The organism is Bradyrhizobium sp. USDA 4538, assembly GCF_024171045.1.
Lineage (GTDB): Bacteria > Pseudomonadota > Alphaproteobacteria > Rhizobiales > Xanthobacteraceae > Bradyrhizobium > Bradyrhizobium australafricanum.
Genome location: NZ_JALJZE010000001.1, coordinates 3,830,877 through 3,887,952, shown reverse-complemented (window position 1 = coordinate 3,887,952; position 57,076 = coordinate 3,830,877). Strand labels below are relative to the sequence as shown.

The 57,076-nt window shown below is 65.9% G+C and carries 51 protein-coding genes and 1 tRNA gene (2 of these 52 only partly in view); 28 read left to right on the top strand and 24 right to left on the bottom strand.

Annotation, left to right across the window (positions count from 1 at the left end):
* On the top strand, positions 1-303 hold the 3' portion of the coding sequence (locus J2R78_RS17515; protein WP_253605837.1) for a glutathione S-transferase family protein. It extends 294 nt beyond the left edge of the window; the window shows 303 of its 597 coding nt (coding positions 295-597); its start codon lies off the left edge, out of view; it ends in the stop codon at positions 301-303.
* Positions 304-424: 121 nt separating this feature from the next.
* Here the strand turns inward: J2R78_RS17515 and fabV are convergent, their stop codons facing one another.
* From fabV to fabA, 3 genes are all read right to left on the bottom strand, one after another.
* Entirely contained in the window at positions 425-1,597 is a 1,173-nt protein-coding gene (gene fabV / locus J2R78_RS17510) for an enoyl-ACP reductase FabV (RefSeq protein ID WP_253605835.1), read from the bottom strand.
* Positions 1,598-1,675: 78 nt separating this feature from the next.
* A complete protein-coding gene (gene fabB, locus J2R78_RS17505; RefSeq protein ID WP_092081034.1) occupies positions 1,676-2,899 on the bottom strand; it encodes a beta-ketoacyl-ACP synthase I in 1,224 nt (407 codons plus the stop codon).
* Between the two features lie 43 nt (positions 2,900-2,942).
* Positions 2,943-3,464 carry a 3-hydroxyacyl-[acyl-carrier-protein] dehydratase FabA gene (gene fabA, locus J2R78_RS17500; RefSeq protein WP_057015289.1) on the bottom strand — a complete coding sequence of 174 codons (522 nt, stop codon included), beginning with the start codon at positions 3,462-3,464 and terminating at the stop codon, positions 2,943-2,945.
* A 327-nt stretch (positions 3,465-3,791) separates the two neighbouring features.
* Here fabA and irrA point away from each other — a divergent pair, with 327 nt between their 5' ends.
* The gene (gene irrA, locus J2R78_RS17495; RefSeq protein ID WP_026192029.1) at positions 3,792-4,283 is read left to right on the top strand and encodes an iron response transcriptional regulator IrrA; all 492 of its coding nucleotides are present in this window, start codon (positions 3,792-3,794) and stop codon (positions 4,281-4,283) included.
* 72 nt (positions 4,284-4,355) lie between these two features.
* On the opposite strand, the gene J2R78_RS17490 is transcribed toward irrA, so the two are convergent.
* Positions 4,356-4,883, bottom strand: coding sequence for an SH3 domain-containing protein (locus J2R78_RS17490; protein ID WP_092081303.1), 528 nt, complete (start codon positions 4,881-4,883; stop codon positions 4,356-4,358).
* A gap of 347 nt (positions 4,884-5,230) precedes the next feature.
* Between J2R78_RS17490 and J2R78_RS17485 the strand changes: the two genes are divergently transcribed.
* A complete protein-coding gene (locus J2R78_RS17485) occupies positions 5,231-6,235 on the top strand; it encodes a D-glycerate dehydrogenase (RefSeq protein WP_253605834.1) in 1,005 nt (334 codons plus the stop codon).
* 577 nt (positions 6,236-6,812) lie between these two features.
* On the opposite strand, the gene J2R78_RS17480 is transcribed toward J2R78_RS17485, so the two are convergent.
* A complete protein-coding gene (locus J2R78_RS17480) occupies positions 6,813-7,724 on the bottom strand; it encodes a LysR family transcriptional regulator (RefSeq protein WP_253605833.1) in 912 nt (303 codons plus the stop codon).
* Between the two features lie 120 nt (positions 7,725-7,844).
* On the opposite strand from J2R78_RS17480, the gene J2R78_RS17475 reads away from it, so the two are divergent.
* Positions 7,845-8,852 carry an aldo/keto reductase gene (locus J2R78_RS17475; RefSeq protein WP_253605832.1) on the top strand — a complete coding sequence of 336 codons (1,008 nt, stop codon included), beginning with the start codon at positions 7,845-7,847 and terminating at the stop codon, positions 8,850-8,852.
* A 9-nt stretch (positions 8,853-8,861) separates the two neighbouring features.
* Here the strand turns inward: J2R78_RS17475 and J2R78_RS17470 are convergent, their stop codons facing one another.
* Positions 8,862-9,665: a molybdopterin-synthase adenylyltransferase MoeB gene (locus J2R78_RS17470; protein ID WP_253605831.1), complete on the bottom strand. Its 804-nt coding sequence runs from the start codon at positions 9,663-9,665 to the stop codon at positions 8,862-8,864.
* A gap of 225 nt (positions 9,666-9,890) precedes the next feature.
* Between J2R78_RS17470 and J2R78_RS17465 the strand changes: the two genes are divergently transcribed.
* Positions 9,891-11,249 (top strand): serine protease, encoded by a 1,359-nt coding sequence (locus tag J2R78_RS17465; protein WP_253605830.1) that lies wholly within the window; start codon positions 9,891-9,893, stop codon positions 11,247-11,249.
* 161 nt (positions 11,250-11,410) lie between these two features.
* On the opposite strand, the gene ggt is transcribed toward J2R78_RS17465, so the two are convergent.
* From ggt to mutM, 3 genes are all read right to left on the bottom strand, one after another.
* A complete protein-coding gene (ggt, locus tag J2R78_RS17460) occupies positions 11,411-13,090 on the bottom strand; it encodes a gamma-glutamyltransferase (protein ID WP_253609843.1) in 1,680 nt (559 codons plus the stop codon).
* Positions 13,091-13,211: 121 nt separating this feature from the next.
* The gene (locus J2R78_RS17455; RefSeq protein ID WP_253605827.1) at positions 13,212-13,775 is read right to left on the bottom strand and encodes a GNAT family N-acetyltransferase; all 564 of its coding nucleotides are present in this window, start codon (positions 13,773-13,775) and stop codon (positions 13,212-13,214) included.
* Between the two features lies 1 nt (position 13,776).
* Positions 13,777-14,658, bottom strand: a complete 882-nt coding sequence (mutM, locus tag J2R78_RS17450) for a bifunctional DNA-formamidopyrimidine glycosylase/DNA-(apurinic or apyrimidinic site) lyase (RefSeq protein WP_253605826.1) — start codon at positions 14,656-14,658, stop codon at positions 13,777-13,779.
* Between the two features lie 162 nt (positions 14,659-14,820).
* Between mutM and ubiE the strand changes: the two genes are divergently transcribed.
* The 8 genes from ubiE (at position 14,821) to J2R78_RS17410 (ending at position 25,046) form a co-directional block, all read left to right on the top strand.
* Positions 14,821-15,582, top strand: coding sequence for a bifunctional demethylmenaquinone methyltransferase/2-methoxy-6-polyprenyl-1,4-benzoquinol methylase UbiE (gene ubiE, locus J2R78_RS17445; protein ID WP_028337562.1), 762 nt, complete (start codon positions 14,821-14,823; stop codon positions 15,580-15,582).
* The gene (ubiB, locus tag J2R78_RS17440; RefSeq protein ID WP_253605825.1) at positions 15,579-17,153 is read left to right on the top strand and encodes a 2-polyprenylphenol 6-hydroxylase; all 1,575 of its coding nucleotides are present in this window, start codon (positions 15,579-15,581) and stop codon (positions 17,151-17,153) included. Before ubiE ends, ubiB begins: the two co-directional genes overlap by 4 nt.
* Before the next feature lie 111 nt (positions 17,154-17,264).
* Positions 17,265-18,731 carry a bifunctional phosphopantothenoylcysteine decarboxylase/phosphopantothenate--cysteine ligase CoaBC gene (gene coaBC, locus J2R78_RS17435; RefSeq protein WP_253605824.1) on the top strand — a complete coding sequence of 489 codons (1,467 nt, stop codon included), beginning with the start codon at positions 17,265-17,267 and terminating at the stop codon, positions 18,729-18,731.
* 51 nt (positions 18,732-18,782) lie between these two features.
* Entirely contained in the window at positions 18,783-19,241 is a 459-nt protein-coding gene (gene dut / locus J2R78_RS17430; protein WP_076833820.1) for a dUTP diphosphatase, read from the top strand.
* A gap of 518 nt (positions 19,242-19,759) precedes the next feature.
* Positions 19,760-22,270: a PAS domain-containing sensor histidine kinase gene (locus J2R78_RS17425; protein WP_253605823.1), complete on the top strand. Its 2,511-nt coding sequence runs from the start codon at positions 19,760-19,762 to the stop codon at positions 22,268-22,270.
* Positions 22,267-23,790, top strand: a complete 1,524-nt coding sequence (gene tsaE / locus J2R78_RS17420) for a tRNA (adenosine(37)-N6)-threonylcarbamoyltransferase complex ATPase subunit type 1 TsaE (RefSeq protein WP_253605821.1) — start codon at positions 22,267-22,269, stop codon at positions 23,788-23,790. Before J2R78_RS17425 ends, tsaE begins: the two co-directional genes overlap by 4 nt.
* An 87-nt stretch (positions 23,791-23,877) precedes the next feature.
* The gene (locus J2R78_RS17415) at positions 23,878-24,198 is read left to right on the top strand and encodes a PilZ domain-containing protein (protein WP_028337556.1); all 321 of its coding nucleotides are present in this window, start codon (positions 23,878-23,880) and stop codon (positions 24,196-24,198) included.
* 125 nt (positions 24,199-24,323) lie between these two features.
* Complete coding sequence (locus J2R78_RS17410) at positions 24,324-25,046, top strand: nucleotidyltransferase family protein (RefSeq protein ID WP_092081309.1); 723 nt, start codon at positions 24,324-24,326, stop codon at positions 25,044-25,046.
* A gap of 12 nt (positions 25,047-25,058) precedes the next feature.
* Here the strand turns inward: J2R78_RS17410 and J2R78_RS17405 are convergent, their stop codons facing one another.
* Both J2R78_RS17405 and J2R78_RS17400 read right to left on the bottom strand, forming a co-directional pair.
* Positions 25,059-26,072 carry a DUF2891 domain-containing protein gene (locus J2R78_RS17405; protein ID WP_253605819.1) on the bottom strand — a complete coding sequence of 338 codons (1,014 nt, stop codon included), beginning with the start codon at positions 26,070-26,072 and terminating at the stop codon, positions 25,059-25,061.
* Entirely contained in the window at positions 26,069-26,992 is a 924-nt protein-coding gene (locus J2R78_RS17400) for a hypothetical protein (RefSeq protein WP_253605817.1), read from the bottom strand. The genes J2R78_RS17405 and J2R78_RS17400 overlap by 4 nt, the downstream gene beginning before the upstream one ends.
* Before the next feature lie 93 nt (positions 26,993-27,085).
* Between J2R78_RS17400 and J2R78_RS17395 the strand changes: the two genes are divergently transcribed.
* From J2R78_RS17395 to J2R78_RS17370, 6 genes are all read left to right on the top strand, one after another.
* A complete protein-coding gene (locus tag J2R78_RS17395) occupies positions 27,086-28,006 on the top strand; it encodes a LysR family transcriptional regulator (RefSeq protein WP_256558611.1) in 921 nt (306 codons plus the stop codon).
* 80 nt (positions 28,007-28,086) lie between these two features.
* Positions 28,087-31,233, top strand: coding sequence for a double-strand break repair protein AddB (gene addB, locus J2R78_RS17390; RefSeq protein ID WP_253605813.1), 3,147 nt, complete (start codon positions 28,087-28,089; stop codon positions 31,231-31,233).
* Positions 31,227-34,703 carry a double-strand break repair helicase AddA gene (addA, locus tag J2R78_RS17385; protein ID WP_253605811.1) on the top strand — a complete coding sequence of 1,159 codons (3,477 nt, stop codon included), beginning with the start codon at positions 31,227-31,229 and terminating at the stop codon, positions 34,701-34,703. The genes addB and addA overlap by 7 nt, the downstream gene beginning before the upstream one ends.
* Before the next feature lie 116 nt (positions 34,704-34,819).
* Positions 34,820-35,140, top strand: coding sequence for a thioredoxin (gene trxA, locus J2R78_RS17380; protein ID WP_016847387.1), 321 nt, complete (start codon positions 34,820-34,822; stop codon positions 35,138-35,140).
* Between the two features lie 96 nt (positions 35,141-35,236).
* Positions 35,237-36,301 carry an ATP-dependent DNA ligase gene (locus tag J2R78_RS17375; protein ID WP_256558610.1) on the top strand — a complete coding sequence of 355 codons (1,065 nt, stop codon included), beginning with the start codon at positions 35,237-35,239 and terminating at the stop codon, positions 36,299-36,301.
* A gap of 83 nt (positions 36,302-36,384) precedes the next feature.
* On the top strand, positions 36,385-36,843 hold the full coding sequence (locus J2R78_RS17370) for a DUF2231 domain-containing protein (protein ID WP_253605807.1): 459 nt from the start codon (positions 36,385-36,387) through the stop codon (positions 36,841-36,843).
* Between the two features lie 113 nt (positions 36,844-36,956).
* Here the strand turns inward: J2R78_RS17370 and J2R78_RS17365 are convergent, their stop codons facing one another.
* The 12 genes from J2R78_RS17365 to aroA all read right to left on the bottom strand — a co-directional run bounded on the left by J2R78_RS17365 (position 36,957) and on the right by aroA (position 49,481).
* Positions 36,957-37,697, bottom strand: coding sequence for a metallophosphoesterase (locus J2R78_RS17365; RefSeq protein ID WP_253605805.1), 741 nt, complete (start codon positions 37,695-37,697; stop codon positions 36,957-36,959).
* 128 nt (positions 37,698-37,825) lie between these two features.
* Positions 37,826-39,070 (bottom strand): folylpolyglutamate synthase/dihydrofolate synthase family protein, encoded by a 1,245-nt coding sequence (locus tag J2R78_RS17360; RefSeq protein WP_256558884.1) that lies wholly within the window; start codon positions 39,068-39,070, stop codon positions 37,826-37,828.
* A 95-nt stretch (positions 39,071-39,165) separates the two neighbouring features.
* The gene (gene accD / locus J2R78_RS17355) at positions 39,166-40,107 is read right to left on the bottom strand and encodes an acetyl-CoA carboxylase, carboxyltransferase subunit beta (protein WP_057020415.1); all 942 of its coding nucleotides are present in this window, start codon (positions 40,105-40,107) and stop codon (positions 39,166-39,168) included.
* A 104-nt stretch (positions 40,108-40,211) separates the two neighbouring features.
* A complete protein-coding gene (trpA, locus tag J2R78_RS17350; protein ID WP_253605802.1) occupies positions 40,212-41,048 on the bottom strand; it encodes a tryptophan synthase subunit alpha in 837 nt (278 codons plus the stop codon).
* Positions 41,045-42,262: a tryptophan synthase subunit beta gene (gene trpB, locus J2R78_RS17345; protein ID WP_057020413.1), complete on the bottom strand. Its 1,218-nt coding sequence runs from the start codon at positions 42,260-42,262 to the stop codon at positions 41,045-41,047. The genes trpA and trpB overlap by 4 nt, the downstream gene beginning before the upstream one ends.
* On the bottom strand, positions 42,259-42,918 hold the full coding sequence (locus J2R78_RS17340; RefSeq protein ID WP_253605801.1) for a phosphoribosylanthranilate isomerase: 660 nt from the start codon (positions 42,916-42,918) through the stop codon (positions 42,259-42,261). Before J2R78_RS17340 ends, trpB begins: the two co-directional genes overlap by 4 nt.
* Positions 42,919-42,993: 75 nt before the next feature.
* Positions 42,994-43,380, bottom strand: coding sequence for a lipopolysaccharide assembly protein LapA domain-containing protein (locus J2R78_RS17335; RefSeq protein WP_253605800.1), 387 nt, complete (start codon positions 43,378-43,380; stop codon positions 42,994-42,996).
* Positions 43,381-43,464: 84 nt separating this feature from the next.
* Entirely contained in the window at positions 43,465-43,794 is a 330-nt protein-coding gene (locus J2R78_RS17330; RefSeq protein ID WP_016847379.1) for an integration host factor subunit beta, read from the bottom strand.
* Between the two features lie 174 nt (positions 43,795-43,968).
* Complete coding sequence (gene sppA, locus J2R78_RS17325; RefSeq protein ID WP_168856666.1) at positions 43,969-44,946, bottom strand: signal peptide peptidase SppA; 978 nt, start codon at positions 44,944-44,946, stop codon at positions 43,969-43,971.
* A gap of 467 nt (positions 44,947-45,413) precedes the next feature.
* Positions 45,414-47,123, bottom strand: a complete 1,710-nt coding sequence (gene rpsA / locus J2R78_RS17320) for a 30S ribosomal protein S1 (protein ID WP_028337539.1) — start codon at positions 47,121-47,123, stop codon at positions 45,414-45,416.
* A 394-nt stretch (positions 47,124-47,517) separates the two neighbouring features.
* Positions 47,518-48,147, bottom strand: a complete 630-nt coding sequence (gene cmk / locus J2R78_RS17315) for a (d)CMP kinase (RefSeq protein WP_057020410.1) — start codon at positions 48,145-48,147, stop codon at positions 47,518-47,520.
* Complete coding sequence (aroA, locus tag J2R78_RS17310) at positions 48,144-49,481, bottom strand: 3-phosphoshikimate 1-carboxyvinyltransferase (protein WP_253588355.1); 1,338 nt, start codon at positions 49,479-49,481, stop codon at positions 48,144-48,146. Before aroA ends, cmk begins: the two co-directional genes overlap by 4 nt.
* Positions 49,482-49,626: 145 nt before the next feature.
* Here aroA and J2R78_RS17305 point away from each other — a divergent pair, with 145 nt between their 5' ends.
* The 3 genes from J2R78_RS17305 (at position 49,627) to J2R78_RS17295 (ending at position 50,702) form a co-directional block, all read left to right on the top strand.
* Positions 49,627-50,034 (top strand): TIGR02300 family protein, encoded by a 408-nt coding sequence (locus tag J2R78_RS17305; protein WP_057020408.1) that lies wholly within the window; start codon positions 49,627-49,629, stop codon positions 50,032-50,034.
* Positions 50,035-50,129: 95 nt separating this feature from the next.
* Positions 50,130-50,205: transfer RNA gene (locus J2R78_RS17300), tRNA-Ala, on the top strand.
* 257 nt (positions 50,206-50,462) lie between these two features.
* Positions 50,463-50,702, top strand: coding sequence for a GIY-YIG nuclease family protein (locus J2R78_RS17295; protein ID WP_225642551.1), 240 nt, complete (start codon positions 50,463-50,465; stop codon positions 50,700-50,702).
* Positions 50,703-50,717: 15 nt separating this feature from the next.
* Here J2R78_RS17295 and J2R78_RS17290 read toward each other — a convergent pair whose 3' ends face one another.
* Positions 50,718-51,179, bottom strand: a complete 462-nt coding sequence (locus tag J2R78_RS17290) for a MarR family winged helix-turn-helix transcriptional regulator (RefSeq protein WP_057020441.1) — start codon at positions 51,177-51,179, stop codon at positions 50,718-50,720.
* Positions 51,180-51,347: 168 nt separating this feature from the next.
* On the opposite strand from J2R78_RS17290, the gene J2R78_RS17285 reads away from it, so the two are divergent.
* From J2R78_RS17285 to J2R78_RS17260, 6 genes are all read left to right on the top strand, one after another.
* Positions 51,348-51,773, top strand: coding sequence for an organic hydroperoxide resistance protein (locus J2R78_RS17285; protein ID WP_026192038.1), 426 nt, complete (start codon positions 51,348-51,350; stop codon positions 51,771-51,773).
* A 190-nt stretch (positions 51,774-51,963) separates the two neighbouring features.
* Positions 51,964-53,169: a CaiB/BaiF CoA-transferase family protein gene (locus J2R78_RS17280; protein WP_076833791.1), complete on the top strand. Its 1,206-nt coding sequence runs from the start codon at positions 51,964-51,966 to the stop codon at positions 53,167-53,169.
* A 290-nt stretch (positions 53,170-53,459) separates the two neighbouring features.
* Entirely contained in the window at positions 53,460-54,776 is a 1,317-nt protein-coding gene (gene ugpB / locus J2R78_RS17275) for a sn-glycerol-3-phosphate ABC transporter substrate-binding protein UgpB (RefSeq protein ID WP_253605799.1), read from the top strand.
* Positions 54,777-54,933: 157 nt separating this feature from the next.
* Entirely contained in the window at positions 54,934-55,815 is an 882-nt protein-coding gene (ugpA, locus tag J2R78_RS17270) for a sn-glycerol-3-phosphate ABC transporter permease UgpA (RefSeq protein ID WP_225161440.1), read from the top strand.
* A complete protein-coding gene (gene ugpE, locus J2R78_RS17265) occupies positions 55,815-56,663 on the top strand; it encodes a sn-glycerol-3-phosphate ABC transporter permease UgpE (RefSeq protein WP_253605798.1) in 849 nt (282 codons plus the stop codon). The genes ugpA and ugpE overlap by 1 nt, the downstream gene beginning before the upstream one ends.
* Positions 56,663-57,076, top strand: partial view of a sn-glycerol-3-phosphate import ATP-binding protein UgpC gene (locus J2R78_RS17260; RefSeq protein WP_253605796.1) — the start only. 669 nt of this gene lie beyond the right edge of the window; the window shows 414 of its 1,083 coding nt (coding positions 1-414); its start codon is at positions 56,663-56,665; its stop codon lies off the right edge, out of view. The genes ugpE and J2R78_RS17260 overlap by 1 nt, the downstream gene beginning before the upstream one ends.

Here is a 57,076-nt window from a genome sequence, read left to right as displayed (position 1 = left end):
TTCTCGCCGAGTTGCATCGAGCCGGCGCTGATCCAGCTCTTCACCAAGCTCGAGGTGCCGACCAGCACCGCGGCATGGGGCAGCGCCGCGCAGGTGTTCGACGTGCTCGACGCCGAGTTGCAGAAGGGGCCATGGATCCTCGGCGATCAATTCTCCGCTGCCGACATCGCGATCGGCGCGGGACTGAACTTTGCGGTACGTGTGTTCAAGATGGTGCCGTCGCGGCCGTCATTCGAGGCCTATATCGGCAGCTGCGTGGCCCGGCCCGCGTTCCAGCGCGCAGAGAAGATCGCGGCGGGGTGAGACATGTAGCCCGGATGAAGCGCAGCGAAATCCGGGGCTCTCTGCCACAGAGGGACTGTCCCGGATTGCGCTTCGCTCCATCCGGGCTACGAAGCTGTGATTGCGATGTTTCCCGAACGGCCTAACCCGGCACGACGCGGGGATCGACATCCTGCGTGTAGTCGACGCCGTCGATGCCGAAGCCGAATAGGCGCAGGAACTGGCTCTTGTACTCGCCGAGATCGGCCAACTCGCCGAGCGTCTCGGTGGTGAGCAGTGGCCAGCGCCGCGACACTTCCGTCTGCACCTCGGGCGACAGCTCCCAGTCGTCGACCCGGACGCGCTGCGCGTCATCGAGCTCGACGCCCTTACCGAGCTTCGTCCGGAACAGGCGATCGATCTGCTCGATGCAGCCTTCGTGGAGACCGAGCTGCTTCATCACCTTGAACAGCACCGTGCCATAGAGCGGCACCACCGGAATCGCCGAGCTCGCCTGGGTGACCACGGCCTTCAGCGCGACGACGCGGGCGACGTCCGCACCGAGCCGGCCGCGGATCGCTTCCGCCTTGCTGTCGAGATCGACCTTGGCGCGGCCGAGCGTGCCGTTCCAGTAGATCGGCCAGGTCAGTTCACTGCCGATATAGGTGTAGTTGAGCGTCCGGAAGCCCGGCGCCAGCACGCCGGCATCCGCCAGCTGATCGATCCAGCGCTTCCAGTCGTCGCCGCCCATCACCGCGACGGTGGCCGCGGTTTGCTCCTCGCTGGCCGGTTCGAGCGTGGTCTGGAACACCTCACCGGTCTCGGTGTCGAGCGTCTTGATCTCGACCGGGGCGCCCAGCGGCTTGATCACCGAACGATAGGTCTTGCCGGTGTCGGGATCGGTCCGGACCGGAGCGGCCATGCTGTAGACCAGCAGGTCGAGCTGTCCGAATTTCTCGCGCACGCGCTCGATGAAGGTCGCCTTCAGCTCGTCGGAGAAGGCGTCGCCTTCGAGCGTGAGCGGCGAGCGTCCGATCTTCTGGGCCTCGATCTCGAAGGCGCGGTTGTTGTACCAGCCGGCGCTGGCGCTTCTCTTTTCCGACGGCTCGCGCTCCAGCGACACGCCGATCGTATCGGCGCCGCCGGCGAAGGTCGCGACGATGCGGCTCGCGAGGCCATACCCCGTCGAGCAGCCCAGCACGGCAACGCGCTTCGGGCAGTCGGCGACCGGGCCCTGCTTCAGAACATAGGCGATCTGTTCGCGGACATTCGTGGCGCAGCCGACGGGATGTGCCGTCGTGCAGATGAAGCCTCGCACGCGCGGTTCAATAATCATTCCCACCCCATTCCGGATCGTTGCAATGTTCCCATTCGCTGCCCGCGGACCTCCCTCAGCAAGCGAGGAGAGGCGAAATCACGCGTCAAGCCGCCTGAACACCAGCGTCGCGTTGGTGCCGCCGAAGCCGAACGAGTTCGACAGCACGGTGTTGAGCTTGGCGTTGTCGATGCGCTTGCGCACGATCGGCATGTCGGCAAACACCGGATCGAGTTCGGTGATATGCGCGCTCTCGCAGATGAAGCCGTTGTTCAGCATCAGCAGCGAATAGATCGCTTCCTGCACGCCGGTGGCGCCGAGCGAGTGGCCGGTCAGCGCCTTGGTCGCCGAGATCGGCGGGCACTTGTCGCCGGTGCCGAACACCTTGCGGATCGCCTCGATCTCCGGCGGATCGCCGGCGGGCGTCGAAGTGGCATGCGGATTGATGTAGTCGACCGGCGTGTTCACCGTCGACATCGCCATGCGCATGCAGCGCTCGGCGCCCTCGCCCGATGGCGCCACCATGTCGTAGCCGTCGGAGGTTGCGCCGTAGCCGACGACCTCGCCATAGATCCTGGCGCCGCGCGCCTTGGCATGCTCGAGCTCTTCCAGCACCACGACACCCGCGCCGCCCGCGATGACGAAGCCGTCGCGGTTGAGATCGTAGGGACGCGAGGCGGTGGCGGGCGTGTCGTTGTATTTCGAGGACATCGCGCCCATGGCGTCGAACAGCACCGACAGCGTCCAGTCGAGTTCCTCGCAGCCGCCGGCGAAGATGACATCCTGCTTGCCGATCTGGATCGTCTCATAGGCGTTGCCGATGCAGTGGTTCGACGTCGCGCAGGCCGACGAGATCGAATAGTTCACGCCCTTGATCTTGAACCAGGTGGCGAGCGTCGCCGACGCGGTCGAGGACATGCCCTTCGGCACCGCGAACGGACCGACGCGCTTCGGGCCCTTGGCGCGCGCGATGTCGGCGGCCTCCACCAGCGTGCGCGTCGACGGACCGCCGGATCCCATGATGATGCCGGTACGGATGTTGGAGACTTCGCTTTCCTCGAGGCCCGAGTCGCGGATCGCCTGTTCCATCGCAACGTGATTCCACGCCGCACCTTCGGCAAGGAACCGCATCGCGCGGCGATCGATCACCTCGGCAGGATTGAGTGTCGGCGCACCGTGCACCTGCGAACGGAAGCCGAGTTCGGCGGCCTTCTCCGCGCGCGAAATGCCCGACTTCGCCTCGTAGAGGCTCGCAAGCACTTCCTGGGTGTTGTTACCGATGGACGAGACAATACCCATCCCCGTGATGACAACCCGCCTCATGTTCGCCTCGCCCTGCCTTTATGTTGCCGCATGATGATCCTGCTCAAGATGGAGCCGTGCCCTGCTTGAACAACCCGACCTTCAAGTCCTTGGCGCGATAGATAATCTCGTCGTCCATGGAAAGCCACCCGTCGGCAATTCCAAGCACGAGCTTTGACCGCATCACGCGCTTGATATCGATGTTGTACACAACCTTGCGCGCTTGCGGCAGCACCTGTCCGGAGAACTTCAGCTCGCCGAGGCCGAGCGCGCGGCCACGACCTTCGCCACCGATCCAGCCGAGGTAAAAGCCGACCATTTGCCACATGGCATCGAGGCCGAGGCAGCCCGGCATCACCGGATCATTCTTGAAATGGCAGCCGAAGAACCAGAGATCCGGTTTCACCTCGAGCTCGGCGCGCACCAGCCCCTTGCCGAACTCGCCGCCATTCTCCGAAATCTCGCTGATGCGATCGAACATGAGCATCGGCGGCAGCGGCAACTGGGCGTTGCCGGGACCGAAAAGCTCGCCCCGCCCGCAAGCCAGCAAATCCTCGTATTCGTAACCGCCGCGCCGATCCAGCATCCTCTTTCCACCTCTGATGTCCCGATGAGCGCTTTGCTTGGTCGGACCTTGATCTACCCACGGGAACCGGAATAACCCGTCCCGCATCTTGGCGCTACCTGGGTACGCTACGGCCTGTTATCTCTGCCGAAAGCGCATATGTGGTCCGCGCGCTCTCTAACATAGCGCCAACTGGGCGGCAAAGCGGCATTCCGAGGATAAATGACCGCTTCTCCTTAGGTTTCTACCGCAGCTTGGATTCGTTCTAGTTGCGAAAAACTTGCATCTGATAGGCATCCTTTTTATATTTATGAAGAATATTGCCTGAGTTGGGTGCATAGAGTGGATATGAACGAGGAAGTACCGGCTGTGAACGATGATGCCGTGCACCCGGCTGCCCGGGGCGCTGGGCACCACCCTGCCCTGACCGGCTGTCCGTGGCATGACGTCAACGAGATGTTGCAGTCTGCCGGTCTGCGGCCGACCCGCCAGCGCATGGCGCTGGGCTGGCTGCTGTTCGGCAAGGGTGCCCGCCACCTGACCGCTGAAATGCTGTACGAGGAAGCCACGCTGGCCAAGGTTCCGGTATCGCTGGCGACCGTCTACAACACCCTGAACCAGCTGACCGATGCCGGCCTGCTGCGCCAGGTCAGCGTCGACGGCACGAAAACCTATTTCGATACCAACGTGTCGACGCACCACCACTTCTATCTCGAGCACAACCACGAGCTGGTCGACATTCCCGACCCGAACCTTGTGCTGTCGAAGATGCCCGACGTGCCGGAAGGCTACGAGATCTCCCGCGTCGACATGGTGGTGCGGCTGCGCAAGAAGCGCTGAATCGTCTTACCGTCGATTTGAGTTGTGATGGCCGGGCTCGTCCCGGCCATTGTCGTTCGGGACGAGGAAAACTCAGTCCACCTTCTCGTCGGCGTAGACGCCCCAGAGGCGCTGCTGCTCGATCCAGCCGTCGAACCCGCTGCCGGTGACCCGGCACCAGTTATTGGCGCATTTCTTCACCTGCGCGACGACGCCGGCCTGCAGGCGCGCCGCGACGGCGCTGGTGGCATCGGGACGATCGTAGAGCGAGGCCAGATCGTCCTTGTTCTTCATCGTGACGACGGCGGTGCGGCGGCCGGACAGCAGGGAATGATAAACCCAGCCTTCGGCACCCTCGGAATCGCGCACCCGGCGCCAGTTCTCGAACTCGGCGGTAATTTCGACCGGCAGCCCCGACCGCGTGTAGACCCAGGCGACGTCATTGTCCTTGGTCGGGCCGGCCCGGACGTTCACGTGATCCGACTTCAGGCTGACATAGCGTGGGATCGGCAGGCCGCTGGTGGTGGGGCTCAAATCCTTGGCGGAATGTCCGGGCATGACCGACGCACTCAGCATGCTTCCGACCAGCGCCACCAATGAACCGAAACGCCAGAACGCCACCATCAACCCGTCTCCTGCCGAGATGCCCAACCCGCATTCGGCGAACCGCAACCCAAACCACGCCCGAAGGCCCCAGCGCCCGCGCCCGTTCGCTCCCGCACTGCATGCCCGAGGGGTTCTTGTCTTGGCCCGGCCTTCTGCTAGAGAGGACGGAACGCCTGAGAGCCAGAACACCCGAATTTCCCGTCGTTTCGCCTTGGCGAAAAGCCGGGGCAAGTATCGGGGAACCCTAGGAAACGCGAAGGAAACGCCGGGACAGCGCGGCTATCAGCAGTGTCGAACAACCGGGTTAATGAGGCCTGAACGGTTTGTTTTTTGGCAAGCCGCGCGCCCCATGAAAGCAGGACATGTCGGTGAAGAAAAAGCCTCTCGTCGTCGTCACCCGCAAGCTGCCGGACTCGATCGAGACCCGGATGCGCGAGCTGTTCGACGCCAGATTGAATCTCGACGACACGCCGATGACGCCGGAGCAGATCGCCGAGGCGGCGCGGACCGCCGACGTGCTGGTGCCGACCGTGACCGACATGGTCCGCGAGGACGTGATCAATCAGCCCGACTGCAAGCTGAAGATGATCGCCAATTTCGGCAACGGCGTCGACAATATCGATGTCGCCGCGGCGCATGCCCGCGGCATCACGGTGACCAACACGCCGAAGGTGTTGACCGAGGACACCGCCGACATGACCATGGCGCTGATCCTTGCGGTGCCGCGGCGCCTGATCGAGGGCGCCTCGATCCTGACCGAAGGCAGGCAGCACTGGGCGGGCTGGTCGCCGACCTGGATGCTCGGCCACCGCATCGGCGGCAAACGGCTCGGCATCGTCGGCATGGGTCGCATCGGCCAGGCCGTGGCGCGCCGCGCCCGGGCCTTCGGCCTGCAGATCCACTATCACAACCGCCGCCCGGTGGCGCCCATGATCGCCGAAGAGCTAGGGGCCACCTATTGGGAAAGCCTCGACCAGATGCTGGCGCGGATGGACATCATCTCGGTGAATTGCCCGCACACGCCGGCCACCTATCACCTGCTCTCGGCGCGGCGGCTCAAGCTGATCCGCAAAGAGGCCTATGTCGTCAACACCGCGCGCGGCGAGGTGATCGACGAGGACACGCTGATCAAGCTGATCGAAGCCGGCGATATCGGCGGCGCAGCCCTCGACGTCTATGAGCACGAGCCGGCGGTGAACCCCAAGCTGGTGCGGCTCGCCAAGGCCGGCAAGGTGACGCTGCTGCCGCATATGGGTTCGGCCACCATCGAAGGCCGCGTCGAGATGGGCGAGAAGGTGATCATCAACATCCGAACCTTCCTCGACGCCCACAAGCCGCCGGATCGCGTGCTGCCGAGCATGCTGTAAGCGCTCGTAGCCCGGATGGAGCCAACGGGTCGCGCGAACGCGCGCCCGATGACAGGCTCCGCGCAATCCGGGACCGCTTCTTTCCATAACCTCCCCTTGAAAAGGGGAGGTCGCTTTGCTCGCCAGAGCAAAGCGGGTGGGGATCATCTCTCTCCACGAGAGACGGTGCGTGTGGCTGACCCCCATCCCGACCTTCCCCCTTTCAGGGGGAAGGAGAAGAGAGATCTGTAGCCCGGATGGAGCGCAGCGAAATCCGGGGCCTGTATCCGCGGACAGGCCGCCCCGGATTACGCTTCGCTCCATTCGGGCTACGAGACGTGGGTAGTCACATGCGACAGCCCTGCCGTCGCAGGGGCGAGCTGCCAAAATATCGAAAATAACCCCATGCAAAGGAGCCGGTGCGGCCGGCGAGGCGCATGCTGCGATCACGCATTCGGTGTCGCCCCTGCGAACGCACGGACCCATAACCGCAGGGCCTTGTTGCTGCAAAGGCCGTGGCCCCAGCGCTGCAAGGCAATCTGTATTTGTGGTTATGGGTCCGGCCTTCGCCGGGACGACGATGTGGCGAGGTCCTGCTCTACTTCTTCCGTCGCGCCTGCTTGCGCCAGTCGGCGACGAACGACACGAACGCGGCGAGCGCCGGCGGCGGCTGACGGCGGCTCGGATAATAGAGGAACGGTCCGTCGAACGGCGGGCACCAGTCGTCGAGCACGCTGACCAGCGCGCCGGATTTGACGCCGTAGCGGACATAGCCCTCGAACGTCGCCCAGTAGCCGACGCCGTCATGAACCGCACGCAGCGCGAGGCCGAGATGGGTCGCGGTCAGCCTGGCCGGCGGCGAAATCTTCACCACGCGGCCGTTCTTCTCGAACTCCCAATCGAACATCACACCGTTGCTGAAGCGGCTGCGGATGCAGGGGTGCGCCAGCAGATCTTTCGGATGCATCGGCCGGCCGTGCTTTGCGACATACTCACTGGACGCCACGATCGCGTAACGTTGCGGCGCGCCAAGCGGAACCGCGACCATGTCCTGTGCCAGGTGCTCGCCGTAACGCACGCCGGCGTCAAAGCCCTGCGCGACGATGTCCACGAACGCACTCTCCGCAACGACGTCGAGCTCGACCCGCGGATATCTGGCGAGGAACGGCGCGATCATCGGCGCCAGCACGAGATCGACCGCCGGCGGCGGCGCGTTGATGCGCAAGCGTCCCGACGGCTCGGCGCGCAGGCCGCGCACCTCGGTGATCGCATCGGCAACATTGACCATGGCCGGCGCGACGCGGGCCAGCAGCAATTCGCCGGCTTCCGTCAGTGCGACGCTGCGGGTGGTGCGGTTCATCAGGCGGACGCCGAGCCGCTCTTCCATGTCGCGCAGGCGCTGGCTGAGGCTGGAAACCGAGACGCGCTGCTCGAGCGCCGCACGCCGGAAATTGCGCGTGCGCGCCACCGCCACGAAGGCGTCGAGGTCGCGAAGGTCGAAATCCTGCATTGTTCGATATAGTGAACAAGCCATTCGCGATTGTCCAGCTTATCGTCCGAAACCGTCCGGCCCATATCACCTCGGCATTTAGCGACGGATTTCCGCCGCCAACGTTCGAGGAACATCCACATGGACACACGCAAACTCGGCTCAACCGGGCCCACCGTCGCGGCCCTCGGCCTCGGCTGCATGGGCATGTCCGAGGTCTATGGGCCGGCCGATCGCGGCGAGAGCATCGCCACCGTGCACGCGGCGCTCGATGCCGGCATCACGCTGCTGGATACCGGCGACTTCTACGCCATGGGCCACAACGAGATGCTGGTGCAGGAAGCCCTGAAGGACGTCGCGCGCGACCGGCTGCAGATCAGCGTCAAGTTCGGCGCGCTCCGCGGCCCCGCGGGTGAATTCGCCGGAATGGACACCCGGCCGGGCGCGACGAAGAATTTTCTCGCCTATTCGCTGCAACGTCTCGGCACCGACTACATCGACATCTATCGCCCGGCACGTCTCGATCCCAACGTTCCGATCGAGGCGACGATCGGCGGCCTCGCCGATCTGGTGAAGTCCGGCTACATCAGACATATCGGCCTGTCCGAGGTCGGCTCCGACACCATCCGCCGTGCTCATGCCGTGCATCCGATCGTCGATCTCCAGATCGAATACTCGCTGATCGAGCGTGGCATCGAGCGCGATATCCTGACGACCTGCCGCGAGCTCGGCATCGGCATCACAGCCTACGGCGTGCTGTCGCGCGGACTGATCAGCGGCCACTGGTCGAAGGATTCCGGCAAGATCGGCAGGGACTACCGGCTGATGACGCCGCGCTTCCAGGGCGCGAACCTCGATGCCAATCTCGCGCTAGTGGAGCAGTTGCGCGCCATTGCCGCCGAGATCGGAGCAACGCCGGCTCAAGTCGCGATCGCCTGGGTCGCGGCGCAGGGCAAGGAGATCGTGCCGCTGGTCGGCGCCCGCACCCGAAACCGTCTCGCCGAAGCGCTCGGCGCGACCAGGCTGACGCTGACGCAAGCTCATCTCGCGGCGCTGGCGAAAGCCTTCCCGCCGGATATCGCTGCCGGCACGCGCTATGCGGCCGAGCAGATGGCGCATCTCGACAGCGAGAAGCCGGCCAGCAGATAACGGCAGCAATCAGGTGCGATGGGCGCTGAGGTCAGTGATGACAGGCCCATCGCCATTGAGCGGGTTCTGCGGATCGCGCGCGTAGCGCAGGGTTTCGAACCGCATCGCGCGCGCATCCACCATCAGGAGGCGGCCGACCAGGCCCTCGCCGAAGCCGACGATCTCGCGGATCGCCTCCAGCGCCATCATCGACCCCAGGACGCCGGCGAGCGCGCCCATCACGCCGGCCTCGGCGCAGGCCGGCACCGTGCCCGGCGGCGGCGCCTCGGGAAACAGGCAGCGATAGGTCGGGTTGAATTCGCCCTCCGCATTCTTCTCATGCGCGCGGATCGTGGTCAGCGAACCGTCGAACTGGCCCAGTGCGGCCGTGATCAGCGGCCGCTTCGCGAGGAAGCAGGCATCGGCGACGAGATAGCGGGTCTCGAAATTGTCGGAGCCGTCGAGCACGAGGTCGTAGTTCGCGATCAGCGCCATCGCATTGTCGGCGGTGAGCCGCATCGGATGCGCCTCGAACGTCACATGCGGATTGAGTGCATGGATCTGCGCCGCCGCGCTGTCGACCTTGCGCTTGCCGATGTCAGACGTCGCATGGATGATCTGGCGCTGCAAATTGGAGAGCGAGACGATATCGTCATCGATCACGCCGAGCCGGCCGACACCTGCGGCAGCCAGATACATCAGCACCGGCGCGCCGAGGCCGCCGGCGCCGATCACCAGCACCGACGCTTCTTTCAGTGCATTCTGGCCGGGGCCGCCTACCTCGCGCAGCACGATATGGCGGGCATAACGTTCAAGCTCGTCGGCACTCAGCATTGTCTCATCTATCCTACCCGTGACCCTCATGGTGAGGAGCGCGGCACGCGCGTCTCGAACCATGAGGCCCGGTCCGTGGCCCTCATCCTTCGAGACGCGGCTCTCGCCGCTCCTCAGGATGAGGGTTGACGCGCTCCCTGAACCGGAGCGCGGTTGTTGCCGACCAAGCAGATGTGATTAATTGCCTGGACGTCAATGGTGTCAGTCATTCCCCCCGGATTTGTCATGAGATCGGTGCTTTCGGCAACATTGATGGCCGCTTCCATGGGCATGGCGCAGGCCCAGATGACGCCGCCCTCGACGGCGGGGGCGAAGCCGAAAACCGTGGCGACGGTGCCGATACGCCCCGGGCTGCAGAAGCCGGAGGATACCGCTGGCGCGATGGCGCAGGCCGAGCGGCTGGCGCTGCAATCCGACCTCGCCTGGGTCGGCGAATATAACGGCGCCATTACCGGCGACGTCAGCGAGCGCATGGTCAATGCGATCAAGGAATTCCAGAAGAAGCGCGGCGGCAAGCCGACCGGGGTGCTGAATCCGCAGGAGCGCGGCGTGCTCGCCGACACGGCGCGGCGGAAGCAGGAAGGTGTCGGCTGGAAGATCGTCACCGAGCCGGCCACCGGGGCGCGGCTCGGCATTCCAACCAAGCTGGTGCCGCAGCTCACCAGCGATGCCGCCGGGGCCAAATGGACCTCGCCGACCGGCACCGTCCAGGTGCTGCTGACCCGGCGCAAGGAAGCGAGCCCGACCACCGCAAAGCTTGCCGAGCAGGAAAAGAAGGAACCGGCCGGCCGCACCATCGACTACACGGTGGTGAAGCCGGATTTCTTCGTGCTGTCGGGCATGCAGGGGCTGAAGAAGTTCTATCTGCGCGGCACCTTGAAGGGCGACGAGGTCCGCATCCTCACCATCCTCTATGACCAGGCGATGCAGACCACGGTCGATCCGGTGGTGATCGCGATGTCGAGCGCCTTCAACGCCTTTCCGTCCGCCGTGCAGGCCGGTCCGCCGCCGCGCAAGACCGTCGAATATGGCACCGGCGTCGTGGTCAGCGACGACGGCGCCATCGTGACCGATCGCGTGGCGACCGACGACTGCATCACGCTGACGATCCCGGGCTACGGCAATGCCGATCGGGTCGCCGAGGACAGGGATCACGATCTCGCGCTGCTGCGCATCTATGGCGCGCGCGGGCTGAAGCCGCTCAATATCGCAGGCCAGGCGACGCAGACCGCGCTCGACATCACCGGGATCGCCGATCCGCAGAACCAGGGCGGCGGCGCGGCCGCGAGCAGCGTGAAGGCTTCGGTTGCACAGATCGGCGGCGGCGATCAGGCGCTGTCGCCGGCGCCGGCACTCGGATTCTCCGGCGCGGCGGCACTCGACGGCGGCGGCCGGTTTGCCGGCATCGCGACGCTGAAACCCGTTATCGTCGCGGGCCCCGCAAACGCTGCGCCGCCGTCGCAGGCCGCATTGGTGCCGGCCGACACGGTGCGCAGCTTCCTGAAGGCGCATGGCGTCACCGCGTCGGGCGACTCGGCGGACGCCAAGGCCGCCGTGGTCCGCGTGATCTGCGTCAGGAAGTAGAGTTACCTCGCCCCGCTTGCGGGGAGAGGTCGGACTGCATCGCCAGATGCAATCCGGGTGAGGGGGGTACAGGTCCATCAATGGACACCACCTCGTGGAGAGAGCCCCTCACCCCACCCTCTCCCCGCAAGAGCGAGGCGAGGGAGCCTAACCACCTCACCTCACCTCAGCGCAAACCGCACCCCGGCGCGGGCGAGACCGCCGGCAATGCCGACCGGGGTGCCGTCGGCGCGCCAGCAGGCTGCGCCCGACATCGTGCCGTCAGCGTGAAACTGGATCGCGTTCATGCCGCCGGCTACCGTCGGCACGACCTGCACCTTGTGGCCTTTGGCTGATAGCGCGGCGCGGACGGCCTCCGGCACTGCCTGCTCGACCTCCAGCGCGTTGCCCTCGGTCCAGACCCGCGGCGCCTCGACCGCCTCCTGCAGGCTCATGCCGTGGTCGATCAGGTTGATCAGCGCCTGCATCGCGCTCGGGAAGATGCGTTTGCCGCCGGGCAGGCCGAGCGCGTAAACCAGCTTGCCGTCGCGCAGCGCCATCATCGGCGACATCGAGGTGGTGACGCGCTTGCCGGCGGCCAGCGACAGCGCGTGCCCCGGCCGCGGATCGAACAGGTTCATGTAGTTGTTCGGCACGGTGCCGAGTCCGGGGATCAGGATCTTGGCGCCGAACAGATTGTTGATGGTCTGTGTGGTCGCGACCACATTGCCCATCGCATCCGCCGCGGTCATGTGCGTGGTGTGCGCGCTTTCGAGCTGGGTGACGCCGGCGCTCCAGGCTTGTGCAGCGGCGGGATCGATCGCGCGGCGGCGCTCCTCGGCATAGGCCTTCGAGGTCAGCCGTTCCACCGGCACGTTGATATAGGCGGGATCGCCGCTCGCGGCCGCGCGGTCGGCAAAGGCGATCTTCAGCAGCTCGGCAAGGTAATGGATGGTCTCGGCCGTGCCGAAGCCGAGGCGCGCGATGTCATAGCCTTCGAGGATGTTGAGCATCTGCGTGATGTGCACGCCTGATGCCGCCGGCGGCGGGGGCCCGAGGATTTCCCAGCCGCGGTAGTCGCAGCGGATCGGCTGCCGCTCGACGGTCTTGTAGGTCGCGAGATCCTGTTGTGCGATGAAGCCGCCGTTCTTCTTCATGTAGTCGACCAGGATGTCGCCGAGCGGTCCCTGGTAGAGCGCGTTGTCGCCATGATCCGCGATGTATTTCAGCGTCTCGGCATATTCCGCCTGCACCACGCGCTCGCCTGGCTTCAGCGGCGTGCCATCAGGCAGATAGATCGCCGAGATCGGTTTATCCTTCAGCATCTCCTCGGCGCCGTCGGTGATGCATTCATGCAAATAGGGCGTCGCCGCATAGCCGCGCGCGGCGTGCTTGATCGCGGGCTGCATCACATCGGCAAGGCTCATGGTGCCGAAGCGGCGCAGCGTTTCGCACCAGGCTTTCAGCGAGCCCGGCACCGCGACCGCTTTCGGCCCGTTCAAATTCTCGTTGCCGACGGTGTCGAAGACGTCATGTGCCGAACCGGGCTTCGAGGTGTAGGTATCCGGCTTTACCGCCTGCGGCACCGTGCTCTGGCCGTCGATGAAGCGATGGCTGCCGTCGGCGAGACGAATATGCGCCATGCCGCCGCCGATGATGCCGACCATCATCGGCTCGACCACGGTCAGCGTGAACAAGGTGGCGATCGCCGCATCGATCGCATTGCCGCCGGCAGCCAACATCTCGGCGCCCGCGCTCGATGCCAGCGGATGATTGCTCACCACCATGCCGCGGCTGCTGGTGGCCGGCTGCTTCTCGCATTGAAAACTTGTCGCGGCGCGGTCGCGCCAGGCGTCATTCATCGACATGCCGTTCATCGCCATTGTGTTCTCGTTCTTGATGGAGCGATGGGCCATGTTCGCCAACCCTTTATGCGCGGTCAAGACACGGCGTTTTTCCTCACGGCGGTATTCGCAAATAAGGTCACCGCTTCGCGCGATCGCGCAGCCAGGCCTCGCGCGCGACCTTCCATTTCTCCGCTCTGGATTCGCCATTGTGGTGCGGAAGCTCGACGAAGCCGACGAATTCGGCCCCGGTCTTCTGCTTGACCCGGCGCGAGGCGGCGTTGGACGGCGCGTTGCAGACATGGAAGTGATCGAGGCCGAGCGTCAGGAAGGCGAAATCGTTCACCGCAGCGATCGCCTCCGTCATGAGGCCCTGATTCCAGTACGGCTCAGCGAGCCAGAACCCGCGATTGCCCTTGCGCCCATCGGCACGCGGCCGGAAATTGATGTTGCCGATCGCCTCGCCGTCGCCGGCACGCAACACCAGCACCCATTGATAGCTTTCCTCGCCGGCCGCGATCTTGTCGAACTCGCGCCTGACAAAGCTATCCGCGCCGTCGCCCGGATAAGGCCACGGCACCACCGTGGCGAGAGTCTTGATCACGTTCCAATTGTTGAAGTGACGCTGGATCGCCGCGGCATCCGACAGCGCGAGCGGCCGCAGGATCAGGCGCTGCGTCTCGATGCGCGGGGTCTCGAACATGTTACTTCTGACACTTCGGGCACCAGAACGTCGAACGGCCGTTCTGGGTGAAGCGCCGGACGATGCCCTCGCAGCCTGACGTGCGGCACGTCTCGCCCTCGCGGTCGTAGACCTGGAACGAATGCTGGAAATAGCCGAGATCGCCATTGGTCAATCGATGGTCGCTGATCGAGGAGCCGCCGGCCTTGATCGCCTGGTTGAGCACCGAATGGATCGCGTCGACCAATCGCCTGGCGTGGTCGGTGGGCTCTGCCTTCTTGGTCGCGAGCGTCGCGGCCAATCGCCGCGGCGACAGATGCGAACGAAACAGCGCCTCGCAGACATAGATGTTGCCAAGTCCCGCCACCACGCGCTGATCGAGCAGCGCGGCCTTCAGGCTGGTCTTCTTGTTGTGACAGGAGCGCGCCAGCATCGCCGCGTCGAACTCGTTGCCGAGCGGCTCGGGACCGAGCCCTTTCAGCAGCGGCTCATCCTCGATCGCGTTGCGCGCGATGATCTTCATGTAGCCGAAGCGCCTGGGATCGTTGAAGACGACGGCCGCGCCCGACGACATGTGGAACACCACGTGATCATGCGCGCGATCCTCGCTGCGCGGATGGTGGAATTGCCCCGGCGTCGCCGCGCCCTCGCCCTTCAGCACGCGGAACGAGCCCGACATGCCCAGATGCATCAGCAGCACGTCGCCGGAGTTCAGGTCCGCCATCAGATATTTGGCACGGCGGCCGAGCCCGGTGATGGTCCGGCCCTCCAGCCGGGCGATAAAGTCCTTTTGAAACGGAAAACGCAAATCCTTGCGGCGGGCCTCGGCCTTGAGGATCTTGGACCCCTCCATGGCCGGCTGCAGGCCGCGGCGGACGGTCTCGACTTCGGGTAATTCCGGCATAGCAGGCATTCACCTTTTGGAAGTGACGTGATAGCGCCATTGCGGCCGCCGCGCTATGGTTTGGCTGGAGCGTTTTTCGAGCGAAGCCCGTCCGCACTTGATGGGGACGGCTACCGGTTCGCGTGAAGAAAGCGCGACCAAAAAGGGTAAGAGTTCTGAGTGATGGATCGGCCGGATCAAACCACCCATTTCGGCTTCAGGGACGTCCCCCTGGGCGAGAAGCAGACGCTGGTGAACGACGTGTTTCACAGCGTGGCGTCCCGCTACGACCTGATGAACGATCTGATGTCGGCGGGCCTGCACCGGGCCTGGAAGGACGTCATGATCACGACGCTCGATCCGCCGAAGGGCGACCGGCCGTTCGCGCTGCTCGACGTCGCCGGCGGCACCGGCGACATCGCGTTCCGGGCCGCCAAGACCGCGGGCGCGGGCTTTCATGCCACGGTCTGCGACATCAATGCCGACATGCTCGCCGTCGGCCGCGAGCGCGCCGCCAAGCAGCACCTCGATGACCGGGTGTCGTTCGTCGAGGGCAACGCCGAAACGCTGGGATTTGCCGACCGCGCGTTCGACGCCTACACCATCGCATTCGGCATCCGCAACGTGCCGCAGATCGACCTTGCGCTGCGCGAGGCCTATCGCGTGCTCAAGCCGGGCAGCCGCTTCCTGTGCCTGGAATTCTCCACCGTCGACGTGCCCGGCCTCGACAAGATCTACGATCTGTTTTCCTTCAAGGTGATCCCGCCGCTCGGCCGCGCCGTCACCGGTGACGCCGAGTCCTATCAATATCTCGTCGAGTCGATCCGCAAATTCCCGCGGCCCAACGCGTTCGCCGAGATGATCGGCGCCGCCGGCTTTGCCCGCGTGAAGTGGCAGAGCCTCTCCGGCGGCATCGTGGCGCTGCATTCGGGCTGGCGTTTGTGATCTCTGCACTGACCCACATCACGCGCCTCGCCCGCGCCGGTTTCGTGTTTGCGCGCGAGGGCGTGTTCGGCGTCGTCGATCCCGCGCTGGTGCCGCCGCCCGGGCAGCTCGCGCTGAAGCTGGCGCGGCTGATCGAGCGCCGCTCGGCCAAGTCAGGTCCGCGGTTGTCGCGTGCACTGACGCGGCTCGGACCCGCCTATCTCAAGCTCGGGCAATTCCTCGCCACCCGCCCCGACGTGGTCGGCGTGTCGATGGCGCGCGATCTCGAAAGCCTGCAGGACCGGCTGCCGCCGTTCGCGCAGGAGGCGGCCGAAACCGTCATCACGCAATCGCTAGAACGGCCGCTGGCGCAGGCCTTTGTGCATCTGGGCCCTGCGGTTGCCGCGGCCTCGATCGCGCAGGTGCATCGCGGCGAAATCGAGCGCGACGGCGTCCGGCAGCAGGTTGCGGTCAAGGTGCTCCGGCCCAATGTCGCCGCGCGCTTCCGCCGCGACCTCAGCGACTTCTTCTTTGTCGCGCACAAGGCCGAGGCGCATTCCGCCGAGGCGCGGCGCTTGCGCCTGATCGAGGTCATCAACACGATGTCGCGCTCGGTCGCGATGGAGATGGACCTGCGGCTCGAGGCGGCCGCGCTGTCCGAGATGGCCGAGAACACCCGCGACGATCCGGACTTCCGCGTCCCCGCGGTGGATTGGGATCGCACCGCGCACAGCGTGCTGACGATGGAGTGGATCGACGGCATCGCGCTGAACGATCACGTCCGGCTGGCGCAGGCCAAGGTCGACCTGCCCGATCTCGGCCGCAAGGTGATCCAGAGCTTCCTGCGCCACGCGCTGCGCGACGGCTTCTTCCATGCCGACATGCATCCCGGCAATCTGTTCCTCGACGAGGCCGGCCGGCTCGTTGCCGTGGATTTCGGCATCATGGGACGGCTCGGGCTGAAGGAGCGGCGCTTCCTGGCCGAGATCCTGCTCGGCTTCATCACCCGCGACTATCGCCGCGTCGCCGAGGTGCATTTCGAGGCCGGCTACGTGCCCGGCCACCATTCGGTGGAGAATTTCGCGCAGGCGATCCGCGCGATCGGCGAGCCGATCCACAACCGCACCGCCGAGGAAATCTCGATGGCGAAGCTGCTGACGCTTCTGCTCGAGGTCACCGGCCTGTTCGACATGCAGACGCGCCCCGAGCTGATCCTGCTGCAGAAGACGATGGTGGTGGTCGAGGGCGTGGCGCGCGGCTTCGACCCGAAGCTCGACATCTGGAAGATCGCCGACCCCGTGGTGCGCGAATGGATCACGCAGAATCTCGGCCCGGCCGGCCGCATCCAGGGCGCGATCTCGGGCGCGGGCGAGCTCGGCCGCATCCTCGCCAACCTGCCGTCGATCGCCAACCGCGCCGTCACGGTGCTCGAGCAGCTGGAGACCATGACGCTGGAGGGCCACATGCTGTCGTCGGACTCGATCGACGAAATGGCCCGCGCCGAGGCCCGCAAGGCGCGGGTGCAGACCGTCGGCCTCTGGGTCATTGCGATCGCCTCCATCGCGATCTTTTTCGCCATCCGGGCACACTGATTGCAATGCATGCACCATGTGATAGCATCGCTATCACACTTTATTTGAGCATGATCGCTCCCGGAAAACCGCTTCACACTTTTCCGGATCATGCTTTGAGGGCAGCACGCCATGGCCAGCCTGACCATCCGCAAACTCGACGACACGCTGAAGGCCTATCTGCGGCTGCGCTCCGCCAAAAACGGCCGCTCGGTCGAGGAGGAGGTGCGGGTGATCCTCCGGGAGCTCGCGGACGGCGGTCCGGAGCCCGCCGAGACGCTTGGGGCGGGTTCCGCGGCGGTTGCCGCCCCTGCTCCACGGGCCGCCAGCGCCGCCGGCGAGCCGCGCGTCACCCTGATCATCGGCGGGGGGATAGCGGCCTACAAGGCGCTGGATCTGATCCGGCGGCTCAAGGAACGGCACATCCAGGTCCGCTGCGTGCTGACCAGGGCGGCCCAGCAATTCGTCACCCCGCTCGCCGCCAGCGCGCTGTCGCATGAGCGCGTCTACACCGACCTGTTCGACGCCGAGAGCGAATTCGACGCCGGCCATATCCGCCTGGCGCGGGACTGCGACCTGATCGTGGTGGCGCCGGCGACCGCCGACCTGATGGCCAAGATGGCGCAGGGCCATGCCGACGATCTCGCCACCGCCACCTTGCTGGCGGCCAACCGGCCGATCCTGCTGGCGCCGGCGATGAACCCGCTGATGTGGAACAATCCGGCCACCCGCCGCAACGTGCTGCAGCTGCGCCGCGACGGCGTCCACACCGTCGGCCCCAATGCGGGCGAGATGGCGGAAGCCGGCGAGGCCGGCGTCGGCCGGATGGCCGAGCCGACCGAGATCGCCGCCGCCGCCGACCGCATGCTGCGCCCGCCGCAGCCACGTCCGCTAGCCGGCAAGCGGGTGCTGATCACCGCGGGCCCGACCCATGAGGCGATCGATCCGGTCCGCTACATCGCCAACCGCTCGTCCGGCAAGCAGGGCTTTGCCATTGCCGCCGCCGCGCGCGCCGCCGGCGCCGAGGTGGTGCTGGTGACCGGCCCGGTCGAGCTCGCCGACCCTCAGGGCATCTCCGTGACGCGCGTGGAGTCCGCGCGCGACATGCTGCACCGGGTCGAGGCGGCGCTGCCGGTCGACGTCGCGATCTTCGCCGCCGCGGTCGCCGACTGGCGGGTCGCCACCGAGGGCAGCCAGAAGCTGAAGAAGACCGCGGCCGGCATGCCGCCGCTGCAGCTGGTCGAGAACCCCGACATCCTCGCGACAATTTCCAAGCTGAAGGAGCAGCGGCCGCCGCTGGTGATCGGCTTCGCCGCCGAGACCGAGCATCTGATCGAGAACGCCAAGGCGAAGTTCGCGCGCAAGGGCTGCGACTGGATCGTCGCCAACGACGTCTCGCCGGCGACCGGGGTGATGGGCGGCGACCGCAACACCGTTCACCTGCTCTCGCGCGAGGGCAAGGACGTCACCGTCGACTCCTGGCCTGTCATGACCAAGGAGGAAGTCGCGACCGCGCTGGTGTCGCGCATCGCAAGAGCGTTTTCGAGCGAAGTGGTCACCGGTTCGCGTCAAGAAAACGCGACCAAACAAAAGGATTAGAGCATGATCCGATTCAATCGGATCATGCTCTAGAGCCGTAGGAACCGCATCGTGAGCGCCACCATCAAGGTCGAAGTCCACCAACTGCCGCACGGCGCCGATCTCCTGCTGCCGATCTATCAGACCGCCGACGCGGCCGGGCTCGACCTGCTCGCGGCGGTGCCGCAGTCGGCGCCGCTGCTGCTGCTCCCGGGCCGCTACGAGATGGTTCCGACCGGACTGACGATCGCGCTGCCGCCGGGCTACGAGGCGCAGGTGCGGCCGCGCTCCGGCCTTGCCGCCAAATACGGCGTCACGGTGCTGAACTCGCCCGGCACGATCGACGCCGACTATCGCGGCGAGATCAACGTGCTGCTGATCAATCACGGCCACGAGGTGTTCTCGATCCGGCGCGGCGAGCGCATCGCGCAGATGGTGATCGCGCCGGTCACCAGGGCCGAGCTGGTTCCGGTCGACGTGCTGCCGGCGACCGGGCGCGGCAGCGGCGGCTTCGGCTCGACCGGACGCTAGTGCGCGACGACTTCACTCGAGCGGCGGCGCCACTTCACCTCGCCCCGCGTGCGGGGAGAGGTCGGAACGCATCGTCAGATGCGTTCCGGGTGAGGGGGAGTCTCCGCGAACGCAGCTATCACCGGATATGCGGAGACGGCCCCTCACCCCAACCCTCTCCCCGTAAGAACGGGGAGAGGGAGCCAAGCGCCTTCGCATCGGAGAAGTGTGCGGACGAGCTCGGGAAGATCACGCTTCGTGCGCGCTCTCCGCACCAATACGGAGTCAATTCGCGTAAAATCCACGCCTCCCGGCGGCATTTTTTCACAGGGGATTCTGCGTTCACGGTCTGGACTCTTACTCGCCGAGTCCCGTTGGGACTATTCTGTTTTGATTCGAGCGCGACGGGGGGTCTTCGTCGGGCTGACTGGTCCTGCTTGGGCATGATCGGCGGACAAACGTCGTACGTTTGCCGTGAGGGAACACCGGTCTCCTCTTTTCCGGATCATGCCCGGGGTTTGTGCGTTCTGGGGCAACATATGTCGGGCGTAGTCGCGGCAATGCGTCGAACCCTGCTGTCATGCACCTCACTGGCGCGCGACGGCATGATTGGGCTCGCCATCACCGCATTGCTGCCGGCCCGCACCGCGTTGGCCGCCGAGAACCCGGTCGCCCAGGCGATGTCGGATCATTTCGGCTTCAATCACCAGGAGGTCGCGGTCCTCGCGACGTCGCTTGCGCTGGTCGGCTTCTCGGCCGTCGCCGCGATCCTCTTGATGCGCACCCGGGTGCGCGCGACGCGGAACGAGGAGCAGCTGCAGTCCGAGATCACGGACCTGCAGGCGCAATCGGACCGGCTGCGCGCGCTGCTGTTCGTCGAGCCGCAGGTCCTGATCTCCTGGGCCGCCGGCGACAACCGGCCGCAGATCTCGGGCGACATCTCGCTGGTGATGTCGCAGGAAGGCTCGCCGCAGCGCGTCCTCGCCTTCGGAACCTGGCTGCCGCCCGAGCCGGCGCTGCAGATGGATCACGCCGTCGACGCGCTGCGCGAGAAGGGCGAGGCGTTCCTGCTCAACCTCTCGACCTCGGCCGGCCGCGCCATCGAGGCGATGGGCCGCGCGATCGGCGGCCAGGCCATCGTGCGGATCCGCGAGCTCGGCGGCCTGCGCCGCGAGCTCGCCGAATCCAACCTGCGCTACAAGACGCTGCAGGAGGAAACCGAGCTGCTGCGCGATTTCGCCGCCGCCGCGCCGTGGCCGATCTGGGCCAAGAGCCTCGAGGGCAATCTGCGCTATGCCAACGCGGCCTATGTCCGCGCCACCGAAGGCAAGAGCGTGTCGGATGCGCTGCAGCGCAATCTCGAACTGCTCGAAAGCGACCAGCGCTGCGAATTGACCCGCGCGCTGAACGACAACGCCAATTATGCCGCGCGGCTGCCGATCGTGGTCAGCGGCGAGCGGCGGATCTACGACGTGCAGGCGCTCAAGCTCTCCGGCGGCAGCGCCGGCATCGCGATCGACGCCAGCGAAGCTGCGGCGCTGCGCGCGGCGATCGCTCGGATGGTCGAAGCGCACCGGCGCACCCTCGACCAATTGTCCTCGGGCGTCGCGGTGTTCGATGCCGACCGGCGGCTCACCTTCTACAACGAGTCCTATCGGCGGCTGTGGGGCCTCGACCAGGCCTTCCTCGACGGCAACCCCGACGATTCCAGCGTGCTGGACCGGCTGCGCGCCAACCGCAAGCTGCCCGAGCAGCCGGATTTCCGCGCCTGGAAGGCCAAGCTGCACGAGGCCTATCGCGCGGTCGAATCCGAGACCTATACCTGGTTCCTGCCCGACGGCCGCGCCATCAGCGTCGTCACCACGCCGAACCTCGAGGGCGGCGTCACCTATCTGTTCGACAACGTCACCGAGAGCCTCGACCTCGCCCGCCGCTACGACCGCCTGACGCGGGTGCAGCGCGAGACCCTGGACAATCTCGGCGAGGCGGTCGCGGTGTTCGGCAGCAACGGCCGCGCGGAACTGTTCAACCCGCCCTTCGCCAAGATGTGGAAGCTGCCGGCCGACGCGCTGCAGGGCGAGCCGCATATCGAGGCGGTGGAAGCGCTGTGCCGGCCGCTGTTCGACGACGCCCTGACCTGGCGCACGCTGCGCGAGCAGATCACCGCGATCGAGAACCGCGCCCAGGTCGCGCTCAAGCTCGAGCGCAAGGACGGCAGCGTGCTGAATTGCATGACCATCCCGCTGCCCGACGGCAAGACGCTGCTCGCCTTCCAGGACATCACCGACACCGAAAATGTCGAGCGGGCGCTGCGCGAGCGCAACGAGGCGCTGGAAGCCGCCGACCAGATGAAGGTGGATTTCGTCCACCACGTCTCCTACGAGCTGCGCGCGCCGCTCACCACCATCATCGGCTTCGCGCATTTCCTCAGCGATCCCTCGACCGGACCGCTGACGCCGAAGCAGGCCGAATATCTCGACTACGTCACCAAATCGACCAACGCGCTGCTGGCGCTGACCAACAACATTCTCGATCTCGCCACCATTGACGCCGGCGCGATGAAGCTCGAGCTCGGTCCGGTCAATATCGGCCAGGCGATCGAGGCCGCCGCCGAAGGCATCCAGGACCGCCTCGCGACCGACCGCATCACCCTCAAGGTCGATATCGAGCCCGACATCGGCGCCTTCGTCGGCGACGAGCGGCGCGTGGTGCAGGTGCTCTATAATCTGCTCGCCAACGCGGTCGGCTTCTCGCCGCACGACGCCACCGTCACGATCAGCGCGCACCGCACCGAGCACAGCGTGGTGTTTGCGGTGACCGACGCCGGTCCCGGCATTCCGGCGGAGATGCGCGACAAGGTGTTCAACTGGTTCGAGAGCCATTCGCACGGCTCGCGGCACCGCGGCGCGGGCCTTGGCCTGTCGCTGGTCCGCTCCTTCGTCGAACTCCATGGCGGACGGGTGCGCGTCGATTCGACCGTAGGCCGCGGCACGACCGTGACCTGCGACTTCCCGATCGACCAGACCGCACATCGCAACGCTGCTGAATGACGGCGACCTCGACATTCTCGGTGGCACTCGCGAACGAGACCGCGACAGCAGAGCTGATGGCCGACCTCGCGCTCCTGATCGGCGCCGGCGACGTCATCACGCTGTCCGGCGACCTCGGCGCCGGCAAGACCACGGCCGCGCGCGCGTTGATCCGCTACCTCGCCGACGACGACGCGCTGGAGGTGCCGAGCCCGACCTTCACGCTGGCGCAGAGCTACGAGCTGCCGTCGTTTCCGCTGGTCCATGCCGACCTCTACCGCATCAACGACGCCGGCGAGCTCGAGGAGATTGGGCTGTCGCCGCTGCCCGACGACGTCGTGGCGCTGATCGAGTGGCCGGAGCGCGCGCCCGACGCGATGCCCGCCGACCGCATCGATATCGCGTTCAGCCATCGCCCGGCGCTCGGATCGGCGGCACGCGCGGCCGAGATCACCGGCCATGGCAAGGGCGCGGCGAAGGTCGCGCGGCTCAACGAGCTGCGCCAGTTCCTCGACCGCGCGGGCTTTCTCAATGCCCGGCGCGAACGCATGCCGGGCGATGCCTCGACGCGCTCCTATGCGCGGCTGCGCAACGACGACGGCACCGTCATCCTGATGAACTCGCCGCGCCGTCCCGACGGCCCGGCGATCTACAGCGGCCAGTCCTACAGCGCAGCGGTGCATCTCGCCGAAGACGTCAGGCCGTTCGTCGCGATCGGAAACGGCCTGCGCAAGCATGGTTTCTCGGCGCCCGCGATCCGTCACATCGATCTCGGATCCGGCTTCCTCGTCACCGAGGATTTCGGCGCCGAGGGCGTCATCGAGGGCGACCCACCGCAGCCGATCGCCGAGCGTTACGAGGCCGCCGTCGACATGCTGGCGGCGCTGCACCGCGAGGTGCTGCCGGAGCAATTGCCGCTGACGTCGGACGAGAGCTACGACATCCCGGTGTTCGACATCGACGCCTGGCTGATCGAGATCGGGCTGATGCTGGAATGGTACCTGCCAGACCGCGGCGCGCAGCCGAGCGAGGAGCTTCGCGCCGAATTTCTCGGGATGTGGCGCGGCCTGCTGGAGAAGCCCGCAGCCGCACCGCAGACCTGGGTGATCCGCGACTTCCATTCGCCGAACATCATCTGGCTTGCCGAACGCACCGGCATCCTGCGCGTCGGCGTCATCGATTTCCAGGACGCGCTGCTCGGCCCCGCGGCCTATGACGTGGTGTCGCTGCTGCAGGATGCGCGGATCGATGTGCCCGAGCAGCTCGAGCTGTCGCTCTTGACCCGCTACATCAAGGCGCGGCGCGCGACCGATGAAAGCTTCGATCCGGCCGGCTTCGCCGAGCTCTATGCGATCATGTCGGCGCAGCGCAACACCCGCCTGCTCGGCACCTTTGCGCGACTCAACCGCCGCGACGGCAAGCCGCAATATCTCAAGCACCAGCCGCGGATCTGGACCTATCTCGAGCGGTCGCTGGCGCATCCGGCGCTGACCAGCTTCCGCATCTGGTACACAGCCAACGTCCCTCCTCCAGTACCGTAGTTTACGGGTTATTAGCCTCGCCTCCCCTAAGGTTGCGGAGCCCGCACCTGATCCATGGCGCGGCCGGATCTGGAGCGGGACCACACGATGGGGACGGAACGACGCAAGGGCGATCGTGTCACGTTTGAGCGCGGCATAGCAGCGCACATGATGGGCATCGACGGCACCTGGCGGCGCGACTGCACCATGGAAGACGTGTCGGAGACGGGCGCCAAGCTCTCCGTCGACGGCTCGGTCGAGGGCCTGAACCTGAAGGAGTTTTTTCTGCTGCTGTCGTCCACAGGATTGGCCTATCGCCGCTGCGAGCTGGCATGGGTCAATGGCGACCAGATCGGCGTCAACTTTCTCAAACAAGGCGACAAGAAGAAGAAAACCGCCAGGCGCGGCACGCAAGCTGCCGACGTCTAGGCCAGGGTCGTCATTGCCGTCTTACGGCCGTCATGTCTCGTGACTATGGCGTCTGATTGATGTGCTTGCCGAATCGCCGTGATATGATCGGCGCATGAGAGATGATGACCGAGAATATCCGGAAGATGCCCGTCACTCCCCATAAAGCCATGGTGCTCGCTGCGGGCCTCGGCGTGCGCATGCGCCCCCTGACCAACACGATGCCGAAGCCGCTGGTCAGCGTCGCCGGCCAGCCGCTGCTCGACCATGTGCTCGACAAGCTCGCCGGCGCCGGCGTCAGCGAAGCGGTCGTGAACGTGCACTATTTGCCCGACCAGATCATCGAGCACGTCAAGCCCCGCAGCCGTCCGCGCGTGATCATCTCCGACGAGCGCGACCAGGTGCTCGGCACCGGCGGCGCGGTGGTGAAGGCGTTGCCGCTGCTCGGCGATGCGCCGTTCTATCATCTGAACGCGGACACGATGTGGATCGACGGCGTGCGCTCCAATCTGGCGCGGCTCGCGGAAACCTTCGATCCCGCGCGGATGGATATCCTGCTGCTGATGGCGCCGACCGCTACGAGCATCGGCTATGGCGGGCGCGGCGACTATTCGATGTTGCCGGATGGCGCGTTGCGCAAGCGGCGCGAGCACCAGGTGGTGCCGTTCGTCTATGCCGGCGCCGCGATCATGTCGCCTGCGCTGTTCGCCGACGCGCCGGCCGGCGAGTTCTCGCTGACCAAGATATTCGACCGCGCCAACGAGCAGGAGCGGCTGTTCGGCCTGCGCCTCGACGGCGTCTGGATGCATGTCGGGACTCCGGACGCGATCCAGGCTGCGGAAGAAGCTTACCTGGAAAGCGTCGCGTAGGCGGCGCCTTCGTCAGCCATCGGCGTCGATCGCGAGCACCGCGAAGCTCGCAAGCCAGTGTTCACCCATATAGTCGCTGGCGATATGCGGCAGGCCGGCGTCGCGATGCCGGCGCGCGGCATCCTGCAGGATCGGACGGCGCGCATCGGCCGCCGGCAACGCACCGGCCAGCGCCCGCCAGCACCATGCGCGGCTGAGATTGAGCCCGTCGAGATGTGCCAGCTTGCCATCCGAGCGATCGGTGACCGTGGCGGGCCGGAACAGGGTTGCGGGTTCGCGCAGCTCGAGCCGCGGCAGGAAGCGGTCGAACCAGGACAGGAAGTCACCCGGTGCCAGCAGCCGGCGCATGCACTCCGCTTCGATCAGCGCGGACGACTGGAAGTCATCACCGCTCGGCTCACCCCAGGCGGGGCAGTCCTGATCGGCGCCGTACCAGCGCAGCGCTGTGTCGCGCAACAGCGCGCCGAACGCATCGTCCTGTGTCACCGCGGCGTAGTCGGCTGCCATGCGCAGTCCGAACGCGGTGTTGAAATGGGTGCCGACCCGCACCGGATAGGTGGCGAGCGGCAGGAAATCGCGGTAGCGCTGCGCGAAGATCTCGGCGAGCGGAGCGATCCGATCGCGCCAGTTGGTGTTCTCGACGAGCGAGAGCTCTGCGGCGAGCTTCAACAGCCAGCCCCAGCCGTAAGGCCGCTTGAAGCCGCGCGCGGTCGGGGCGGCGAGATAGCTGCATTCGGCCACGGTCTTCTCCGCAACGAACTGCGCGTCGAACAGCGCGCGGATATCGTCCGCCGCCTCGGATGAGGGATAGCGGCGCAACAGCCGGGCAAGCATCCAATAGCTGTGGACGCAGGAATGCCAGTCGTAGCTGCCGAAGAACACCGGATGCAGCTCGCGCGGCGTGCGCGCATCCTGCGGCCCCGCCAGCACGTGATCGGGCTTGTTCGGATATTCGCGCGTGACATGGCCGAGCGCGATGCGCGCGAAACGGACGGCGAGGTCTTCGGTCAGGATCGTCGCGCTCATGGTGAGGCATTCTCCTTGCACTCGCGGCGAACAAGCATTTCGATCAGCCGCGGCGTCATATAGATCGGAAACTGCGTGGCGGCGAAGAACAACGCCGTCATCGGCGACACCGCGGCGCCCATCGCCGACCAGACCAGTCCGACATTGCGGTTGCCGAGAACGAGGCCACTTGTCAGCCGTGCAGCCAGATTGCCCGGCGTGAGCAGCGCGCCACACAATTGCAGGGCAAGATTGCAGGCGAAGGCAAGGCCGACGCAGGTGAACGCGGCGGCCGGTTGCGCTTCGATCTGAGCACGCACCCCGGCCATGGTGGCGATCGCGAACAGCAGCAGCGAGGCCAGCACGAGCGCGTCGATGATGCGCGCATGCTGCACCAATCGTGCAGCGGCCTGACGGCGCAACAGCAACGCCAACGCGCCGGCGCCGCCAACCAGGAGGACCAGCCGCGTCGCAAGCGCCAGCGGATCGAGCGCGAGACCGGCAAATCCCGCGGCGATCAGCGGCACGGTAACCGGCGCCAGCGCCATCGACAGCAGCGTCACGGCAAGCGGAATGGTCGCATCGAAGCCGAGCATGCGCGCGACGGCCGCCGTGCCGCTCGACGGTGGCGCACACACCGACAGCACCAATGCGACGATCAGCTCGGGTCGAAAGCCGGCGCCGCGCGCGGCAAGGCCGACTGCAAGCGGGCTCGCCAGCATGGCCAGCGCCGGCAACAGCAGCCAGACCAGCGGCCGCCGCAACGCGCGCCGGAACGCCGTGCCGTCGACCTGGAGGAAGGTGCCTAGCACCAGAACGAAGATCGCCGCCGCCATCAGCGGGCGGGCGCCGTCCGCCAAGGCGGGGAAAGCCAATCCTGCCAGCACGCCGATGATCAGCAGTGTCGGCCCGCTTGGCACCAGCCTCGCAAATCTCGCCAAATTCCTGGGTCCCGTCGTCATGTCCGACCAACGAGCATAGGCCGGGGCAAATCATTGTTGAAATCGATTATTCTTATAAGCATTATTGCTACGATGAATTTATCCGCCGTCGATCTCAACCTGCTGGTCGCCTTCGAAGCGCTGATGGAGGAGCGCCACGTCACCCGGGCGGCCGAGCGCATCGGGCTCGCCCAGCCGTCCATGAGCAGCGCGTTGCGAAGGCTGCGTGCGCTGCTTGCGGACGAGCTGTTCCTGCGTGCCGGCGCGGGCATGCAACCGACCGAAAAGGCGCTGGCGCTGGCCGGGCCGATCGGCGAAGCGCTGCGGCAGATCCGGAGCGCGTTGGCGCCCGCTCAGGGCTTCGATCCGGCCATCGCGCGACGGCGCATCACCATCGCCGCGACCGACTATGGCGATCTCGTTGTGGTGCCGGAACTGACCCGGCTGCTGCGCATCGAAGCGCCCGGCATTGACCTTGCCGTGCGCCCGCTCACCGATGCGACGGTGGCGCTGGCGAAGCTGGAGCGCGGCGAGCTCGATGCGCTGATCGGCGGGCACCTGCCGGACTCGCCGCGCTGTGTCCGGCACCGGCTGTTCGAGGAGCGCTTCGTCTGCGTCCGTGACACCGCGCGCACGAGCCGATCGGAGCGCCTCGGTCTGGAAGATTACGCGACCTTGCCGCACGCGCTGTTCTCGGCGGCCGGCGGCGACGGCCTGCCGAGCGTGATCGACGCGCTGCTGGCGCGCCATGGACTGAAGCGACGGGTGGCGGTGACGCTTGCGCATGTGGTGGCCGTTCCGTTCGCCGTGGCCGGCACCGATCTGATCGCCACGATGTCCGAGCGCATCGCCCGGCGCTTCACGCATCTGGCCGACATTGCCGTCGTCGCGCCGCCGATCGACATCCCCGCCTTCGCGATCGACCTGATCCATACGAGCCGCGCCGCCCAGGATCCGGCGCTGCGCTGGTTCCTGGATGCCGCCGATCGCTGCGCCGGCCGATTGCGATATTGAGCGGTGACGGTTCTCCGACAGGGGTGGCTAACGACGGTCACCGCTCCCTATATTGGCGCCGGATTCGAATCAGGCAGCCCATGCGCGTCTTCAGTGTTCCCGTTTCTGCGCCGTTCCTGCGGACCGTCATCTCGGCGCTGGTCGATGGCCGGCTGGTCGCGGGATTCGAGGCGCAGAGCGATCCGGCAAGGCTCGCCAACGCCACGCTGTATCTGCCGACCCGCCGTGCCGGGCGGCTGGCGCGGGAAATCTTCCTCGATGTGCTCGAGTCGGACGCCGCCGTGCTGCCGCGCATCGTCGCGCTTGGCGACATCGATGAGGACGAACTCGCCTTCGCCGACCAAGGCGAGGACGTCGGCGGCGCCGCTCCGCTGGAGATTCCGCCAAGGCTGGGCGAGCTCGAGCGTCGGCTGACGCTGGCGCATCTGGTCGCGGCCTGGGCGAAGACGCCGGTGTCGGCGCCGCTGGTGGTCGGCGGGCCGGCCTCGACGCTGCAGCTCGCCGGCGACCTGGCGCGGCTGATGGACGACATGGTGACGCGCGGCGTCGACTGGCGCGCGCTCGACCGCCTGGTGCCGGACCAGCTCGACAAATATTGGCAGCACTCGCTCGACTTCCTGCGGATCGCGCGCGACGCCTGGCCCAGCTACCTCAAGGAGATCGGCCGGATCGAACCCGCCGCGCGCCGCGATCTCCTGATCGAGGCGGAAGCGGCGCGGCTGACCGCGCACCACGCGGGCCCGGTGATCGCGGCCGGTTCGACCGGCTCGATGCCGGCGACGGCGAAATTCCTGCACGCGGTGGCGAAGCTGCCGAACGGTGCCGTGGTGCTGCCCGGGCTCGACACCGATCTCGACGAGGACTCCTGGGACACGATCGGCGGCGAGCGCGGCGACGACGGCAGGTTCACCACACCGCCCTCGTCGAACCATCCGCAATTCGCGATGCACGCCTTGCTCGACCGCTTCGGCATCAAGCGCCGCGACGTCGAGAGCCTTGCCGAGCCGGCGCCGCTCGGCCGCGAGGTGCTGGTGTCGGAGACGATGCGTCCCTCGACCGCGACCGCGCAGTGGCACGACCGGCTGGAACGGCCGGAGATCGTGGCGCGGATTTCCGCCGGGATGACCAACCTCACCGTGGTCGAGGCGCCCAATCCGGAAATGGAGGCGCTGGCGATCGCGGTGGCGATGCGCGAGGCGCGGCATCTCGGCAAATCGGCCGCGCTTGTGACGCCGGACCGCGCGCTGGCGCGCCGCGTGATGGCGTCGCTGACGCGCTGGAAGCTCGAGTTCGACGATTCCGGCGGCGATGCGCTGATCGAGACGCCGGCCGGCGTGTTCGCCCGCCTGACCGCGGAGGCGGCGGCCAAGGGGCTGGAGCCGCCGACGCTGCTCGCGCTGCTCAAGCATCCGCTGTTCCGGCTCGGCCGTTCGCATGGCGCGCTGCGGCGCGCGATCGAGGTGCTGGAGATCGCGCTGCTCCGCGGCACGCGGCCGCAAGCCGGGACCGGCGGCCTCGCCCGCGACTTCGCGCGCTTCCGCGCCGAGCTGGTCAAGCTGCACGGCGGCGAGACCTCGTCGCTGCATGCCATGGAGCCGCGCGCCCGGCTGCGCGACAACGAGCTCAACCGGGCGCAGGACCTGATCGCCAGATTGCAGGCGGCGCTGGCGCCGCTCGAAGGCATGGCGTCGTCAAAACCCCATGATTTCGCCGAGCTCGCCGCGCGCCACCGCGAGGCGCTGATCGCGCTATCCGGCGACCAGAACGGCGTTGCCGTCGTGTTCGAGGAGCGCGCCGGTGCGTCGCTGGCGTCGGCGTTCGACGAGCTGCTCGCCAAGCAGCAGCCGAGTGGGCTGATGACGCCGCTCGCCGATTATCCCGAGGTGTTCCAGACCGCGTTCGCCGACCGCACGGTGCGGCGGCCGGAATCGGCGCGCGCGCAGCTCAACATCTTCGGCCAGCTCGAAGCCCGTCTCACCGAATCCGATCGCGTCATCCTCGGCGGCCTGGTCGAGGGCGTCTGGCCGCCGGCGCCGCGGATCGATCCGTGGCTGAGCCGGCCGATGCGGCATGAGCTCGGGCTCGACCTTCCCGAGCGCCGCATCGGCCTTTCCGCGCACGACTTTGCGCAACTGCTCGGCCATGACGAGGTGATCCTCACCCACGCCGCAAAGGTCGGCGGCGCGCCGGCGGTCGCCTCGCGCTTCCTGCACCGGCTCGAAGCGGTCGCCGGCGAAGCGCGCTGGAAGGCCGCGACATCGGCCGGCGACACTTACGTGCAATATGCCGCCGAGCTCGACCGGCCCGACAAGGTCGAGCCGCTCCCGCAGCCGGAGCCGCGGCCGCCGCGCGAGGCACGGCCGTTGAAGATGTCTGTCACCGCGATCGAGGACTGGCTGCGCGATCCCTACACGATCTATGCGCGCTATATCCTCGATCTCGATCCGCTCGACCCCGTCGACATGCCGTTGTCGGCGGCCGATCGCGGCTCGGCGATCCACGAGGCGCTCGGCGAGTTCACGCAGGTCTATGCCGACGCGCTGCCGGCCGACACGCTACGCACGCTTCGCGAGATCGGGGCCAAATATTTTGCGCCGCTGATGGAGCGGCCCGAGGCGCGGGCGCTGTGGTGGCCGCGCTTCCAGCGCATCGCAGGATGGTTTGCCGAATGGGAGCAGGCCCGGCGCGGCAGTATCGCTTCCATCAAGGCCGAGATCCGCGGCGAGATCGGCATCCCGCTCGACGATGCCAGGACCTTCACGCTCTCGGCGCGCGCCGATCGCATCGAGCGTCGCGATGACGGCAGCTTTGCGATCCTCGACTACAAGACCGGCCAGCCGCCGACCGGCAAGCAGGTGCGTATGGGCCTGTCGCCGCAGCTCACCCTGGAAGCCGCGATCCTGCGCGAGGGCGGCTTCGCCGACATCCCGGCCGACTCCTCGATCGGCGACCTCGTCTATGTCAGGCTGAGCGGCAACAACCCGCCGGGCGAGCAGCGCTCGCTGGAGCTGAAGATCAAGACCAGCGACACGCCGCAACCGCCCGATGAGGCCGCCGACAGCGCGCGGCGCAAGCTGGAGGCCCTGATCCGCGCCTTCGACGACGAGCAGCAGGCCTACACCTCGCTGAACCTCTCGATGTGGGCGAACCGCTACGGCGCCTATGACGACCTCGCGCGTATCAAGGAATGGTCCGCCGCCGGCGGCCTGGGAATCGAGGAATGGTGAAGGCTATCAGGCCCATCCCGCCCGCCGTGCGCGACGCGCAGGCGCGTGCGTCCGATCCGAAAGCGTCGACCTTCGTGTCGGCCAATGCCGGCTCGGGCAAGACCCATGTGCTGGTCCAGCGCGTCATCCGTCTGCTGCTGTCGGGCGTGCCGCCGGAAAAGATCCTCTGCATCACCTTCACCAAGGCGGCTGCCGCGAACATGGCCGAGCGTGTCTTCACAACGCTCGGCCATTGGGTGACGCTCGACGACGCCGGGCTCGATACCGCGATCCGCGAAGCCGGCATTGCCCATCCTTCCGCCACGCTGCGGCGCGAGGCGCGCAAGCTGTTTGCCTGTGCGCTGGAGACGCCCGGCGGCTTGAAGGTGCAGACCATCCACGCGCTGTGCACCCGCCTGCTGCAGCAGTTTCCGTTCGAGGCCAACGTGCCGGCGCGCTTTGCCGTGCTCGACGACCGCGACCAGAACGAGATGATGGAGCGCGCCAATCTCGCGGTGTTCCTCGAGGCGTCGCGGATTCCCGACAGTCCGATCGGCCGCGCGCTGCGGACGGCGATGGCAAATGCCGCCGACGTCACCTTCAAGGAGGTGGTCCGCGAAGCCTGCCTCAGCCGCGACCACTTCATGGCCTGGACCGATGCCGCCGGCAACGCCGCGGCCGCCGCCGCGCAGATGTCGGCCGCGCTCGGCGTCTCCGCCGATGATCGCATCGAGGAGGTCGAGCGCGAGATCGTCGACGGCCCGAACCTGCCGCGCGCGAGCTGGAAGGAGATGGCGACGCTCCTCGATACCAGCAGCAAGGCGGATCAGAAGCAGGCCGAACGGCTGCGGAGCGCGCTGACCTTCACCGGTGCAGCCCAGGCCGACGAATATCTCGGCGTCTTCCTGACCGATGAACGCGCCCCGCGCGCGTCTGTCGTCACCAACAGTTTCATCAAGAAGAATGCGGTCGCAGGCCATCGGTTCGAGGCGGAGATCGATCGGCTCGGTCCGTTGATCGAGCGCCGCCGCGCCGTGGTCGCGCGCGACCGCACCGAGGCGCTGATCCACATCGCGACCGCGGCGGCCGCGCATTACCGGCGCGAGAAGCTGGAACGCGGCCTGCTCGACTATGACGATCTGATCGACAAGACGCTGGCGATGCTCGACCGCGTCTCCTCGGGCTGGGTGCATTACAAGCTCGACCGCGGCGTCGATCACGTGCTGATCGACGAGGCGCAGGATACGAGCCCGCGGCAATGGGACATCGTCGCGCACATCATCTCGGAATTCACCTCCGGCGCCGGCGCGCGCGACGGCCTGGTGCGCACCGTGTTCGCGGTCGGCGACGAGAAGCAGTCGATCTTCTCGTTCCAGGGCGCGGCGCCGCGCGAATTCGACCTGCGCCGGCGCGAGCTGAAGCGGCGGTTCGAGGAAGCCGGGCTGAAATTCGACCCCGTGTCGTTCACCTATTCGTTCCGCTCGGGGCCGGTGATCTTGCACTCGGTCGACCATGTGTTCCGCGAGCAGGACATCTTTCGCAGCATTCATGCGGTCGAGAACGGCTACCCGATCCACAACGCGATGGCCGATGCCGGCCCCAGCCTGATCGAGCTCTGGGATCTCGCGGTTGCCGACGATCGCCAGGACATCGAGGGCTGGCGCGCGCCGTTCGACGGCGTGTCGGTGACGAGCCCCGAGGTGAAGCTGGCAAGGCGCATCCAGGCCGAGATCAAGCGCCTCGTTACCAGCGGCACCATGACCGGCAGCACTGGCGGGCGGCGGCCACTCAGCTACGGCGACATGCTGATCCTGGTGCGGCGGCGCGGCAACGCCTTCGATGCGGTGATCCAGGCGCTGAAGCACGCCGGCATCCCGGTCGCCGGCGCCGACCGGCTGAAACTGACCGAGCACATCGCGATCATCGACCTGATGAACCTCGCCGACGCGCTGCTGCTGCCGCAGGACGATCTCGCGCTCGCGGTGGCGCTGAAGAGCCCGCTGTTCGGCCTCGACGACGACGATTTGTTCAAGCTGGCGTATCAGCGTCGCGGCTCGCTGCGCGAGGCACTGGCCGCGCAGGCGCCGACCGATGAGCGATTTTCGGCCGCGCGCCGCCGTCTCGAACAATGCGAGCGCCGCTTCACCGAGGAGACGCCGTTCGCGTTCTACGCCTGGCTGCTCGGCGGCGACGGCGGGCGGGCGCGCATCCTGCGCCGGCTCGGCCATGAGGCCAACGACGCGCTCGACGAGTTCCTCGAGCTTGCGCTGAGGTATGAGCGCAAGGCGCCGGCCTCGCTGCAGGGCTTCGTCGCCTGGCTGCGCGCCGCCGACACCGAGGTGAAGCGCGACATGGAGATTTCGCGCGACGAGGTCCGCGTCATGACCGTACACGGCGCCAAGGGCCTCGAAGCATCGGTGGTGTTCCTGGTCGACACCACGACCTCGCCGTCGGACACGCAGCGGCTGCGGCTGATCCATCTGCCGCAGGGCAATGCCGCGCCGAACGCGCCCGGCGTCGTGGTGTGGGCCGGCAAGAAGGCCGAGGATCCGCCCGGCGTCGCCGAGGCGCGCAAGGCGATGCTCGGCGACACCGAGGACGAGTATCGCCGCCTGCTCTATGTCGCGATGACCCGCGCCGCCGACCGGCTGATCGTCGGCGGCTGCATGCCCGGCAACATGAACACGGTGCGGAAATCGTCCTGGTACGATCTGATCACCAAGGGGCTCGCCAATTCCGGGCTCAAGCTCGAGGAGCTGGAGACGCCAGGCGGCAAGGTGATGCGCTATTCGCGGCCGGATGACGTCGCCGATCTCACCGGTGCGACTGCGTCGGCGGCCGCGGTGCCGATCGCATTGCCGTCCTGGCTGCGTGCTGCGGCCGCACCGGAAGCATCGGCGGCGAGCATGCTGCGTCCGTCCGATCCGGCTGATGATGACAGCCATCCGATCCGAACCGGCGAATCGGTGCTGCTGCGCGCCCGCGCCCTGCAACGCGGCACGCTGGTGCATCGCCTGCTGCAATCGCTGCCCGACGTCGCCCTCGAGCGGCGGCGCGCCGCCGCGCTCGGCTACCTCGCGCGCAATGCCGACGGCTGGAGCGAACAGGAGCAGGTCGCGCTCGCCGATCAGGTGCTCGGCCTGATCGCCGATCCGCGCTTTGCCGCCGTGTTCGCGCCCGGCAGCCGCGCGGAAGTCTCGATCGTCGGGCGGCTGGAGCGGCCGGGCCAGCCGAAGGCGCTGGTTTCGGGCCAGATTGACCGCCTGGTGGTGACGCCGACCGACGTCCTGATCGTCGATTTCAAGACCAACCACGCTCCGCCCAAGACGGCAGCCGAGGCGCCCAGGGGCTATGTCCGGCAGCTCGCGCTGTACCGCGCGGTGCTCGCCAGGCTTTATCCCCAGCTGCCCGTGCGGGCCGCCCTGCTCTGGACCGAAACGACTGAAATCATGGAGATTTCCGCCCCCGCGCTGGACGCCGCCCTGGCATAAGTTCATGTCGGCGTGAGCAAGCTTGACCCGGCAAGGGGGCGTTCATAGGTTTGATCCATGCTCCCGGGCGCGATTCCCAACCGCGCCCTTTTGTCTCAACCGAACGAGGTACTCACATGGCCGTTGGCAAGGTTTCTGACGCCGATTTCGAAGCCGAAGTGCTCAAGGCGACCGGGCCGGTGGTCGTCGACTTCTGGGCCGAGTGGTGCGGCCCCTGCCGCATGATCGCGCCCGCTCTCGATGAGATTTCCGGCGCGATGGGCGACAAGGTCAAGATCGTGAAGCTCAACGTCGACGAGAGCCCGAAGACCGCATCGAAGTATGGCGTGATGTCGATCCCGACCCTGATGATCTTCAAGGGCGGCGAGATGGCGTCCCGCCAGGTCGGCGCCGCGCCGAAGGCCAAGCTGCAGCAGTGGATCACCGCTGCGGTCTGATCCTGCTTCTTCTGATTAATAAATTCGTGCACGGCCGGCGGATTCGCCGGCCGTTTGCGTTGGGACCGTGTGTGTTGCGTTTGAAGGTCCCGGCACTTGCCCTCCCCGCGTCAAAAGCCCGCTTCCAGGTCCACGCCGCTCGTTGCGATGGAGGCGCGCTCGGTCGATGCCATCCCGCGCGGGAAGGAGTGGCAGTACGAACCCAAGTGGGACGGCTTCCGCTGCCTGCTGAAACGCGAAGGCCGCAAAGTCGACCTGCGCTCGAAATCCGGCGAAGATCTCGGCCGCTATTTCCCGGAGCTGGTCGCCGCGGCGCTGAGCGTGAAGGCAACGTCATTCGTGCTCGACGGCGAGATCGTGGTGCCGCACGGCCGGACATTCTCATTCGACGATCTCCTGCAGCGCATCCATCCTGCCGCCAGCCGGGTGACGCGGCTCGCACAGGAAACGCCCGCCTTGTTTCTGACGTTCGATCTCTTGGCCGCGCCAACCATGAAGAAGCTTTCCGGCCAGCCCTTGAGCAAACGACGACCGCAGCTCGAGGCGTTCGCCAAGTCGCAATTGAAATCCAATTCCAGCTTTCGGCTATCTCCCGCGACGACGAGCTACGCGCTTGCCAGGAAATGGCTGGCGCGATCCGGCGGCGGCTTCGACGGCGTAATCGCCAAGCGCCTGGACCTGCCCTATCAGGCCGGCAATCGCGACGGCATGCAGAAGATCAAAAGGTTCAGGAGCGCCGACTGTGTGGTCGGCGGCTTTCGCTACGCCACCAACAGGACCGGCGGCCGCCAAGTGGTCGGCTCGCTGCTGCTCGGCCTCTATGACGACGACGGCTTGTTGCATCATGTCGGCTTCACCTCCGCGATCAGGCAGCAGGAGAAGCTGGCGCTGATCGACCGTCTCGAGCCGTTGATTGCAAAGCCCGGCTTTACCGGGAATGCGCCGGGCGGCCCGAGCCGGTGGTCGACCGAGCGCTCGGCGCAATGGTGTCCGCTGAAGCCGAAGCTCGTGATCGAGGTCTGCTACGACCATTTCAGTGGCGATCGTTTCCGCCACGGCACCTCGATCCTGCGCTGGCGTCCGGACAAGGCGCCGAAGCAATGCTCGTTCGAGCAACTGAAGCAGAAGGCGGCCGACCCGATGAAGCTGTTGAGGGGATAACGGCACTGCCGTTGCGGTGCAGCGAATAGGAACCCGGACAGGCAGTCCATGTTGAGGGATCAAATGGCCCTCAGGAGGGACCCATGTCGAACCCCAGATCAACCGCGCAGGTCGCGGGACATCCTATCCATCCGATGCTTATTCCGTTTCCAGTCGTATGCTTTGTTTTGACCTTCGTTGCCGATCTCGCTTTCTGGAAGACGGGCACTGACTTCTGGGCCAGCGCCTCGCTCTGGCTGCTTGGCATCGGCTTGATCATGGCCGCGCTCGCCGCCATCGCCGGCGTGATCGATCTCCTCGGAGACGATCAGGTCCGCAATCTTTCCGATGCATGGCAGCACGCCGGCGGCAACGTCATCGCGGTATTGATCGAGCTGTACAACTGGTATTCGCGCTTCGAGCACGGCACATCCGCCATCGTGCCGACCGGTCTTGCGCTATCGTTCATCGTGGTCCTGATCCTGCTGTTCACCGGCTGGAAGGGCTGGGAGATGGTCTATCGCGAGCATGTCGGCGTCTCGGATGAGGCGCATATCCATTAGCTCGCGGGTCCGCCATGTAGCCCGGATGGAGCGAAGCGCAATCCGGGACCTGTGCGCCTCGGATCGAGCCGTCCCGGATTTCGCTTCGCTCCATCCGGGCTACGAACTACCGATTACCGTATCCACCCCGTCGCCAGCGCCGAGGCGAGTACGGCCTGGCCGTGCTGGCGCGCCAGCGCCGCCATTGCCGCGTGGTCGTACGGGATGTGGCGGAAGGTTACGTCCCAGCCACCATCGACCTGCTCGAGGATCGCGTAGCGCGCATCGGGCGAACCGGCCTCCACGACATGCGGATGCGGTTTGCCGGCGCGATAGCCGGGCGAGCCGACGCTGCCGGGATTGACGATCAGCCGGCCGTCGCGAAGCCGCACGGCGCGCGCAGTGTGCGTGTGGGCGCAGAGGATCAGCGATTGCGGCACGCCGGCCGCTCTCGCCTCGATCGCTTCCAGCGAGGACATGCAGACTTCGCCGCCCGGCAGCACCGTCTCGAGCCAGTAGGTCTCGTCATCCTGGGGCGTTGCATGACAGAGGAAAACCTCGTCGCGATAGATCGAATTCGCCGGCAGCGTGCGCAGCCAGTCGAGATGCCGCGGCTCGAGCTGGGTATAGGTCAGCCGCTCCCAAGAGCCCATTTTCTCGTGCGGACGGTCGATCAGGTAGCGGTCATGATTGCCGAGCAGATGGACCGCATCGAGCGCCATCAGCATATCGATGGTGGGCCGGGCGTCGAGCGGCCCGCTCACCATGTCGCCGAGGTCGACGATGTCGGAAATTCCCTGCGCGCGGATGTCCGACAGCACGGCTTCGAGCGCGAGATGGTTGCCGTGGATGTCGGCGATCGCAGCAAAACGCATTGTATTGTCCTGTCCTCAAGCGCGGCATCCAGTAGCCCGGATGGAGCGAAGCGAAATCCGGGAGCCTGCTTCCGCAGATCGAGCCGTCCCGGATTTCGCTTCGCTCCATCCGGGCTACAACGCGACCATCATGCAGGAGGCGTGCCGTTGGCCGCAAGCACGGGACCGGCCAGATACAGCGAGCCCGTGATCAGGATCCGCGGCGGCACCTCATAGGCCAGCACCGCAAGCCGTTGCAGCGCGGCGGCGACGCCATCAGCGATCTCGACCCGCATGCCGAGCGCTCGCGCGGCGTCAGCCAGTCTGTCCGGCGCCATGCCGTTGTCGCGGCCGGGAACCGGGACCGCGATGATGTGGCGAGTCAGCCCGGCGAAATTGGCGAGGAATGCGTTGGCATCCTTGTTGGCCATCATCCCAACGATCACGACCAGCGGCCGCGACACGCGCTCCTCGAGATCGCCGAGCGCCGCGGCCGCGACGCGGCCGCCCTCGGCATTGTGTCCGCCGTCGAGCCAGACCTCGGAGCCCTGCGGCCCCTGGCCAACCAGCGCGCCGGAAACCAGCCGCTGCATTCGCGCCGGCCATTCCGCATTGACGATGCCGGCTTCAAAGGCCGCGATGTTGAGCTTGAATGCGTCGATCGCGCGCAGCGTCGCGATCGCAAGGCCCGCATTGTCGAACTGGTGCCGGCCGAACAGTTTCGGCGCGGCGAGATCCAGCAAGCCGCGCTCGTCCTGATAGACCAGCCGGCCGCGCTCGACGCCGACATGCCATTGCTGGCCGGCCGCATGCAGCGGCGCGCGCATGCGGTTCGCCTGCGCCTCGATCACGGCCATCGCATCCGGCGCCTGCTCGGCACACACCACCGGCACCTTGCGCTTGATGATCGCAGCCTTCTCGCCGGCGATTGCCGTCAGATTGTCGCCGAGGAATTCCATGTGGTCCATGCTGACCGGCGTGATCACCGAGGCGAGCGGCGCCTCGACCACATTGGTCGAATCGAGCCGGCCGCCGAGCCCGACCTCGAGCAATGCGACGTCGGCCGGATGCTTGGCGAACAGGCAGAACGCCACCGCCGTTTCCATCTCGAAGATGGTGATGGGACTATCGGCGTTGACGCGTTCGCAGTGCTCGAACGTCTCGCGCAGCTCATCGTCACCGACGAGCTTGCCGCCGCCGACGGCGCCCAGCCGATAGCATTCGTTGATCCGCACCAGATAGGGCGAGGTGAAGACGTGCACGCGCAGGCCGGCGGCTTCGAGAACCGCGCGCAGATAGGCGATGGTCGAGCCCTTGCCGTTGGTGCCGGCGACATGGATCACCGGCGGCAGCTTGCGCTCGGGATGATCGAGCCGCTCCATCAGGCCGCGCATGCGATCGAGGCTGAGATCGATGCGCTTGGGATGCAGCGCCGATATCCGCGCGATCAACGCCTCGAACGAGGCTTGCGGTGAGGCGGCGCTTGCGGTCACGCGTGCGGCGCGGCCGGCACCGTCTCAGGCGCCGTGACGATCTGGGCCGGCTCGGTGACCGCGGCCTTGGGCTTCGATGCGGATTCAAGCGCCGGCGCCTTGGTCAGCAGGCGGCACAGCCGCGCCAGCGTGGCCTTCATCTCGTGGCGGTGCACCACCATGTCGACCATGCCGTGCTCGCGCAGATATTCGGCGCGCTGAAAGCCGTCCGGCAGCTTCTCGCGGATGGTCTGCTCGATCACGCGCGCGCCGGCAAAGCCGATCAGCGCACCGGGCTCGGCGATCTGGATGTCGCCGAGCATCGCATAGGACGCGGTGACACCGCCGGTGGTCGGATTGGTCAGCACCACGATGTAGGGCTGGCGCGCCTCGCGCAGCATCTGCACGCCGACGGTGGTGCGCGGCATCTGCATCAGCGACAAGATGCCTTCCTGCATCCGCGCGCCGCCGGATGCGGCGAACACGATGAAGGGCGACTTCTTCTCGACCGCGAGTTCGAGCCCGCGCACCATGGCTTCACCGGCGGCCATGCCGAGCGAGCCGCCCATGAAATCGAAATCCTGCACGGCGACCACGACGCCGGCACCTTCTAACTTGCCGTAGCCGACCTTGATCGCGTCGTTCAGCCCGGTCTTGGTGCGGGCGTCCTTGATACGGTCGACATATTTGCGCTCGTCGCGGAATTTCAGCGGATCCGCCGTCACCTCGGGCAGCGCGACGTCGAACCAGGTCTCGTTGTCGAAGATCGACTTCAGCCGCGCCACCGCGCCCATGCGCATGTGGTAGTTCGAGCCGGGGATCACGAACTGGTTGGCCTCGACGTCCTTGTAGAACACGAGCTGCCCGGAATCCGGGCACTTGATCCAGAGGTTTTCCGGCGTCTCGCGCCGCAGGATGTTGCGGATCTTCGGCCGGACGACGTTGGTGAGCCAATTCATGGTTCGCTCCGAAATGCGGATCGGTTCCGCACCAGCTGGATATATGGCGGGCCGGGCGAGCCCGGCAAGCCGCCATCGGCGGCCTTGTTGCCGCAAAATGTGGCTTATTCCGCGGCCTGCTTGGCGCCCCGGACCCCCTGCGCCAGCGCCGACACCAAGTCCGCCACCGCGCTCACGGTCTTCGGCGTCGCACGGCCCTCGGCATCGAGGTTGGCACGCACCACATCGACGATTGCGGTGCCGACCACCGCGCCGTTGGCGTTCTCGGCGATCGCGCGCGCCGTCTCCGGGGTGCGGATGCCGAAGCCGACGCAGACCGGCAGCTTGGTGTGCCGCTTGATGCGGGCCACGGCCTCCGCGACCACCTTCGAATCGGCCGTCGCGGCGCCGGTGATGCCGGTGATCGAGACGTAATAGACAAAGCCCGAGGTGTTGGCGAGCACCGCCGGCAGCCGCTTGTCGTCGGTGGTCGGCGTCGCCAGCCGGATGAAGTTCAGCCCGGCCTTCATCGCGGGGATGCAGAGCTCGGTATCTTCCTCCGGCGGCAGGTCGACGATGATCAGGCCGTCGACGCCGGCGGTCTTGGCGTCGGCCAGGAAGCTGTCGACGCCGTAGATGTAGATCGGATTATAGTAGCCCATCAGCACGATCGGCGTGGCGTTGTCCTCCTTGCGGAAGTCGCGGACCATCGCCAGCGTCTTGCGCAGCGTCATGCCGCCCTTGAGCGCGCGCAGTCCGGCGGCCTGGATCGAGGGGCCATCGGCCATCGGGTCGGTGAAGGGCATGCCGATCTCGATAACGTCGGCGCCGGCCTTCGGCAGCGCTTTCAGTATGTCGAGCGAGGTCTTGGCGTCGGGATCGCCGGCCATCACGAAGGTGACGAAAGCGGAGCGGCCCTGCTGCTTCAGCTCGGCGAAACGTGCGTCGATACGGGTGGTCACTTCTTCCTCGCCTTCAAGATGTCGCCGACCTGCGGCACGTCCTTGTCGCCGCGACCCGAGAGGTTGACCACCATCAGGTGATCCTTCGGCCGCTGCGGTGCGAGCTCGGACAGTTTCGCGATGGCGTGCGCTGATTCCAGCGCGGGGATGATGCCCTCGAGCCGCGACAGCAGCTGGAATGCGGCCAGCGCCTCCTCATCGGTCGCCGAGAGATACTTCACGCGGCCGGTCTCGTGCAGCCAGGCGTGCTCCGGGCCGATGCCGGGATAATCGAGGCCCGCCGAGATCGAATGCGCTTCCTCGATCTGGCCGTCGGCGTCCATCAAAAGATAGGTGCGGTTGCCATGCAGCACGCCGGGACGGCCGCCGGCGAGCGAAGCGGCATGCAGCTGCGTCAGTCCGTGACCGGCAGCCTCGACGCCGAAAATCTCGATCAAGGGATCGTCGAGGAACGGATGGAACAGGCCCATCGCATTGGAGCCGCCGCCGATGCAGGCGATCAGCGAATCCGGCAGGCGGCCCTCGGCCTCCTGCATCTGCTTGCGTGTCTCGTGGCCGATGATCGACTGGAAGTCGCGCACCATCATCGGATAGGGGTGCGGACCCGCCACCGTGCCGATGCAATAGAAGGTGTTGTGCACATTGGTGACCCAATCGCGCAGCGCGTCGTTCATCGCGTCCTTCAGCGTGCGCGCGCCCGACTGCACCGGGACGACCTTGGCGCCCAGCATCTCCATGCGGATCACGTTCGGCTGCTGCCGCTCGACGTCGACCGCGCCCATATAGACCACGCATTCGAGCCCGAACCGCGCGCACAGCGTCGCCGTCGCCACGCCATGCTGGCCGGCGCCGGTCTCGGCGATGATGCGCTTCTTGCCCATGCGGCGCGCGACCATGATCTGGCCGAGCACATTGTTGACCTTGTGCGAACCGGTGTGGTTGAGCTCCTCGCGCTTCAGATAGATCTTGGCGCCGCCGAGATGCTCGGTGAGCCGCTCGGCGAAATAGAGCGGCGAGGGCCGGCCGACATAATCCTTCAGATAGACATTCATCTCGGCCTGGAACGCCGGATCGGCCTTGGCGTCGGCATAGGCTTTTTCGAGATCGAGGATCAGCGGCATCAGCGTTTCCGCAACGAAGCGTCCGCCGAAAATGCCGAAATGCCCGCGCTCGTCGGGACCGCTGCGGAAGGAATTGGGCAGATTTGGATTCATCGAACCATCAGTTCTTGGGTTGCGCGCGCGGCGCGGATGAAGGCGCGGATCAATTCGGGATCCTTGACACCGGGCGTGCGCTCGACGCCCGACGAGACATCGACGCCGCCGGCGCGCGTGACGCGGACGGCTTCAGTGACGTTGTCGGCGTTGAGCCCGCCGGAGACCATGTAGGGCAGCGCAAGATCGAGATTTTCCAGCACGTGCCAATCGAAGGGCGCGCCGAGGCCACCCGGCCGCGTGGCATCCTTCGGCGCGCGGGCATCGAACAGGATGCGATCGGCGACACCGGCATAACCCGGCAGCGGCGCAAGGTCGGCCGACGTCTCGACCGGCAGCGCCTTCATCAGCGGCAGGCCGAACTTCGCCTTGATGTCGCGCAGCCGCGCCGTGGTCTCCTTGCCATGCAATTGCAGGATATCCGGCCGCAGCGTCTCGACGATGTTTTCCAGGATCGCATCGTCGGCATCGACGGTGAGGGCGACCTTGACGGCGCGGCCCTTGGCGCGGCTGCCAAGCTCGCGCGCGGTCTCGAGGCTGATGTGACGCGGCGACGGCGGAAAGAATACGAACCCCACCATATCGGCACCGCCTTCAAGCGCGACGTCGAGCGTCTCGCGCGTGGACAGGCCGCAGATTTTGACGAGCAGGGGCATGGTCTCGAAACGGGTCTCAAAACGGGTTGTCGGGCGACCGGAACCGGGGTGAACCCTGGTCCGGTGGGGCGGGTTCTACAACGTCGCGCCCTGCTTGTCTCGCCCGGCGGCCCCGTAAAAGCCGAGTTGCGCCGGGGCCGAACGGCGCTGCGCGTCGTCCCGGGAGGCGGCGGCCTTGAGGTCGGCGAGCTCGGCGCGGACATGGCGGGCGTCAGCCTCGCGCTGCCGGGCCGCGCGGCGCCAGCGCCCTTGCTTGAACCAGGTTCCGATGCCGCCCGCGATCACGCCCAGGATCGCGGAGGCGATGATGACGACGAACAACGGCAGCGTGACCGCAACCGTCGGGGTCACCGAATTGAAGGGATCAAACGACACCGTCACCCAGTGACGGTTAGCGACTGCAAAAATGATGAAGATCAGACCGAGCGGAACGACGACCACTGCCGTGAAGAACTTTCGCATGACCATCTCTCGCAGCGATGGAGCAAATGCGGGCATATCGCCCGCAGCACGGCAACGCCTGACGTCGCGCCTTAGGCGTCGGCCTTAAGCATCAGCCTTGGGCGCATCGACCTTGGCGGCGCCCGCCTCGGTCACGTCGCGGTTGAGGCGCTCGCGCATTTCCTTGCCGGTCTTGAAGAACGGCACGCTCTTCTGGTCGACCGGCACATGCTCGCCGGTGCGTGGATTGCGGCCGGCGCGCGCCGGGCGGTGCTTCACCGAGAATGCGCCAAAACCGCGCAACTCGACACGGTCGCCACGTGCCAGCGCTGCGACGATTTCATCGAGAATCGCATTCACAATGTTCTCGACATCCCGCTGATAGAGGTGCGGGTTGTGCTCGGCGATACGCTGAACAAGTTCGGATTTGATCATCGAAAATGGGATCCGGGCTCTTGCGGAAACCCATTTCCGTGAAAATGCCGTGCACTGTCAAGACGCTAAATCGATTTAGGGCGTCGTGAAATCACGTGACAAATAGCCCAATTGGGGCATGCGGCGATTCCCGCAAAGCGGGAATAGCCTGACGAGCACGCCTTTGGCAGCCGATCAGTTGGTTCCAGCCGGGCTCCACAGCGCCAGCATGCCGTCAAGCCCGAACCGGTCGACCGCCTCGGCCACGCCGCCCTGCTCGATCCGCCGCGCGATCGCGCCAAGACCGAACGCATCGAGCGTCACGGACGCCGCCGTGCGCAGGAAGGTCAGGTCGCCGAACCGCGGATTAAGCTTGTAATTGCGCACCGGCAGGTCGCTTTTGACCTTCTTCTCGGCAACCAGCCAGGCGATCGCGGTCTTCTCGTCCCCCAGCTGATCGACCAGCTTGAGATCGACCGCCTGCCGGCCGGTGAAGACGCGACCGTCCGCGACCTTCTCCAGCAGGTCATCGTCCATGCCGCGCCGTTGCTTCACCAATCCACGGAACCATGCATAGGAGTCCTTGACGAGACCGTCGATCGCGGCGCGGGCCTCCGGGCTGGTCGGCTCGAAGCCGTTGGGCGCGGCCTTCAGCGGGGAAGATTTGATCTCCTCCATCTTCACGCCGACAGTCTTGAGCAATTCCGAAACGTTCGGATACTGGAAGAGAACGCCGATCGAGCCGACCAGCGAGGTCTGCTGGGCGACGATATGATCGGAGGCGATCGCCGTGATGTAGCCGCCCGAGGCGGCCAATCCCTCGACCACGACGACAAGCGGCTTCTTCGCCTTCAGCTGCATCAGCGAGTCGTAAAGCTGCTCGGAGCCCGCAGTGGTGCCGCCGGGCGAATTGATGTGCACGACAACAGCCGCATAGCTCGACTTGCCGAGCCGCTCCAGCGCCTCGACGCGATCCTGGTCGCTGCGGATCAGTCCATCGATATTGACCCGCGCGATCGTGTTCGATGTCGAAAAGGTGCCGCGCCCGCCGGCGGCGATCACGCCCACACCGACGATGGCCGCGATCGCAATGACCGCGGCGGCGACGCGCCAGAACGTCAGTTTGCGCCTGATGCGGCGACGATCGACGATCACGTCTGAATCCAGCGACATCCGATCTCTCCAGAAATGGTCAGCGCGCAATCCGCGCGTTTTGCAGTCGCAGCGTCACTATCAGCTTAGCCAAATACATCAATTGCGACGCAATATGAAGAAAACAAGGCCCGGTATTCGGAGGCACTCGTAGCCCGGGTGCACGTGCGCTTCATCCCAGCCGCGCCCTAACCTCCCCTTGAAAAGGGGAGGTCGCTTTGCTCGCCAGAGCAAAGCGGGTGGGGATCAGCTCTCTCCATGAGCAGCATCGCCTGTGGCTGACCCCCATCCCGTCCTTCCCCCTTTCAGGGGGAAGGGGAAGACAAATCCGTAGCCCGGATGAAGCGAAGCGTAATCCGGGAGGCTTCAGCAGCACGGATAGAAAGTCCCGGATTTCGCTTCGCTTCATCCGGGCCACGGATGCCCCAAAGCAAAGGGCCCCGGCTTGCGCCGGGGCCCCGATTGTTCGCCTCAAATCGCGCGAACGCTTACTTGTCGGTGCCGCGGTTCTTCAGCGCGGTGCCGAGGATATCGCCAAGCGTCGCACCCGAATCGGAGGAGCCGTACTGCGCGATGGCTTCCTTCTCTTCGGCGACTTCCAGCGCCTTGATCGAGACCTGCACCTTGCGGGCCTTCTTGTCGAACTGGATGACGCGGGCATCGACTTTCTCGCCGACGGCGAAGCGCTCGGCGCGCTGGTCGTTGCGGTCGCGGGCCAGCTCGGACCGCTTGATGAAGGTGGTGAACTCGGTGCCCGAAATCCGGACCTCGATGCCGCTCTCCTTCACTTCGAGCACTTCGCAGGTCACGACCGCGCCCTTCTTGACGTCGCCCGGCTCGGCGAAGGGGTCGCCTTCGAGCTGCTTGACGCCGAGCGAGATGCGCTCCTTCTCGACATCGACATCGAGCACCACGGCCTTGACCATGTCGCCCTTCTTGAAGTTGTCGATGACCTGCTCGCCCGGAAGCTTCCAGTCGAGGTCGGAGAGGTGGACCATGCCGTCGACATCGCCCTCGAGACCCAGGAACAGACCGAACTCGGTCTTGTTCTTGACCTCGCCCTCGACCACCGAACCGACCGGGAACTTCTCGACGAAGACTTCCCAGGGATTGCGCATGGTCTGCTTGAGACCGAGCGAGATCCGGCGCTTGACCGAATCCACTTCCAGCACCTGCACTTCGACTTCCTGCGAGGTCGAAACGATCTTGCCGGGGTGCATGTTCTTCTTGGTCCACGACATCTCGGAGACGTGGATCAGGCCTTCGATGCCCGGCTCGAGCTCGACGAACGCGCCGTAGTCGGTGATGTTGGTGACGCGGCCGGTGAAGCGGGCACCCAGCGGGTACTTGCCTTCGATGCCCTGCCACGGATCATCCAAGAGCTGCTTCATGCCGAGCGAGATGCGGTGCGTCTCGTGGTTGATCTTGATGATCTTGACCTTCACGGTCTGGCCGATGGTCAGCACCTCGGTCGGGTGGTTGACGCGGCGCCAGGCGATATCGGTCACGTGCAGCAGGCCGTCGATGCCGCCGAGATCAACGAACGCACCGTAATCGGTGATGTTCTTGACCACGCCGTCGATCACCTGACCCTCTTCGAGGTTCTGCACCAGCTCCTGGCGCTGCTCGGCGCGGGTCTCTTCGAGAACCGTGCGGCGCGACACCACGATGTTGCCGCGGCGGCGGTCCATCTTGAGGATCTGGAACGGCTGCGAATTGTTCATCAGCGGCGCAACGTCGCGGATCGGACGAATGTCGACCTGCGAGCGCGGCAGGAAGGCCACCGCACCGTCGAGGTCGACCGTGAAGCCGCCCTTGACCTGGTTGAAGATGACGCCGTTGACCTTTTCGTTGTTCTGGAACGCCTTCTCGAGCTTGCCCCAGCTTTCCTCGCGGCGCGCCTTGTCGCGCGACAGCACGGCTTCGCCGAGCGCATTCTCGATACGGTCGAGGAACACCTCGACTTCGTCACCGACCTTGAGATCGCTTTCACGGCCGGGGCCGGCGAATTCGCGCAGCGCAACGCGACCTTCGGTCTTCAGGCCGACGTCGATGACGGCCATGTCCTTCTCAATTGCAACCACCTTGCCCTTGATGACCGAGCTTTCCTGCAAATTGCCGCCGGCAAAGGACTCATCAAGCATCGCCGCGAAGTCATCGCGGGTGGGAGTATAGGAAGACGCAGAATTCGAAACCATTTGTTCTCCAGATGCGGGATCTCGCCGGCCGTTCGGGTTGATGGGCGCACCGTGCGTGAAGTGTCGGGGTTCCGCAAACCCTGACGACCGCTCATTGCAGGAGGTGCAACAGCGGGCCGGCAGCAAGACTGCACGTTCGGTACGTATGATTGATCCGGAGCCTGAAACGAAAATATCGACTGCAAGACCTGGGAGCGGGCGTTCCTCCAGATGCGGCGTTGGTTTCGTTTGAGGAATAGTTCAAACCCATCGCCGGCCCGCTCAGACACGGCCTCGACATCGTCGATGCTGCTCCGAACGGCGCTGATATAGCCCTGCATGCGACTTTCGGCAAGCAGGAAATGCCCCATTTTGCTGGGTTTTCGGGCCGAAAGCGACGCGACGGCCCGCGATTCTAGCGCCTGGCGCGCGCGGCCTCGACGATGGCGATGGCGGCACGGACGCCGGCCTCGATGTCCAGATTTGAATTGTCCAGCGTGTGGGCGTCCGGAGCCGGCCGCAAGGGTGCAATCGCCCGGTTCTTGTCCCGCTCGTCGCGCTTGAGGATGTCGGCGAGCACCGCCTCTTCGTCGGCGTCCTCGCCGCGGGCGCGCGCCTCCAGCGTGCGCCGCCGTGCTCGCACGCGGGGGTCGGCGACCACGAAGATCTTCACGTCGGCATCGGGGCAGATCACGGTGCCGATGTCACGTCCGTCCAGCACCGCACCGGGCGGATCGGCGGCGAACTGGCGCTGAAAATTCACCAGCACCTCGCGAACCTGCGGAATCGCCGACACCACGGAGGCGGCATCGCCGACCTTCTGGGTCTTCAGGATCGGATTGCCGAACTTTTCGGGGTCGAGCTCGAGCGCCGCGGCCACGGCCAGCACCTCGTTGCTGAGCTCGGCACCAGCTTGAATCATCGCATAGGCCACCGCACGGTAGATCACGCCGGTGTCGAGATGACGATAGCCGTAGTGGTGGGCGAGCCGCTTGCCGAGCGTGCCCTTGCCCGAGGCGGCGGGTCCGTCGATGGCGATGATCATGCGAAATCAGCTCCGAGCGCGCGCATCATCGGGATGAAATCCGGAAAACTGGTGGCGATGAAGGCGGTATCGTCGATTTTCACCGGCCGATCGGAGGCGCAGCCCATCACCAGCGCCGACATCGCGATGCGGTGATCCATATGCGTGGCAACGAGGCCGCCGCCTGGAACATGGCCGCGGCCCTCGACGATCAGATCGTCGCCGGAGACCTCGACCTTGACGCCGTTGACCCGCAGCATGTCGGCGGTGGCTTCAAGGCGGTCGGATTCCTTGACGCGCAGCTCCTGCAGGCCGCGCATGATCGTGGTGCCCTCGGCGAAGGCGGCCGCGACCGCCAGCACCAGATACTCGTCGATCATCGACGGCGCGCGCTCCGGCGGCACTTCGACACCCTTCAGCTTCGAGGCGCGCACACGCAGCTGCGCCATCGGCTCGCCGGCATCGCCGCGCACATCGCTCTCCTCGATCGAGGCGCCCATCTCGCGCAGCGTGGTGAACAGGCCGGTGCGCAGCGGATTGGTCATCACGTCTGAGAACACGACATCGGACCCTTCGACGATCAGTGCGGCCACGATCGGGAATGACGCGGAGGACGGATCGGCGGGCACCACGACGTTGGCGCCGTGCAGCTCGGGCTCGCCGTGCAGCGAGATTCGCCTGCCGTGGCTGCCTTCCTGCTCGGAGGATATCTCGGCGCCGAAATGCTTCAGCATTAGCTCGGTGTGGTCGCGGCTTGCCTCCTGCTCGATCACCGTCGTGATGCCGGGCGCGGAGAGCCCCGCCAGCAACACCGCGGACTTGATCTGGGCCGAGGCGACCGGCGTCTTGTAGACGATCGGCACCGGATAGCGGGCGCCGTGCAGGGTGAGCGGCAGCCGGCCGCCCTCCCTTATGTCGCTGGTTCGGGCGCCCATCAGCTCCAGCGGGTCGAGGATGCGGCGCATCGGCCGCGAGCGCAGCGAGGCGTCGCCGTCGAAAATGGCGGCGATCGGGCAACCGGCCACCGCGCCCATCACCAGCCGGCAGCCGGTGCCGGAGTTGCCGAAATCGAGCGGCGCGGCAGGCTGGGCGAAGCCGCCGACCCCGACGCCGGACACCGACCAGGTAAACGGCGCCGTCCGCTCCACTTTGGCGCCGAGCGCGCGCATGGATTTGGCGGTATTGAGGACGTCCTCGCCCTCCAGGAGGCCGGAAATGCGGGTTTCGCCGACCGAAAGCGCCCCCAGGATCAGGGCGCGGTGGGAAATCGATTTGTCGCCGGGAACGCGGACCGTGCCGGCCAGGGGGCCGCACGCGCGCGATTCCAGCGAGGTCGGGGTGTCAGAATGGGCCAAGATTGTGTCCTCTCGCGTCGCGGCAGGTATCACATAGGCAACACCGCGTCACGCGCCCGTCAAATGCGCGCAGACCGCTATTGACAGCGGCTCCTCAACTAGCCAAGTGAAGCTCCGTTTTTCAGGAAAATTCTGGGATTACCACGTGGCCAAGTCCGAGCTCGGAACCAAGCGCATTTGCCCGACCACGGGCAAGAAGTTCTACGACCTCAACAAGAATCCGGTGATCTCGCCCTATACCGGCGAAGTCGTGCCGATCGCGCCGATCGCCCCGCCGCGGGGCCGTGGCGCCACCGTCAGTTCGCCTGCGACCGCAGCCGACATGCCGGAGCCCGCCGAGGCCGAGGAGATGGTCTCGCTCGAGGAGGCCGATGCCGAGGAGAACACCGGGAAGGTCAAGGCCCAGGTTCCCGAATCCGAGGACGATATCGAGGTCGATGAGACCATCGACGACGATGACGACGACGATTCGACCTTCATCGCCGACGAGGAAGAGGGCGATGAGGACGTCACCGACATCATTGGTGACGTCGGAGGCGACGAAGAGACTTGAGATCGGCGCCGATCTATGATCAACGGTGCTGCCGCGCGAGTCGTCCAGGCCGCGCGGACCGGGATCGATCCCCCAGGATCATCCCAACTGGATAAGGGGCCATAGCTCAGCTGGGAGAGCGCTTGCATGGCATGCAAGAGGTCGGCGGTTCGATCCCGCCTGGCTCCACCACGCTTCGCCCTTCGGGCTACGCGTGGCGCAGCCACGAGTTGCCTGAAGGGCGAAGCGTGGTGTCCGGCGTAGCCCGAAGGGCGAAGACGGACTGGATCAACTAGCCGACTTATCTTATCAGTAACTGCGATGCGCCACTGGTACGCGTGGCGCAGCCACGAGTTGCCTGAAGGGCGAAGCGTGGTGTCCGGCGTAGCCCGAAGGGCGAAGACGGACCGCCAAGGTCCTGTTGCCCGTCCGGCCATCCGTGGATGCGAATGTGGTACGTCTACATCATCCGCAGCATCAACTTCCCTGATCAAGAATATGTCGGCGCGACCGAAGATCTGAAGCGCCGGATTCCTGAGCACAACGCCGGCAAATCGGCGCACACCTCAAAATTTATGCCGTGGGAATTGGTCTGGTACTGCGCATTTCCCGACAAGTATAAAGCGTTGGCCTTCGAGAAATATCTCAAATCCCACTCCGGCCGCGCCTTCGCCAAGAAGCGCCTCTAACCGCCCCGACCGCCCCTACTCCCCCAGCACCGCATTCAGCCGGTCGCGCAGCGCGACGATCTCGTCCTTCATCGCCATCAGTTCGCCGACGGTGCAGTCCGAGGCCGCGAGGATCGACTGCGGCACAGCCTTGGCCTTTTCGCGCAGCGCGTGGCCCTGCGGCGTCAGCGCGATCAGCACCACCCGCTCGTCCGCGGTGCTGCGGGTCCGTTTGATCAACTCCGCCGCCTCCAGCCGCTTCAAGAGCGGCGTCAACGTGCCGGAATCCAGGAACAGGCGCTCGCCGAGGTCCTTCACCGCCACGTCGTCGCGCTCCCACAGCGCCAGCATCACGAGATACTGCGGATAGGTCAGCCCGAGCCGGTCGAGCAGCGGCTTGTAGACGCGGTTGAAGGCGTGCGCGGTCGAATAGACCGCAAAGCAGATCTGATTGTCGAGCCGCAGCGCCTGATCCGCGGCCGTCGGTTTCCTGGCCATGATTCCCATCGAATCCATCTCGTTTCCGGGTCATTCTGGGCTCACGGGACCGCGGATTCAATTGCGAACAATTAAATGTGAGACCGCATATTTTATATTGTGCGCAATCTATTTGCGTGCAATACATGTGTCATCGAATTCAAGCCCAACCCACCAAGGGAGACCACGATGTCTGTGAACGTGCTCTACAAGACCAGCGCCAAGGCAACCGGCGGCCGCGACGGCCATGCGGCGACGCTTGACGGCGCACTCGACGTCAAGCTCACGACCCCGAAGGAGCTCGGTGGCGGCGGCGGTGCCGGCAACAATCCGGAGCAGCTGTTCGCGGCCGGCTATGCCGCCTGCTTCATCGGCGCGATGAAGTTCGTGGCCTCGCAGGGCGGCCCCAAGGTTCCCGCCGACGCCTCGGTGACCTCGACGGTCGGCATCGGCCCGCGCTCGGAAGGCGGCTTCGGCCTCGCCGTCGAGCTCGCGGTGTCGCTGCCCGGCCTTGCGCGCAACGATGCCGAAGCGCTGGTCGAGAAGGCCCACCAGGTGTGCCCCTATTCCAACGCGACCCGCGGCAATGTCGACGTCAAGCTGAGCGTCGTCTAATTCCACATCACGCAATGGTCCGCCGCAACACGTGGCGGACCATTGCTCTTTCAGCGGCTGGTTCGCTTGGCGAACGCATGCGCCGCCTGCTGCATGGGCCTGCGCCGACGGAAGCATTGCTGGGTCGGCTGAAGACCGTTAGCTCTGGGACCCTCGTTTATCTGATCCCAACTGAGCGAAGGTTGTTTCCATGAATACCCCAGCGGCTACGGGCGCGATGACCGGCCTGCGCGTGATCGATCTGACGCGCGTGCTCGGCGGTCCGTATTGCACCCAGATTCTTGCCGACCACGGCGCCGACGTGATCAAGGTCGAGCCGCCCGCCGGCGACGAGGTGCGAGACTGGGGTCCTCCCTTCCACGAAGAAGACGCGGCCTATTTCGTCGGCATCAACCGCAACAAGCGCTCGATCGGCCTCGACCTCGCTTCCGAGGGCGGACGCGCGGTGCTGATGAAGATGCTCGAGACCGCCGACGTGCTGATCGAGAATTTCAAGCCGGGCACGCTCGACAAATGGGGCATCGGCAACGACGTGCTGCGCGCGAAATTTCCGCGCCTCGTGCATTGCCGGATCTCCGGCTTCGGCGCCGACGGCCCGCGCGGCGGCAATCCCGGCTATGACGCGATCATCCAGGCGATGACCGGCATGATCGCGGCGACCGGCTCGCCGGAGAGCGGCCCGATGCGGATCGGCGTGCCGCTGGTCGACATCACCACCGGGCTCTACGCCACGATCGGCATCCTGATGGCGCTGTCGGAGCGGCAGCGCTCGGGGCTCGGCCAGTTCATCGAGACGACGCTGTACGAGACCGGGCTCGCGATCATGCACCCGCACACCGCGAACTACTTCATGCACGGCAAGCCGCCGTCGCTCACCGGCAACGAGCATCCCAACCTCGTGCCGTACGCGATCTTCCCGACCAAGACCGACAACATCTTCATCGGCGTCGGCAATGACGGAACCTTCCGCAAGCTCGCCAAGGAGATCGGCAAGCCCGAGCTCGGCACCGACCCGCGCTTTGCCCGCAACAAGGACCGCATCGCCAACCGCGATGCGCTCCGCGTCGAGCTGGCAGCGGTGTTCAGCCAGCACGAGGCCGAGCCGCTGTGCAACCGGCTGCTCGCCGCCGGCCTGCCGGCCGGCCCGGTGCAGAAGATCGACCAGGCGCTGACCAACCCGCACACCATCCATCGCGGCGACGTCATCGAGAAGGATTGGTACAAGGGCGTCGCCTCGCCGATCCGCCTCGAACGCACCAAGCCGAACCTGCGCCGCACGCCGCCGAAGTTCAGCCAGCACGCCGCGGAAGTGCTCGGCGAGTTCGGCTACTCGAAGGACGAGATCAACGGCCTGGTTGAAAAGGGCGTGGTCTGCGGTCCCCAGCGCAAGCGCTAAAGGCGTTTTCGAGCCTGTCCCGCACGTGATGCGGGATGGGCACCGGTTCGCGTCAGGACAAAGCTGGAGCGTCGGCCCGTATCGAACCGGCCGACACATCAGCACTGCGGTGCAACGTCGCGTTTGGCGCTGCACCGCACGGAGCCGGCTGCGGTCTTCGCCTTTTTTACCGCTTCCCTTCGCTTCGGCTTCCCCCCTACCATGACTTTCGTTTATACGGTCATTTGAACGTCATCCGGCGCTGATAACGCGCGCAACGAAAGATGATGTTCCAATTGGGAGGGGTTTTGATGTTCTTTCGACGACTAGGCGCTGCCGCGGCAGCCGCTGCCGCGCTTGCATTCGCGTCGCCCGCGTTCGCGGTGACCGAGATCCAGTGGTGGCACGCGATGACCGGCGCCAACAACGACGTCATCGTCAAGCTGGCCAACGACTTCAACGCCTCGCAATCCGACTACAAGGTGATCCCGACCTACAAGGGCGGCTACGCCGACACCATGAACGCCGGCATCGCCGCGTTCCGCGCCGGCAACGCGCCGCATATCATGCAGGTGTTCGAGGTCGGCACCGCGACGATGATGGCCGCCACCGGCGCCGTCAAACCGGTCTACAAGCTGATGGCCGACGCCGGCGAGAAGTTCGATCCGGGCGTCTATCTGCCCGCGATCACCGGCTACTACTCGACCTCCAAGGGCGAGATGCTGTCGTTCCCCTTCAACTCGTCGTCGACGGTGATGTGGATCAATCTCGATGCGCTGAAGAAGGCCAACATCGCCGAGATTCCGAAAACCTGGCCGCAAGTGTTCGACGACGCCAAGAAGCTGAAGGCAGCCGGCTATAACACCTGCGGCTTCTCCGGCTCGTGGGTCACCTGGGTCAATCTCGAACAGCTCTCGGCCTGGCACAATGTGCCGCTCGCCAGCAAGGCCAACGGCCTCGACGGCTTCGACACCGTGCTCGAATTCAACGGCCCGCTGCAGGTCAAGCATCTCGAGAACCTCGTCGAGCTGCAGAAGGACAAGACCTACGACTATGCCGGTCGCACCAACACCGGCGAAGGCCGCTTCACCTCGGGCGAATGCCCGATCTACCTGACCTCTTCGGCCTTCTTCGGCAACGTCAAGGCGCAGGCCAAGTTCAACTTCACCGCGGCGCCGATGCCGTATTATCCCGACGCCAAGGGCGCGCCGCAGAACTCGATCATCGGCGGCGCCTCGCTCTGGGTGATGGGCGGCAAGTCGGCCGAGGAATACAAGGGCGTGGCCAAGTTCCTGACCTTCCTCTCGGACACCGATCGCCAAATCTGGATCCACAAGGCCTCGGGCTATCTGCCGATCACCAAGGCCGCCTATGCCAAGGCCAAGGAAGAAGGCTTCTACAAGGACCAGCCCTATCTCGAGACCCCGCTGCTCGAGCTCACCAACAAGGAGCCGACCGCGAATTCCCGCGGCCTGCGCCTCGGCAACATGGTGCAGCTGCGCGACATGTGGTCGGAGGAGATCGAGCAGGCGCTGGCCGGCAAGAAGACCGCCAAGCAGGCGCTGGACGCCGCCGTCGAGCGCGGCAACCAGATGCTGCGGCAGTTTGAAAAGACCGCCGTCCGCTGACATGATGCCTTCGGGCATGAACCGGACAAGCGCGAAGCGGTTTTCCACCATGCCCAGACGACAAGCTAAGGCGCGATGACGATCCAACCTCATCTCATCGCGCTTTAGGGCGATCAACCGGCGGGCCGCATCCGCGGCCTGCCCTTCTTCCGAGCCCATGCAAAAGCAAGCGATTTTCCAATCAAAGCTGTTGCCTTACGCGCTGGTTGCCCCGCAACTCGCGATCGTCCTGATCTTTTTCTACTGGCCGGCCGTACAGGCGGTGATCCAGTCCTTCCTGCTGCAGGACGCCTTCGGTCTCTCCACCAGCTTCGTCTGGTTCGAGAACTATCTCGAGCTGTTCAAGGAGCCGGCCTATTTCGCGGCGATCGTCCGGACCTTCGTGTTCTCGTTCGCGATCGCGGTCTCCTCGCTGTCCTTCGCGCTGCTGCTCGCTGTGATGGCTGACAGGCCGCTGCGCGGCTCGACGCTGTATCGCACGCTGCTGATCTGGCCCTATGCGGTGGCCCCGCCGGTGGTCGGCGTGCTCTGGGTGTTCATGCTGCACCCCTCGCTCGGCGTGCTGTCGCGCTATTTGCGCGCCATGGGCATCGACTGGAATCCGCTGCTCGACGGCGACCAGGCGGCGGCCCTGATCATCCTCGCCGCGGCCTGGAAGCAGATCTCCTACAATTTCCTGTTCTTCCTCGCCGGGCTGCAGAGCATCCCGAAAAGCGTGATCGAGGCCGCCGCGATCGACGGCGCCCGTCCGATGCGGCGGTTCTGGACCGTGATCTTCCCGCTGCTGTCGCCGACCATCTTCTTCCTCTTGGTCATCAACATCGTCTACGCCTTCTTCGACACCTTCGGCATCATCGACACCATGACCCGGGGCGGTCCCGGCAAGGCGACCGAGACGCTGGTCTACAAGGTCTATACGGACGGCCTGCTCGGCGGCAATCTCGGCTCGTCGGCGGCGCAGTCGGTCATCCTGATGGTCATCGTCGTCATGCTGACGGCGATCCAGTTCCGCTTCGTCGAGCGCAAGGTGACCTACTGATGGTCGAGGAAGAAGGCTTCCAGCGCTATCTGGCTCACGTCATCCTGTGGATCGGGATCGCGATCGTCGCCTTCCCGGTCTATCTCGCGCTGGTCGCCTCGACCCAGGACAACGCCGTCATCGCCAACGGCCAGATGTCGCTGCTGCCCGGCGGCCATTTCCTCCAGACCTACTACCAGACGCTGTTTGTCGGCACGAGCGGCTCGACCCGCGAGCCGGTGCTGAACATGATGCTGAACTCGCTGGTCATGGCGCTCTTGATTGCGGTCGGCAAAATCGCGATCTCGATCATCTCGGCCTACGCGATCGTGTATTTCCGGTTTCCGTTCCGGATGGCGATCTTCTGGATCATCTTCATCACGTTGATGCTGCCGGTCGAGGTACGCATCTATCCGACCTACAAGATCGTCGCTGATCTGCATCTGCTCGACAGTTATGCCGGCCTGTCGCTGCCGCTGATTGCGTCAGCCACCGCGACGCTGCTGTTCCGCCAGTTCTTCATGACCGTGCCGGATGAATTGCTGGAAGCTTCCCGCATCGACGGCGCAGGCCCGTTCCGCTTCTTCTGGGATACGCTGCTGCCGCTGTCGCGCACCAACATGGCCGCGCTGTTCGTGATCCTCTTCATCCTCGGCTGGAATCAATATCTCTGGCCGCTGTTGATCACGACGCGCGACGACATGCAGACCATCCAGGTCGGCATCCGCAAGATGATCACGACGACGGACGCGCTGACCGAATGGCCGATCGTGATGGCGACCGCGCTGCTCGCGATGCTGCCGCCGGTGTTCGTCGTCGTCGTGATGCAGAAACTGTTCGTGCGCGGATTGGTGGAGACGGAAAAGTAATGGCTAACGTCACGCTGCGCAGCGTCCGCAAGACCTATCCCGGCGGCTTCGAGGCCATCAAGGGCGTCAATGTCGACGTCGGCGACGGCCAGTTCTGCGTGCTGGTCGGCCCTTCCGGCTGCGGCAAGTCCACGCTGCTCCGCATGGTCGCGGGGCTCGAGACCATCACCGGCGGCGAGATCGACATCGGCGGCCGCGTCGTCAACCAGGTCGAGCCTGCCGATCGCGACATCGCGATGGTATTCCAGAACTACGCGCTCTATCCGCATATGAGCGTCTACAACAACATGGCCTACGGCCTGCGCAACCGGGGCATGGCCGAGGCCGAGATCAAGACCCGCGTCGAGGAAGCCGCGCGCGTCCTCGAGCTCTCGCCGATGCTGGAGCGCAAGCCGCGCCAGCTTTCCGGCGGC

Coding starts and splice junctions, on each gene's coding strand:
- J2R78_RS17280 (WP_076833791.1), top strand. CDS start 51,964: ATGAATACCCCAGCGGCTACGGGCGCGATGACCGGCCTGCGCGTGATC.
- tsaE (WP_253605821.1), top strand. CDS start 22,267: ATGACGGCGACCTCGACATTCTCGGTGGCACTCGCGAACGAGACCGCG.
- coaBC (WP_253605824.1), top strand. CDS start 17,265: ATGGCCAGCCTGACCATCCGCAAACTCGACGACACGCTGAAGGCCTAT.
- J2R78_RS17475 (WP_253605832.1), top strand. CDS start 7,845: ATGGACACACGCAAACTCGGCTCAACCGGGCCCACCGTCGCGGCCCTC.
- J2R78_RS17340 (WP_253605801.1), bottom strand. CDS start 42,918: ATGCCCCTGCTCGTCAAAATCTGCGGCCTGTCCACGCGCGAGACGCTC.
- irrA (WP_026192029.1), top strand. CDS start 3,792: ATGAACGAGGAAGTACCGGCTGTGAACGATGATGCCGTGCACCCGGCT.
- sppA (WP_168856666.1), bottom strand. CDS start 44,946: ATGTCGCTGGATTCAGACGTGATCGTCGATCGTCGCCGCATCAGGCGC.
- ugpA (WP_225161440.1), top strand. CDS start 54,934: ATGCAAAAGCAAGCGATTTTCCAATCAAAGCTGTTGCCTTACGCGCTG.
- J2R78_RS17465 (WP_253605830.1), top strand. CDS start 9,891: ATGAGATCGGTGCTTTCGGCAACATTGATGGCCGCTTCCATGGGCATG.
- J2R78_RS17480 (WP_253605833.1), bottom strand. CDS start 7,724: ATGCAGGATTTCGACCTTCGCGACCTCGACGCCTTCGTGGCGGTGGCG.
- accD (WP_057020415.1), bottom strand. CDS start 40,107: ATGAATTGGCTCACCAACGTCGTCCGGCCGAAGATCCGCAACATCCTG.
- J2R78_RS17425 (WP_253605823.1), top strand. CDS start 19,760: ATGTCGGGCGTAGTCGCGGCAATGCGTCGAACCCTGCTGTCATGCACC.
- J2R78_RS17415 (WP_028337556.1), top strand. CDS start 23,878: ATGGGGACGGAACGACGCAAGGGCGATCGTGTCACGTTTGAGCGCGGC.
- J2R78_RS17290 (WP_057020441.1), bottom strand. CDS start 51,179: ATGGCCAGGAAACCGACGGCCGCGGATCAGGCGCTGCGGCTCGACAAT.
- J2R78_RS17485 (WP_253605834.1), top strand. CDS start 5,231: ATGTCGGTGAAGAAAAAGCCTCTCGTCGTCGTCACCCGCAAGCTGCCG.
- J2R78_RS17470 (WP_253605831.1), bottom strand. CDS start 9,665: ATGCTGAGTGCCGACGAGCTTGAACGTTATGCCCGCCATATCGTGCTG.
- trpB (WP_057020413.1), bottom strand. CDS start 42,262: ATGAATCCAAATCTGCCCAATTCCTTCCGCAGCGGTCCCGACGAGCGC.
- fabB (WP_092081034.1), bottom strand. CDS start 2,899: ATGAGGCGGGTTGTCATCACGGGGATGGGTATTGTCTCGTCCATCGGT.
- ubiE (WP_028337562.1), top strand. CDS start 14,821: ATGGATCGGCCGGATCAAACCACCCATTTCGGCTTCAGGGACGTCCCC.
- J2R78_RS17295 (WP_225642551.1), top strand. CDS start 50,463: ATGTGGTACGTCTACATCATCCGCAGCATCAACTTCCCTGATCAAGAA.
- J2R78_RS17410 (WP_092081309.1), top strand. CDS start 24,324: ATGCCCGTCACTCCCCATAAAGCCATGGTGCTCGCTGCGGGCCTCGGC.
- J2R78_RS17370 (WP_253605807.1), top strand. CDS start 36,385: ATGTCGAACCCCAGATCAACCGCGCAGGTCGCGGGACATCCTATCCAT.
- J2R78_RS17405 (WP_253605819.1), bottom strand. CDS start 26,072: ATGAGCGCGACGATCCTGACCGAAGACCTCGCCGTCCGTTTCGCGCGC.
- J2R78_RS17455 (WP_253605827.1), bottom strand. CDS start 13,775: ATGTTCGAGACCCCGCGCATCGAGACGCAGCGCCTGATCCTGCGGCCG.
- rpsA (WP_028337539.1), bottom strand. CDS start 47,123: ATGGTTTCGAATTCTGCGTCTTCCTATACTCCCACCCGCGATGACTTC.
- addB (WP_253605813.1), top strand. CDS start 28,087: ATGCGCGTCTTCAGTGTTCCCGTTTCTGCGCCGTTCCTGCGGACCGTC.
- J2R78_RS17395 (WP_256558611.1), top strand. CDS start 27,086: ATGAATTTATCCGCCGTCGATCTCAACCTGCTGGTCGCCTTCGAAGCG.
- fabV (WP_253605835.1), bottom strand. CDS start 1,597: ATGATTATTGAACCGCGCGTGCGAGGCTTCATCTGCACGACGGCACAT.
- fabA (WP_057015289.1), bottom strand. CDS start 3,464: ATGCTGGATCGGCGCGGCGGTTACGAATACGAGGATTTGCTGGCTTGC.
- J2R78_RS17335 (WP_253605800.1), bottom strand. CDS start 43,380: ATGCGAAAGTTCTTCACGGCAGTGGTCGTCGTTCCGCTCGGTCTGATC.
- ggt (WP_253609843.1), bottom strand. CDS start 13,090: ATGAATGACGCCTGGCGCGACCGCGCCGCGACAAGTTTTCAATGCGAG.
- cmk (WP_057020410.1), bottom strand. CDS start 48,147: ATGATCATCGCCATCGACGGACCCGCCGCCTCGGGCAAGGGCACGCTC.
- ugpE (WP_253605798.1), top strand. CDS start 55,815: ATGGTCGAGGAAGAAGGCTTCCAGCGCTATCTGGCTCACGTCATCCTG.
- ugpB (WP_253605799.1), top strand. CDS start 53,460: ATGTTCTTTCGACGACTAGGCGCTGCCGCGGCAGCCGCTGCCGCGCTT.
- mutM (WP_253605826.1), bottom strand. CDS start 14,658: ATGCCGGAATTACCCGAAGTCGAGACCGTCCGCCGCGGCCTGCAGCCG.
- J2R78_RS17330 (WP_016847379.1), bottom strand. CDS start 43,794: ATGATCAAATCCGAACTTGTTCAGCGTATCGCCGAGCACAACCCGCAC.
- J2R78_RS17365 (WP_253605805.1), bottom strand. CDS start 37,697: ATGCGTTTTGCTGCGATCGCCGACATCCACGGCAACCATCTCGCGCTC.
- J2R78_RS17360 (WP_256558884.1), bottom strand. CDS start 39,070: ATGCGCGGCCTGATGGAGCGGCTCGATCATCCCGAGCGCAAGCTGCCG.
- J2R78_RS17285 (WP_026192038.1), top strand. CDS start 51,348: ATGTCTGTGAACGTGCTCTACAAGACCAGCGCCAAGGCAACCGGCGGC.
- trxA (WP_016847387.1), top strand. CDS start 34,820: ATGGCCGTTGGCAAGGTTTCTGACGCCGATTTCGAAGCCGAAGTGCTC.
- addA (WP_253605811.1), top strand. CDS start 31,227: ATGGTGAAGGCTATCAGGCCCATCCCGCCCGCCGTGCGCGACGCGCAG.